The sequence below is a fragment of the Hyalangium gracile genome (genome assembly GCF_020103725.1).
Taxonomy (GTDB): Bacteria; Myxococcota; Myxococcia; order Myxococcales; family Myxococcaceae; genus Hyalangium; species Hyalangium gracile.
Genome location: NZ_JAHXBG010000004.1, coordinates 115,343 through 171,501 on the forward strand (window position 1 = coordinate 115,343; position 56,159 = coordinate 171,501).

The following is a 56,159-nucleotide window of genomic DNA, read 5'->3' on the forward strand; positions in this document are numbered from 1 at the left end:
CGGCGGAGACGGTGCACAGCCCGGTGACGCTGGAGCAGGTGGTGCCCGGCGTGGGCGCGCGCACGGTGCTGCTGGGAGGGCTCTCCAAGGAGTTCGCCGCCGGAGGCCTGCGCATGGGCTGGCTGGCGACGCGGGATAGGGCGCTCGCCACGGCGCTGCGCGACAGCGGGCTGGTGCCACCCACGCTGGCGACGGCTCGGGCGGCGGCGTGGCTCTACGCGGCGCATGCTCGCAGTCCGGAGGGGCGGCTGCTCTACCCGGCGCGCCACCGGGCCCTGCGTGAGTTCCTCGTGCGGATGCGACGGGAGCTGGCCGAGAAGCGGGCGCTCATCGCCGAGGCGCTGCCCGGGCAGGGGCGCTCCGACACCGCCGAGCTGGGAGGCCTCTTCCTGGCGCCCCGCATGAGCGCCTGGCTGGGCAAGGAGGTGGACGGAGAGCGCCTCACGCCGGAGAACCTGCCGCGCGTGGTGTACGCGCACACGCACGTGGTGCTCAACGGCGGCGACTGGTGCGGGGACCCGGAGCGGGTGCGCGCGGTGTTCTCGATTCCTCGCGACAGGCTGGAGCGGGCGCGCGAGCGGCTCCTGGCCTTCGCCGCCAGGCTCCAGTGAGCGCGAGGGCAGTCACGCCCTCGCGCCGCCAGTCGTGCTTCGCGCGCCGTCGTTCCATCTCCCCTGGTGTTTCCAGCTAACCTGGGGGCCATGGCCGACTCTGACGACCTGCGTCTGAACGAGCTGCAGCGCTACCGGAAGACCTCGAGCCGGCTGGCGCTCGAGGTGCACAGCCACTGCGAGGTGCCCGCCGGGTGTGGAGGCGCCGTCCTGCGCTGGCGAAAGCCCGACGCGGATCTGGGCATCACCCTGTCCAGCTACCTGGGCGTTGCGTCCGAGGGCTTCTTCCTGGACGGCAAGCCCATCCAGGAACAGCGAACCCTGGTTTCGCCCGGCGAGCACGTGCTCTCGTTCGTCGTCGACGAGCCCGGCAAGCAGGGCTTCCTTCTGATGGAGATCAGCCTCCGGCCCCACATTGCCTCCGCGAAGCAGTCGCAGGTCACCTCTCGCGCCGACGGACGATGGCGCGCGGCCACGCGGCAGCCTCCGGAAGGCTGGCAGCTCCCGGGGTTCGACGACTCCTCCTTCGTACCCCTCGTGGAGAAGCCCGTGTCCGAGCCGAAGGGCAGCGATCGCTGGCTGTGGGGCATGATGCAGCGTAACGCGAAGGGCCTGGGCCTGCCGTCGCCCGCGCCGCGCGCCTGGGTGCGCTGGACCTTCCGTCTCGACGTGGAGGGCTTCTCATGAACCGCCCCTCGCTCGTCCTCATCCCGCAGCACTTCGGAGCGCTCCTCTTCGACCGGCGCTCGTCCCGATATCTGCCGTTCGATCGGTCCGCCGCCGCCGTGCTCCATGCCATGACCGAGCGTCCCGCGGGCGACGTCATCGAGGCCTCGGCCCCGGAGGACCGGGACGCCGTCGAGGGGCTCGCCGTGGACCTCGCCGGCCGGGGCTATCTCCGGCTGGACGGACGGCTCGCGGCCGCGCGCATCGATCGGGAGCCGCCCTCGGAGCACCTCCTGGGCCCGCTGGCGGTGCACCTCGAGGTGGTCGGTGCCTGCAACCTGACCTGCACCCACTGCTTCGCCGGCGAGCTGCCGCGCAACCACCACCCGCTGACCCTGGCCGAGATGGACTCGCTCTTCTCGCAGCTCGCGGAGCTCGGCAGCTTCCGGCTCGGGCTCACGGGCGGCGAGCCGCTGCTGCGCAAGGACCTCCTGGACATCCTCGACTCGGCGACGGGGCATGGGCTGCACCCCTGCCTCACGACCAATGCGCTCCTGCTCAACGAGCGCATCGCCCGCGAGCTGGGGAAGCGGGAGCTGGTGTGGCTGAACGTCTCGCTCGAGGGCGCCACCGCGGAGACGAACGACGCCGTCCGAGGCCAGGGCGTCTTCGCCCGCGTCATCGAGAAGCTGGAGCTGCTGGGCCGCCACGCCCGCTTCACGCTCGCCTTCACGCTCACCCGGAACAACCTCTCCGAGGTGGAGGCGTGCGTCGAGCTCGCGCGACGTGTCGGTGCGCACACCGCCGTGTTCCGTCCCCTGTACCCCGTGGGGATCGCGGCCCGTACGCCGGACCTGATGCCCTCCTTCGAGGGCTACGTGGACGCGCTCGCCCGCCTCGAGCGCGTCGAGGCCGACAATGACCTCTTCGCCATCGATCCCTTCAGCCCCTCGGCGCGAGAGGAGCTCCGAGGCGTGGTGACGCAGGGCCCCGGCTGCGGCGCCGCGAACACGGTGGCCTCCATCTCCGTGCAGGGAGACGTGAACCCCTGCAGCTTCCTGGGCCGCGACTTCGAGTCCGGGAACGTGCGGCAGCGGCCCTTCGAGGCCATCTGGCGCGAGGGCCATGCCTTCCGGCGCATGCGCGCCAGCGCGGAGGGAGACCGCTTCACGGGAGGCTGCCGGGCCCGGGCGCAGTTCTTCGCCGGCTCGGCCTATGCGGAGGACCCCTGGCAGGCCCAGGCTCGCGGCCCGCGCCCCGAGCGCTGGAGCCTGCCCGTCCTCAACGGCACGCAGGAGGGCTCATGTCGCTGATCGATGACGCCATCGCTCGGGCCCAGGAGCTGCGAGCGAGCGGAGACCTCACGACTGCCGCCGACACGCTCGACGCGGTGGCGCCGCAGGACCGCGAGCGCGTGCTGCCGCTGCTGCGAGAGCTCCTCGATGCGCTCGCCGTCAGGGAGCACGGCCTGGTGTTCCGCTACATCCCAGCAGGGACGTTCGTCATGGGCAGTGACTCGGGCGACCCGGACGAGCGCCCGGCCCACAAGGTGACGCTGCCGGCGTTCTGGATCAGCGAGGTGCCGCTCTCGTGGGATGCCTTCACCCGCATCCTCGGCTGGCCGTCCCCGCCCACGTCGCCCTCGCAGGAGCAGCTCGCGTCCGTCGCGGAGGCCTTCGAGGGGCAGCAATCGGACGTACGCTTCCTCTATTACAACGACTCGAAGATCCGGCTGCAGTACTGCGAGAACGACACCCTGCAAGCCAGGGACTGGCACGCCCACGACACCGAGGGGCGCTGGGAGAAGGAGGACGGCAGCGTGCTGACCTCGCAGGAGCTCTTCGGCACGCCCGAGCGCTCGAGCACGGCTCCCCTCCGCTTCGATCAGAAGCCGATGGTCGCCGTCGACTGGCCGCTCGCCGAGCTGATGGGCCGCCGCATGAGCACGAAGGCCGTGCAGTACCGGCTGCCCACGGAGGCGGAGTGGGAGCGCGCGGCCCGAGGCTGCTTCCGAGGCGCCGCCTACCCCTGGGGCGATGCGCCGCCCGACAGCACCCGGGCGGACTTCGACCGCTTCAAGGACTTCTCCCTGCGTCCCCTGCGCGCCTTCCCGCCGAACGACTATCACCTCTTCTCCATGGCCGGCGGCATCTGGGAGTGGTGCGCGGACCACTACGACGCGACCTTCTACTCCCGAAGCCCGCGCGCCTCGCCGCTGTGCGTGCTGGGCAAGGAAGTCCGCGAGCGCGCCCACGTGCTGCGCGGTGGCTCCTGGGCCGACTGTGGCGACGCGCTTCGGGTGAGCTTCCGCTCGGCCAGCACGCATGGGAGCACGCCCAACGTGGGCTTCCGCCTCGTGCGCGTGCCCGGGTCTCCCTGAACCCATGGTGGGCGGAGACCTGGGTCCATCCAGCCCCGGTTACACGCCCTGCGCCTCAACGGCTCCGTCGCTTGCGCTGGATACCGTGGAGGCTGACCTGCTGTTGAAGCCGGGTGATCTCCCGCTGCGCGCGCTCGAGCTCCTGCTCGTATCCCCGACCGAGCTCCGCGAGCGCCGCCTTGTTCCCGAAGCTGAAGAGCGCCCGTAGCCTGCTCAGCAGCGAGCCATCGTGGGCGCCGCGCCGCGCCTGGGCCTTCCGCAGCTCGAAGGAGGTGGCCTCCAGCTGCTTCTTCAGCCGCTGCGTCTCGTCCCGGGCCCGCCCGGCCTCCTTCCGGGCCAGGGCCACCTCCGCCTCGAGCCCGGCGAGCTGCTCCGCGACGGCCTTCGAGTGGTCCTCGCGGAGCGCCGCGTTCTGCTGCTCCAGGGTGCGCACCCGCTCGCGCAGCCCTTGCATCTCCTGCTCCACCGCTTGCCGGGCCGCTGTGTGCCCGGTGCGCTCGCGCGCCTCCAATTCCGCCTGGAGCCGCTTCACCTCCGCCTGGGTCCTCTCGAGCAGGTCCCTCAGCTCGCGCTCCTCGCTCTTCGCCACAGTTCGGCCCATGCTCGGATATCATCTCACGAGCGCCACGCCGGTTCTCCCACCAGAGAAGTGCCAACGGAGCGTGGAGCAACCGGCATGTCCCCTGGGGAAGTACTCCCACGGTCCGGCAGGGGATACCGTCGCCGCGCTGCATGGGAGTGTTTCGTGTCGAGACCGATGATCGAGCTGGTAGGCGTGCACAAGGCCTTTGGCGAGCAGCAGGTGCTGCGCGGAGTGGATCTGGTGGTGGCAGAGGGGACCACGTGCGTGCTGCTGGGCGTGTCGGGCTCGGGCAAGACGGTGCTGATGAAGCACATCGACGGGCTGCTCAAGCCGGACCAGGGCACGGTGCGCGTGGATGGCGAGGCGCTCATGCAGCTGTCGGCCCGGGAGCTGGAGAACGTGCGCCGCAAGCTGGGCATCCTCTTCCAGGCCGGGGCGCTGTTCGACTCGCTCACCGTCTTCGACAACGTGGCCTTCCCGCTGCGCGAGCGCGCCCACCTGCAGGAGCCCGAGGTGGCCCGGCAGGTGCGCCACACGCTGTCCCTGGTGGGCCTGCAGGGCGCCGAGAGCCTCTACCCGAGCGAGCTCTCCGGCGGCATGCAGAAGCGCGTGGCGTTCTCGCGCGCCGTGGTGCTCCAGCCCAAGGTGCTCCTCTACGATGATCCGACGGCGGGGCTGGATCCGCTGACCACCGAGTCCGTCATCGACGTCATCGTCACCGGCAAGAAGCGGGTGGGGGCCACCTCGTTCATCGTCACGCCGGACGTGTCCATGGCCTTTCACGTGGCGGACTTCATGGCCTTCCTCCACGAGGGGCGCATCGTCGAGCACGCGCCGCCGGAGGAGTTCCGCCAGTCCCGCCACCCGGCGGTGAAGTCCTTCCTCCACAACTGGCTCCAGCGCGAGTCCCTCCGCAACCCGCGCGGAGACACGCGCCTGCCTCCCTGAGCTGACAGTGTCCAGGGGTGGATGGTCGGCTCGTCCTCGAGTCCCATGGCCGCTTCGTGAGGCGATGCAGAGGATGCGAGCCCCGACCGAGGGGGCGTACCAAGCGCTCCCCGTCCGGGACGGGCCCTGGGCCCGGGGGGGCTTCGTTCCATGGTGAACCTTCTCGACCTGCCGCGTCAGGCGCTGTTCGACTTGCAGGCGCGGCTGCGCAACCACCCGGTCGTCAACACGCTGCGGCACGTGCTGCCCGACAGCCTGACGCTGTCGAGCCCCGCGCCGCATGACCCGACGCTGGCGGACCCGGAGCGCGTGGAGGCGTACCGCAAGGCCATCGGGCGGTACGTGCGGCCCGGCCAGGTGGTGATGGACGTGGGCACGGGGACGGGGCTGAGGACGCTCCTGGCCGCCCACCGCGGTCCTCGCCGGTTGTACGCGGTGGACCCGTCGCGCCACCTGGACACGGCCCGGTGGGTGGCTCGCCGCCACGGCCTGTCGGACGTCATCGACTTCGTGCGGGAGGACAGCCGGCGCTTCACGCCCACCGAGAAGAAGGTGGACGTGCTGCTCCACGAGCAGCTGGGACCGGCGCTCTTCGACGCGGGGCTGGTGTCCGGGCTGGTGGGCCTGCGGGAGCGGCTGCTGCGGCCCGGCGGGCGCATCCTCCCCCACCGCTTCGAGCTGTTCGTCGAGCCCGTCCAGCTCCGGGACGAGGCCTGCCTGCCCTTCATCTGGAGCCAGCGCCTGCCCAGCGTGGACTTCAGCTGCCTGCAGACGCTGCGCGAGGCGATGAGCCCCTCGTACTTCACGCGGCTCATCCGCTCCTATGAGGTGTCGCACCTGCTGTGCGAGCCGGAGCCCGTGCTCCGCTTCGATCTGGAGACGGTGAAGCCCGGGGACCTGCCTCGCGTCTTCCGCATCACCCGGACGGTGCGGCACGAGGGGCGGTTGGATGGCCTCTGTGTCTTCTACCGGGCGGCCTTCGACGAGGACACCTCCTTCGCCTCCTCGCCGCTGCGGGCGCACAACCCCGCGCCGATGATGCTGCTGCGCGTCGACTCCCGCGCCTTCTCGCTCCACCAGGAGCTGAGCTTCGAGCTGGAGTGGCCCGAGCTGGAGGATGTGGCCACCTGGCGCTGGCACTTCGACTGACGAGGATTACCTTCGTCAGGCCGATGTCACGCGCACTCCTCGTCCTCATGGCCCTGGGCTGGGCGCTGTCCGCCATTGCCCAGACTCCCGCTCGTACGCCTCGCACCCTCTCCGGAGGGGTGTGTGGAACCACCAACTGGGTCTGCGTCGCCGAGTGCATCGACTCGGAGTGCGTGGAGCAGTGCATGCGCGAGGGGTGTGAGGATGCGATGGCGCGGCTCCGGGCCTGCACCCAGAAGGCGGGCTGTGCGCCAGATGACACCACCTGCTCGGCGCGCACCTGTGGAGGCACGTGTCAGCGGGCCTTCGAGCCGGCCCCCCGGAGCCCCGAGAAGGAGCGGCCGCGGCCGTGCTCGGGCTTCCAGGTCGAGGGCCATCGCAAGGGGCTGGAGAAGGTGGTGGGCCGCTGGGAGCTGTCCGCGGCGACCCTCACCGCCGAGCCCAAGGAGGAGCCGGCCCCGCTGGATCCAAAGCCCCGCTCCGACTACGCGAGGACGCTGGAGGTGACGCCCGAGGGTTGTTTCCTGCTGTCGACGAAGCTGGAGGACGGCACGCTCGGGCAGGGCAACGCCCTGGATGTGCGCGCCTGGGGCACGTTCGCGGTGACGGGGGACGACAAGGTGGTCCTCCGGCCGAAGGACGGGCAGGCCGTGGGGCAGGTGTGCGGCAAGCCTCGTGTGTTCGGACTGTCGAAGGGCAAGTTCCTGGGGCCGCGCTACACCTTCAGCGTGGAGGAGGACACCCTCACCCTCGTCGCGGATGACCCCACCCAGCGCACCTTCCAGTTCCAGCGGGTGAAGGGGGAGGGTGGCGAGGCCCCGGCGAAGAAGTAGCCATGCCCGCCTCGATGGGAGGACGACGTCCGTGTCGTTGAGGTACTACAGGGCCCGACGATGGAACGGATGGCGAGTGTCGACGCGGCGTGGCTCCGGATGGAGGAGCCCACCAACCTGATGATGATCACCGCGGTGCTCTGGTTCGACGAGCACCCGGACTGGGAGAGGCTGAAGGAGGTACTGCGGGAGCGGCTGGTGGAGCGCTTCCCCCGCTTCCGGCAGCGGCTGGTGGTGCCCGAGGGGCTGCTCGCGGTGCCCTGCTGGGAGGAGGACCCGGCGTTCGATCTGGAGGCGCACCTGGGACATGCCGTGGTGCCGCCGCCGGGGGACCGCGATGCGCTCGAGCAGCTGGTGAGCCAGTGGATGAGCACGCCGCTGGAGCGCTCGCGTCCGCTCTGGCAGTTCCACCTGGTGGACGGCTTCGGCCAGGGTGGCGCGCTGCTGGTGCGCATCCACCACACCATCGCGGACGGCATTGCCCTGGCCCGGGTGCTGCTGTCGCTCATGGACGAGAGCGCGGAGGAACACTTCACGCCGGAGCCTCAGCCGCTCGAGAGCCCCTCGACGCCGGGGTGGGTGAAGCTGCTGCGCGGGGCTCGCGCGGTGGCGTCGGGCACTCGCGCGGTGTGGAAGCGCGGGGCGGAGCTGATCGCCGAGCCCATCCAGGTGGGAGACCTGGTGCGAGGCGGCGCTCGGGGAGCGGCGGCGCTGAGCCGGCTGGCGCTGATGCCGTCGGACCCTCCCTCGGTGTTCCGGGGCGAGCTGGGGACGGTGAAGCGCGCCGCCTGGTCGGACCCCATCCCGCTCGAGGAGGTGAAGGCGATGGGCCGCGCCATGGAGAGCACGCTCAACGACGTGCTGCTCGCGGCGCTCGCGGGCGCGCTGCGCCGGTACCAGGAGGAGCGGGGCGGGACGGTGGAGGACCTGCGGGCCTTCATCCCGGTGAACCTGCGGCCGATGGACGAGCCCATCCCCCGCGAGCTGGGCAATCGCTTCGGGCTGCTGTTCCTGGACCTGCCGGTGAGGGAGGTGGAGCCGCGCAGGAGGCTCCGGCTGCTCAAGCAGCGCATGGACGAGCTGAAGCGCTCGCCGGAGGCGGCGCTGACGTTCGGGATGCTGGGCATGGTGGGGTTCGCGCCGCTGGCGGTGGAGCGGGCGGCGGTGGAGGTGCTGGCCTCGAAGGGGACGCTCCTCATGACGAACGTCCCCGGCCCTCGGCACCCCATGTACCTGGCGGGCACGAAGCTGGCGGGGCTGATGTTCTGGGTGCCCCAGTCCGGCAAGGTGGGGCTGGGCGTGAGCATCTTCAGCTACGCCGGCAAGGTGACGGTGGGCGTCTCCGTGGATGCCGGGCTGGTGCCGGATCCGCACCGGCTGGTGATCGACTTCCAGGATGAGCTCCGAGCGCTGGCCTCCGCGGCTTCGGCTTCGGCGACTTCGTCGTTCCCTGGCTGACACCCGAGGGAAGACGTGTCATCGATCGGGGGGATGTGCTCCCCCTCACCTCGAGTCCGGATGCTTCGCGCCCTGGCGCTGGGGCTGCTGCTCATGGCGCTGCCGGCGGGGGCGGCGGAGCCTCCACGCGTGTTCCTGTGGGCGTGGGAGCGCCCCGAGCAGCTCGACTTCATCGATCCCACTCGGGAGGGCGTCGCCTTTCATGCGGTGACGTTCCAGCTCTCCGGGGAGGCGGTGGTGCCCTATCGCCGCCGGCAGCCGCTGGTGATGCCGGCGGGCACGTACCGGATGGCGGTGATGCGCATCGAGGTGGCTCGGGGAACGACGCTCGGAGAGGCGCAGCGCGCGCGGCTGGTGCGGCTCATCACCGAGCAGGTGCGGCGGCAGTCGCCCGACGCGGTGCAGGTGGACTTCGACGCGCGCGCGTCCGAGCGCCCGTTCTACCGCGCGCTGCTCCAGGAGCTCCGGGCCGCGCTGCCCGAGGGCATGCGCCTGTCGATGACGGCGCTGGCGTCGTGGTGCCTGGACGATGGCTGGCTGTCGGAGCTGCCGGTGGACGAGGTGGTGCCGATGGTGTTCCGCATGGGCGCGGACACGAAGCGGGTGCGCGCGGAGCTGGGGCGGCGCGGAGACTTCACCGGAGCGCGATGTCATGACAGCGTGGGCTTCGTGACGGACGAGCCTCTGCCCTCGCTGCCTGGCGGGCGCCGCACGTACTGGTTCAACCCTCGGTCCTGGAGCGCCCAGGAGCTGCAACACATTCGGGAGCAGTCGCCATGAGGTTCCTCATCCAGCGGGCGGTTCTCGCCGTCGCCCTGGCCGTATCCCTGCTGCTCGCCACGCCGAGCGAGGCCTGCGGTCCTGACTGCGGGGCGGAGGAGTCATCGAGTTGGAGAGAGAACCTCACCCCTTGCGTGGAGGGACGTTGGGGGAATCTGGCGTCCGAGGGGCCCGGGTGCCGGGTGCTGGGCTTCCTCTGGATGCGTGGGATGACGCCCGCGGATCAGCAGCTCATCGCCAGCTCGATCATCCCCAACGAGCCTTATCCCTCCGCGGACACCACGGCGTGGACGGAGGCTCGCACCTCCGTGGCGGTGCCCGCCGCCGAGGTGACCTCCACGGAGGCCTCGATCGGCGACATCTACTTCGCCAACTGCCTGACCGGCGCTTTCCAGCAGGCGGCGAAGACCCTGAACGAGCGCATCGCGAAGTTCGGCGCGGAGAGTCCCGAGGTGGCCGATTGGACGAGGGCCCAGGACGCGGTGTTCGCGCACTGCGCCGACCCCAGCGCGGCGATGCCCGAGCCGGCCTCCTCCAGTGCTCCGCCGCTCATTCGAGCCGACCGCGCCTACCAGCTGGCGGCGGCCCTCTTCTACTCGGGGAAGTTCGATGAGGCGATCCAGGAGCTGGACCGGATCGCCACGGACGCGGCCTCGCCCTGGAAGGGCTGGGCGCGGCTGGTGGCGGTGCGAGCGGTCATCCGCAAGTCCACGTTGAGCGCCAGGAGCGAGGAGGAGAAGCGGGGGCTGCTGGAGAAAGCTCGCGAGCGGTGCGTGGCCATCGTGAAGGATGCGAGCCTGAAGGACCTCCACCGGCAGACGCGCCAGCTCACGTGGTTCATCGACTACCGGCTGCGCCCGGACAAGCAGCTCAGCCTGCTGGGCCGGGTGCTGCTGGAGAAGCCGGACGCCAACTTCGGCTATGCGCTGCGCGACTACCTCCAGCTCCGGAGGCAGGGACTGCCGGCGACGGATGAGCTGTCCACCTTCCTGGAGGTGTTCGAGAAGAAGGAGGACGCCTATCCTCGGGCCGTTGCGCAGTGGAAGAAGTCGCGCTCGCTGCCGTGGCTGGTGGCGGCGCTGAGCCTGGCGCGAGGCACGGAGCCGGAGCTGCCGGAGCTGCTGGCTCAGAGCGAGGCCGTTCCGAAGGCCTCGCCCGCATATGTCGCCGTGCATGCGCAGCGAGGGCGGCTGGCGCTCGCGGCGGGGAAATGGGACGCGGCCCGCGCGGAGGTCCTCCCCTTGCTGGCTGCCGGCGGGGATGCGCTGCCCTGGTCGACGGCTCAGCCGCTGTCGGACATCCTGCGTGAGTCGGCGCTGACGTTCGACGAATGGGCGAAGTACGCGCACCTCTCGGGGGCCATGGGAGGCTTCTTCAGCAGAGGAGTGCCGCTGGCCCGTTTCACGGATCCGAAGATGCTGGAGGCGCTGAATCCGCACTCTCGCGCGGCGGTGGTGCTGACAGGGTGGGTTCGCGCGGTGCTGCTGGATCGCTGGGACGAGGAGAAGGCGCTGGAACCTTTCGTGGAGAAGGCAGTGCCGGAGCTGGTGGCGGATCTGGCGAAGGTGAAGGCCCGGAAGGATCCGGACGAGCGGAAGATGGCGGCGGTGCTGCTGATGCTGAAGTCTCCAGGGCTGTCGGCGCCGGGGCTCTCCCGGACGGCGTATCTCCGAGAGTACGACTCGTGCGGAGGGAACGGCTGGTGCGCGGAGGAGGCCACCGACTTCTACCAGGGCTGCGACGCGTCGAAGGGCGCGTGCGGAACGCGCTACATCCCTCCAGCGGAGCGCCGGCAGGTGCTCGCCGAGCGCGAGGCGCTGGCGAAGCTGGGCAAGGCCCCGGAGCTGCTGATCCGCTTCACGCTGGACTACGCGAAGCGGCATCCGAACGACGCGCTGGTGCCGGAGGCGCTGCACGAGTCGGTGCGGCAGACGCGCTTCGCGCGCAACTACTGCGGCAATTCGGAGGAGGAGGACAAGGCGCGCACTGGCCTGTCGAAGCAGGCCTTCCAGCTCTTGCAGCGCAAGTACGCGAAGACGGAGTGGGCGAAGAAGACGCCCTACCACTACTGAGGCGCGTCAGCTCCCGGCGAGCTCGTCATAGCCACGGCCCTTGAACTCGAGGAGGCAGAGGCCGTGGCCGAAGGGGTCGGCCAGCAGGGCGATGCGGCCCCACTCCTGCTCCTTGATGCCTTGCTCCACGGTGGCGCCGTGCGCCTGGGCTCGCTGGACCGCGGCGTCGAGCCCGGTGACGACGAAGTCCAGGTGGACCGGCGTCCAGTGCCGACGATAGTCCCGGGGGGAGGGTGCGGCTGCGGTGGCCTGGCTCCCCGCGGGCTTGGCGAGGATGTCGATGGGAGAGGTGGCGCCGAGCAGCTCCGCCGCCTTGTCTCCGAAGCGGCGCCCGAGCTTCAGCCCGAGTCCCTGCGTGTAGAACGCGATCCCCTTCTCCAGGTCATCGACATCGATACAGACGCGCAGCTCGAGCATGGCCTCGAGCGTGTCACACCAGCCCGTGCTCTTCGAGCTTGTTGTAGAGGGTGCGGCGGCTGATGCCGAGCAGCCGCGCCGCGAGCGTCCGGTTGTCGCCGGCCCGCTTCAGGGCATCCAACAGGGCCTGCCGCTCGGTGTCCCGGCGTTGAGACTCCAGCGTCTTGGGCTCGCTGCCCGAAGAGGAGGCCACCGGAGCCGAGGCACTCGGAGGCGCCGCCTGCGTGGCGGTGGGCATCAACCCGGGCTGCCGTGCCAGCTCGCGTGCCACGTCCTCCCCCGTGAGGGTTGGACCGTCCGAGAGCACCACCAGCCGCTCCATGAAGTTCTGGAGCTGGCGCACGTTGCCCGGCCAGGGCTGGGCCTGCAGCGCCTGGAGCGCATCGGCTGAGAGGGTGAAGGGCTGCCGCCCGTTGGCCTTGGCGTGCACCTCCAGGAAGTGTCGGGCCAGGGGCTCGGTGTCCTCCGGGCGGGCCCTCAGCGGCGGCAGCCACACCGGCACCACGTTGAGCCGGTAGAAGAGGTCCTCTCGGAACTCTCCCTTCTTCACCATCTCCTCGAGCGGCCGGTGCGTGGCCGCCACGAAGCGCACGTCCACCTTCAGCGTCTGCGTGCCGCCTAGCCGCTCGAACTCCTTCTCCTGTATCAGCCGCAGCAGCTTCACCTGCACGTGCGGGGTGATGTCGCCAATCTCGTCCAGGAAGAGCGTGCCGCCGTTCGCCAGCTCCACCCGGCCCGGCTTGCGCGTGGCCGCTCCGGTGAAGGCGCCCTTCTCGTAGCCGAACAGCTCGCTCTCCAGCAGCGTCTCCGGCAGCGCCGCGCAGTGCAGCTTCACGAAGGGGCCGCTCCGGCGCGGGCTCGCGTCGTGCACCACCTTGGCGGCCAGCTCCTTGCCCGTGCCGGACTCGCCGCGCAGCAGCACCGTGGCCGTGCCCGCCGCCGCGCGCGTCAGCAGCGCCTCCACCTCCGCCATCGCGGTGCCGCGGCCCACGAAGGCGCTCGTCTTCAGCGGCGAGCGCTCCGCGTCTCCCTGCGCGCGCAGGAGCGCCTTGCGGATGGTGAAGAGGATCTCCTCGCGGTCGAACGGCTTGAGGATGAAGTCCGCCGCGCCCGCCTTCATGGCCTCCACGGCCATGGGCACCGTGCCGTGCGCGGTGATGAGCACCACCGGCACGTCCGCGTACGCGCGCGTCACCTCGGCCAGCAATTCCAGGCCGCTCATGCCGGGCATCCGCACGTCGCTCACCACCACGTCGATGGGCTTCTGCCCCAGCACGGCGAGCGCCTCCGCCCCGCTCTTCGTGGTGTGCACCGTGAGCCCCGCCTGCGCCAGCAACGCGCCGAGCACCTTGGCCACGGCGGGGTCATCGTCCACCAGCAACACGCTTCCCTTCAGCGGCTCGGCCACGGTGCTCCTTCTCCTGGGGCGGGTGCGCCCTCGGGCGCCCCCGGGGCGGGCAGGCGCAGGCTCACGATGGTACCCCGGCCCTCCCGGCTCGTCAGCGACACCTCGCCGCCGTGCGCCTCCACCACCCGTCGCACGAACGCCAGCCCCAGCCCGCTGCCCGAGGCCTTCGTCGTGAAGAACTCGTCGAAGGCCCGCTCGCGCGTGCGAGCGTCCATGCCCTCGCCCGTGTCCTCCACCCGCACCAGCACCCCGGCTCCCTCCTGGGCTTCACGCTGGGTGCGCACCGTCACCGTGCCGCCCTGAGGCATGGCCTCGCAGGCGTTGCGCACCAGGTTCTCCAGGGCGTTGGCCAGCAAGTCATAGTCTCCGGCGCACCGGGGCAGCGGCTCCTCCAGCGCGCGCTCGAACTTCACGTTGGCGTACCCGGCGAAGGCCTGGAGCGACAGCACGTCCTCCACCAGCCGGTTCATGTCCAGGGGGCGGGGCAGGGGCTCCACCCGCCCCAGGCGCTGGTAGGTGCTCACCACCCGGTCCAGTCGCTCCACCTGCTCCAGCAGCAGGTCCAGGAACTCGCCCTTGTCGTCCCAGGGGCGCTTCTGCGCGTGCTCCTCCTTGAGGAACTGCGCGGCGCCCTTGAGCGCGGCGATGGGGTTCTTCAAGTCATGCGCCATCTGCGCCGAGAAGCGGCCCAGGGTGGCCAGGCGCTCCAGGCGCTCGCGCTGGGTGACGAAGGCGCTCACGCCTCGGCGCGCGGCGGCCAGCAGGGCGAAGGTGATGGCGGCGGTGCCCACCACGAGCGCGCCCTGCTCGGCGGCGAAGAGGCGGAAGACGACGAGGTAGGCCAGCACGCCCACCACCGTCAGCGTCACCGCGTACAGCGCCGAGCCGCTGGACAGGTCCTTGCCGAAGAGGTGGAAGCGCAGGGCCACGGTGGCCATCACCGGCAGCCCGAGCAGGGTGCCCAGGGTGCCCAGCCGGGGCGCGTTGAGGCCCAGGTCGGCCATCAGGTCCGTGCCGGGCAGCGCCACCAGGAGCACCAGGCCCAGCAGGAGCAGGGCCGTGCGGATGCGCTCCTCGAGCCGGAGCGCGCGGCGCAGGTGCAGCAGCAGCAGCCCCCATCCCACGCCCAGCAGCAGGGTGACGAGCGCCAGCGTGAGCCGAGCAAACGTGAGCGAGGTGGCGCGCACCGCCATCCACGGAGAGCCCAGCGCGGACAGGGCCACGGCGGCGAACAGGCCGAAGATGCCGTAGGTGGCGTAGATGACCACGGCGAAGCGGCGGCGCTGCCCGGTGAAGGCGAGGATGAAGTGGAGCGCGCACGGCGCCGTCATCACCGTGGTGCTGAGGGCGACGAGCCGCCAGCCCTCCTCGCCGGAGACGCCGTAGGCGAAGTGGGCGAAGTTCCACGTGGACAGCGCGATGGACAGCAGGGACAGGGGCAGGGCCAGGGGGCTCCTGCCCACGCGCGCCAGCGCCAGCCCCGCCAGCGCGAGCTGCCCCGCGCAGGCGGCGAGGCTCAGCCAGGCCAGCTCACTCATCTCCTGCTCCTGCGGTTGGCGGACAAGCCCTGCTCCCTTCCGCGCCATCCTAATAGGAAACGGTCGTGGCTCTTTGCCCAGGGCTGCCGCGGTCGCCGCCGCGCCCACCTCGGCCCCGGTGGCGGCGGCGCCTGCGCCAGGGGAACGGCCTGGCAAGGGAGGCGCCCTGTGCGCGGACCGGTAGCGAACTGGTATGACAAGCAGACCAGTTCGCACAGACTGCGCCCGGCAGGAGGGCGGACCGGACTCGGGCCTCTGCCCGGTTCACGCCGATGGTAGAGTCTCGACCCGGGATGTCCGGGACACGCTTGCACTCCCAAGGAAGTGCAAGCGAGCTTCGGCCCGGCGAGGACTGGGTCGACGTCTCCCGCGACTCGGCCACGGGCATCGAGACCATCCGCGCCCACTTCACCGGCCATGCGTACGATCCCCACTTCCATGACGCGTCCCTCGTCGGAGTGACGGAGCAGGGGCTCCAGGAGTTCTCCTGCCGCCGGGCGCTCCATCGCAGCACACCCGGGCGGGTCATCCTCATCGAGCCGGGAGAGACCCACGACGGCAACGCCCCGGACGAGGCGGGCTTCACGTACTTGATGCTCTACCTGGATGCCTCCTGGCTCGCTAAGGCCTGCACCCGGGCGGCGGACGGTGCCTTCCCACACCACCAGGCAGGCTTCCGTGCCACGCTCAACGATGAGCCTCGGCTGGCCGCCGTCATCCGCCGGGCCTTCTCGAGGCTCCACGCGCCGGAGTCCCGCCTCGCGCGAGATGAGGCCCTGGACTCCCTGGCCGCGGCGCTCAATCCGCACCTCGGCGCGTCCGTCGTGGCCAGGGTGGGAGCTCTGTGGAGGAGACCGGGAGAACCGGGCGAGCCCGGAAATACTTCGTCACAATCACGAAACAAGCGTGTCACGACTCCCAGGCAGGGTGTCCCCTCGCAGCACCAGCGTCGGCAGGGAGCCGACCGGGTCCGAGGGCCGCATTGCCCTTCAGGGAGAGTCGTATGCACGGAGTTTCGCGACTGAGCGCGCTGGCCGCGCTCGTGTGCCTCACTGCCGCCTGCGGTGATGGTCGGCCAGAGGGTTGGACTGACGAGACGCACGGCAAGAAAGCCAAGCCTGCCTACGACGTCGTCTTTCCTTCGGAGCAGGTCCAGCGGCTCGACATCGCCATCTCCGCCGAGGACTGGCAGGCGATGCAGGACGACATGACGGACATGCTGGGCGCGTTCGGCGTGGGCGGAGGCCCCGGCGGTGGCGGCCCTGGCGGCGGTGGGGGTGGCGGTCCGCTCCCGCCCGAGCTGGCAGCGGCCTGCCAGGACAAGGCGGAGGGTGCCACCTGCAGCGCCACCTTCAACGGAAACACCTTCACCTCCACTTGCGGCAAGTCCCCGGATGGGGCGGCGCTCGTGTGCACTCCTCGCGGCGGAGGAGGTGGTGGCGGTGGTGGTGGGGGTCCGCTCCCGCCAGAGCTGACAGCGGTCTGCCAGGACAAGGCGGAGGGCGCCACCTGCAGCGCCACGTTGAACGGCAACACCTTCAGCTCCACCTGCACCAGGTCCCCGGATGGGGCGGCGCTCCTGTGCGCGCCTCAGGGGGGCGCCATCGGCGGTGGCGGCGGCGGCGGTGGCGTGGACCTCGTGCCTCGCACCCCCGTGTATGTGCGCTCGACGGTGCGGTTCAACGGCAAGACGTGGTGGCACGTGGGCGTCCGCTACAAGGGCAACTCCACGCTGTCGAGCGGCTGGCGCTCCGGCGTGGGCAAGCTGCCCTTCCGGCTCAACTTCGACAAGTTCGAGGACGAGCACCCCGAGATCGACGGCCAGCACTTCCACGGCTTCAGCAAGCTGTCCCTCTCCAGCAACCAGGGGGATGCCTCGTACATCCGGGACCACGTGGCCTCGAGCACCTTCCGCGCGGCCGGAGTGCCGGCGGCGCACACGGGCTTCATGGCCGTGTACGTGGACCACGGCAACGGGCCCGAGTACTTCGGCCTCTACACGGTCGCCGAGGATCCCCAGGACTCGCTGCTCGACACCCACTTCGGCAACCACGATGGCGCGCTCTACGAGGCGGACGGCGTCGGCGCCCGGTTCAAGACGTTCGACCAGGCCTCCTTCGAGGCGCAGTCGGATGCCGCCGAGCTGGGCTGGGAGAGCGTGGAGGCCGCCATCGCCGCGCTGAACGCCGACCGCGGCGACGCGGCGGCCTGGCGCGCGGGCCTCGAGGCCCGCATGGACGTGGACGGCTTCCTCCAATGGCTCGCCATCAACACGGTGCTGGCCAACTGGGACAGCTACGGCTCCATGCCGCACAACTACTACCTCTACGCGAACCCCGAGAACGGGAACCGGCTGCACTGGATCACCTGGGACCACAACCTGTCCCTGTCGGCCGGCCGGACGAGCTCGCTGACGCACTCCAATGTGACGGCGGACTGGCCGCTCATCCGCTACCTCCTGGACGATCCGACGTACCGGGCCAGGTACGAGCAGTTCGCGCGCGAGTCGATCACCGGCCCCCTCTCGGCGGCGGCGATGCAGGAGCGCATGCGGCAGGCGCATGAGCTCATCGCCCCCTGGGTGGCGGGAGAGAACGCCGAGGTGCAGGGCTTCACCTATACCAGCGCGCAGCAGTTCCAGGACTCCCTCACCGGCACGTCGGGCCTGCTCCAGTTCGCCGAGCAGCGCGAGGCGGCGGTGCGCACCACCTTCGGCACCGCCCCATGAGCGCCCTGGCTCGGATGGATTCCCCGATGGAGTGCCAGTCACCGGTGCTGGATCACGAGAGGCGCTTCCAGCCTCCTCGCGAGGCGGCGGAGGCCTTCCTGCGAGCCACGGGGCCCTTCACCGAGCCCCGCCTGTACGCGAGCGACTATCCGTATGCCTTCACGCGCACGACGTACTTCGATACCCAGGAGCTGGCCCTGCTCCACTCCCGGGGCTCGGGCCGCGCGCAGCGCCTGCGGCTGCGCGAGTACGCCGGAGCCGCGGAGCTCGGTCAGGCTCCCGTCCTCACCGGCCTGCGGTTCCTCGAGCTGAAGGTGACCTCCGGGGAGCGGCGGATGAAGTCCCGCTGTCCGGTGTCGGCCGAGGAGGCGGAGGCCCTGCTGTCGGGCGCGCCGCTCTCCGAGGCGAGCGCCGCGGGCGCGCTGCTCGGCCAGTTCGTCCAGGCGCCGGTGAAGCCGTGGGTGACGGCCTGGTATCGGCGCACGACGCACGAGACCTCCGATGGCCGGGTCCGCATCACCCTCGACGAGGAGCTCACCTTCGCGCTGCCGCCCATGCCGGGAAGCCCCGCGGCGCCGACGCGGCTGCTCCAGCGCGCTCCTTCGGCCCTGCTCGAAGTGAAGTGGCATGGACGCTCGCCGTTCTGGCTGGAGCACGCGCTCCGGCGGCTGGAGCCCTCCGAGACCCAGGGCTCGAAGTTCGAGCAGGGGATGCGCGCGCTCTTCGGAGGCGTGCTCCCCGTGCCTCTGTCCCGAGCACGCTGATCCGCCGCGACGCTCCTCGCGCGGCCTCATCAAGGACTCCGCATCGTGCCTGACTGTTCCTTTGTGTCCCCCCACCGTGAGCCTCCGCGGACGCTGGCGAGCGGGTGCCTGCTCCTGGTCGCGTTGCTCCTCGTGGGCCGCTCCGCCTCCGCCCAGGCTCCGGCCCCCGAGCCGTCCGCGGCGTCAGCGCCCGCGAGCACGCCCGAGGCCTCGACCGACTCCGACGACTCCTCCTCGTCCGACGCGGGCGGGGAGGCGATCGTGATCGCCACTCCGGCCGGTACGGTGGTGGTGGGAGGCCGTCTCGATGTGCGGGAGAACCTCGAGCACCCCGAGGACGGCATCTGGGCGGGGGAGCTCACCGTCCCCACCTCGCGCGTCGAGGTCACCTACCGCTGGAAGAAGCGCCTGCGCGCCGTGGTGGAGTTCGATGTCCGAGCCGAGCTGAAGGATGTCTTCGTCTGGCTGAAGATCGCCAACGGCTTCTCCACTCGGGCCGGGCGCTTCAAGATGCCCCTCTCGCTGGTGGAGCTCGAGTCGGCCACGCGGCTCCCGGTCGTCCGGCGCGGACTGGTCCGCGACGTGCTGGATGACGCCCTGGGGCTCAGCGGCCGCAGCCCAGGAGCCCAGCTCGAGTGGAAGTGCGCGCGCTGCACGCACGAGCTGCGGTTCCAGGCGGGGGTGTGGCAGACGCGGGAGCCGGACGGCAAGGTCGCGCTCGAGCGAGGACTCGGGCTGATGCCGGCGCTCCGGGGCACGTGGGAGCTCGGTCCCGTGGTGGTGGGGGCCTCCGCGCTGTTTCAGCCCCAGGGTGCCAGCTCCGGAGGAGACCAGAGCAGCTGGCTCGCCGCGCTGGACGTGAGGCACTCGCTCGCGCTGGCCTCGGGCGGGCTGCGCACCTGGGCCGAGGTGATCACGGGGCGTGCGCCTCTCACGGGCGGAACCGGGAACCTGCTTACGGGCAGGGTGGTGAGCGCGTGGCGCCTGGGTGGAACGGAGGCGGGCGGGATGTACCTCGAGCCCTTCGTGATGCTCTCGGCGATGGATCCGGACCGGGACCAGGACGCGGACCTGATGTGGGAGAGCGCGCTGGGCCTCAACGTCGGGCAGTGGCAGCGGTGGCGCCTGCAGACGCAGTTCGAGGTTCGCAAGGTGGGCACGGGTGTCTCCGCGGCGCTCGAGTCCCTGGAAGACAGTCTCGCCTCGCGGCGGGCCCTGTTGGTGCAGCTGGAGGTGGGCTTCTGATGTTGATCGTTTTCGAAGGAATCGATGGCTCGGGCAAGACGACGCTCTCCAACCGGGTGGCCCAGGAGCTGCGTCAGGCGGGCCTCCGGGTCCGCCACGTCCGCGAGGGTGGGACGCTCGCTTCCCCCGTCTCGGAGGGGCTGCGGCGCTTCACGAGGGATCCCGCCAACCTGGCGCTCACGCCCACGGCGGAGCTGCTGCTCTATGCCGCGCGTGAGGCCCAGCTCCTGGAAGAGGTGACGCGCCCGGCCCTGGCGGAGTTCGAGGTCGTCATCACCGATCGCTTCTTCTACACCGCCGAGGTGCTCGCGCGGTGGGGCCGAGGCCTGTCCGAGCAGGTGGTGCGCCCGGTGCTCGACGCATGCGCGCGCGGCCTGGTCCCTGACCGTGTGTTCCTCATGGATGTGGATCCGGCGCTGGCTCGGGCTCGCCGCCGCATCTCGAAGATTCTCACGCCGAAGACCGGCTCACCCTCGCGGAAGGGGCTGGCGGGAGCAGGGCTGCAGGTGCGGCTGCGCTCGGGCTATCGGGCGCTGGCCGCCGAGTCCCCCGAGCGGTGGCGCCTCCTGGAGAACTCCGGAGTCCCCCTGGAGACGCTCGTCCGCCAGGTGACCCAGGAGATCCTCCAGGCCCAGGCGGGAGCCGCGCTCTCGGTCCAGACTGCGCGTCCCGCTCCGCCGCCCGCGCGGTCCGTGGGAGAAGCCCGCGCCAGCTTCCTTCGCCAGATCGATCTCTGGAGGGAGGAGGAGCCCACGCTGGCCGCGTACTTCCTGTCGGGGATGGAGGGGGGGGACATGGCGGAGCGTAGGAAGGCCCTCGCCCCGCGCTGCCCGGAGCTGGCGGCGTACAGCCTCGCCAGCCTCGCGGATGCGGCCTCCTGGGAGCTCCGGCGGCAGCTCGCGGATGGGGCCCCGAGCCATGTCCTGGGCTCCCTGCGGAACGCGGCGGCGGACACGCCTGAGGCATGGGAGCTGCGAGAGCGGCTGATCGCCCAGGCCCCCAAGGCCGTCGCCGAGTCCCTGGAGCTGTTGGACTCGGAGCAGGCGTGGCGGATGCGCGAGCGCCTCTACTTCGCCGCCTCGGAGAGCGTGATTGCCTCCCTGACAGGGATCGACAGTGAGCGCGCCTGGACCGAGCGATGGCGCTGGCTCACGGACGCCGGAGGAGAAGAGGCGCTGGGCCTGGAGCCGGTGGCGCGCACGGCCTGCCGCTCCATCCGCGGGCTCGACAGCGAGCAGGCCTGGGCGTGGCGTCAGCGGGCGTGGGCCATCGCTCCGGACGCGGTGCTCCGCTCGGTGGCGGGGCTCACGAGCCCCCGGGCCTGGGAGCTTCGCGAGCAGCATGTGGCACGCGCTCCCCGGGCCGTCCTGAGCACCCTCGATGGGCTGGACGAGCCCCGGGCCTGGGCACTGCGCGAGTCCTTCGGCGCGCAGTGCGAGGAGGTGCTGGACTCCATGTGGGGCCTGGAGGGAGCCGCCGCGTGGGGGCTGCGCACGGCACTGGCGGACTCCTGGCCCTCGGCCACCGTGAGGAGCCTGGGCCCGCTGCTCCAGACGCCTCGCGGGCGCGCCCTGGCCGAGCGGCTGCTGGCGAGCCACCCTCGAGACTTCGCCCTGCTGCGCCAGGCGGCGCGCGGCGCACCCGATACCTCCCGAGGAGCCCTCCATGCCACCGCTTGAGTCCGTGCTGCAGGACCTCAATGTCGGCGACTCCAGGCTCGACGTCGTGTCGCTCCTGATGCGCTTCACCCTGGCCCTGGTGCTCGGAGCAATCCTGGCCTACCGCCCGTGGCGCAAGCTGATGCCCAACGCTCCGCCGCTCATCTCCGAGACGGCCCAGACGCAGGTGCTGGTCGCCGTGGCCGGGGCGCTGATGACGACGGTCATCGGCGACAGCGTGTCCCGCGCCTTCAGCCTGGTGGGGCTTGGAGGCTTCATCCGCTTCCGCTCGGGCATCAAGGACCCGCGAGACGCGGCGGCCATGTTCGTGATGATCGGCGTGGGGATGGGTTGCGGGCTGGGAGCCGCCTCCGTGGCGCTGTGCGCGGCCGCGTTCTTCGGCTGCGTGCTGCTGGTGCTGGACGCGACCAGCAAGGGGCGCATGGAGGTGGTGAGGCTGTCGCTGGGGCTCGAGAACCTGAGCGCGGCCCTGGCTCCCTTGAAGGCGCTGCACCCGGCGGCCCGCTTCGTCTCGCTGGAGCAGTCCTCGGACTCATCCGGAGGTACGGCGGTGGTGGAGCTCGCGGTGCCGGCCCGGACGGACGGATTGGCGTTGCTGGAGGGGCTGCGCTCCCACCTCCCGGGAGTCCAGCGCGCCTCCATCGACCCGGATTGACGGTGTCTTCCATCGCGCTGGCAGAGGCGCTCAGGAGGTTGGCGTGCGACACCAGGTTCATCGCGGCTCCTCCGAAGCGGGTGCGCGAGGGTTGGTGAACGAAGGGACGACACACTTGCCGTCGTACTCGTAGCCAGACGCATCGCACGGGGGCTTCTTGGCGAGCACGGCCCAACAGGCCCCGTGCACAGCCACCTCGGACGTGAGGTCACAAGGAGGTTTCCTCTGCCCGGGGCGCGGGGTCCTGGGCACGGCAAGCCCGATAGCGGACACCGGCATGCCGATGTGCGGCACGTCTACCGCGGATGCCAGTGCCTCCTCTCCCACGCCTGCGTCAGGAGCCTCGGGAGATGGAGACTCACGAACATGCTCCGTGAGGAGAGGAGGGCTCTCCGGGGAGACCGCAGGGCCTGGCGTCCCGTCCCAGAGCTTCGATGCGGCCACCACCAGCAGTCCACCCACCACGACCGTAGCGGACGCAGAGAGCCAACCGGGGACTTCCCGCCAACGAGGAGGGCCTGGGTTGCGAGCCTTCTCCGTGGGTGCGGCGGCTGGCGACGGGGTGATGAGCTTCGTTGCCGCGGGCTCCTCGGCAGCGGCGGAGAGTGCATGGGCCAGTGAAGCGGCGGGGGGACGCTCCGCTGGAACTTCGCTGAGCATGGTCATCAGAAGTTGCTCGAGCCCCGGGGAAACCGTTGCGAGATCGCTTGGCGGGAGGACCCGACGCGAAGGTCCACTGTTCTCCGTGGGCTGTGGCGGATAGGTTCTGGTGCTCAGCCTGTAGGCGGTCACTCCAAGGGCGTAGATGTCGTCGGCAGGTCTTGCTTCATAGGTGGCGCCGTCCCTTCGGTGAGCCCATGCCCACCGCAGGGCTTCTGGGCTGCGGTAGATTGAAGTGCCAGGAGGAAGGGCGCTGTCGGTGAGCGTCCTGGCACCTGGATAGGTGCAGCAGCCCAGATCGAGAAGGGTTGCGTTGCCCTGCGCCCCCACCAACACATTGTCCCCCTTCACGTCCCGGTGGAGTGCTCCGTGCCTGTGAAGCTCAGCCAGCGCCAGGGCAAGCTGAGCCAGCACGTTCAGCACCTGGCAGGAGTTGGGCGTGTGCCTGCGCGCCCACTCGTAGATCAGGGCGCAGTCGCCACTGCGGTGAGGCTCGGCCGCGAGGACACTGCGGAAGACGGTGCCAAAGGAGCCGCTCGCGGCTGTCTCCAGCACTCTCCATGGGCCAATCAGCGCGCCATGGGCAGGGGAGTGAGGGGCTGACGAAGTGCGAGGCAGCATGGCGGACCTCCTGACGAGTAGGGCGAGGAGCACCCTACTTCGCGCGGTGGGTGTCCTGCCACCGTGGGGCTGTTGGCTGCTCTGCCTGCGAGCTACGTCTTCATGCGCTCAGTGGAGAGGAAACAGCTTCGGGAAATTGGCTAAAGGTGAAGGCTTCAACCTCCGTGGCGAGGTCCGTCTGCCGCCATCCAGTTCGCAGAAGCGATGCGACGACCATTCTGCGTCGCTCCCGCTGCTCAGTTGTCGGTTCGTACGAAGGAGAGCCCAGGTCGACCGCCCTTCCGAGCATTCAACTCTCTCCGTGATAAAAGTCTCAAGCCTGCCATGGACCTCTGCGAGAAGCGATTGACCGGCTGAGAGCACACGCTCGCACGCTTGCGTCAAGATATGTCCATAGGCGGGTTGCTGCGCATCGAGGTATCGCTTCTTGATGTCTGCAATGGCGCGCAGGCGCCTGCGCTTGAGGGCAACGTCATGCCCAATGAGCCACCCCAGGATAGCCGCGGTGGCCCCTACAACCGGATTGACCAAGAACCCAATCAGGCCCCCCAGAGCCCTTCCACAGGAGCCTGCCGGACCTCTCTTGCTCCTTCCGCAGCCCGAACTTTCGCAAGCGGGGTAGGTGGCTGGGCGGCGTGTGGGAGGTCGTGGTAGCTTCCAAGCCTCTGGGGGCGCGCTCCGTGTCCAAGGCGGCAATCCAACGCAACAACGTCCAGGTGCTGGGGCGCGGCCAGGACGTTCTCGTGTTCGCCCATGGCTTCGGGACCGACCAGACCGCTTGGAAGCATCAGGTCCGGGCCTTCGAGGAGACCCATCGCATCGTCCTGTTCGACCATGTGGGCGCCGGCGGCTCCGACATCCGCGCGTATAGCTCCTACCGCTACTCGGGCATGGAGAGCTACGCGTCGGATCTGCTCGAGGTGCTCGACGCGGTGAACGCCCGGGACATCTTCTACGTCGGGCACTCCATGGGCTGCATGGTGGGCCTGCTCGCGGGGCTGGCTCGCCCCTCGCTGTTCCGCGCCATGGTCTTCATCGGCGCCTCCCCGTGCTACTTCAACTCTCCGGGCTACGTCGGCGGGTTCGAGCGCGCGGACATCGACGCCCTCTATGAGGCCATGGAGAGTCACTTCGAGGTCTGGGCCAGCGGCTTCTCTCGCATGGTCGCCGGCCCCTCGGCCCTGCCCGAGGTGGCCGAGACATTCGCTCGAGGGCTCCTGTCGCTCCGTCCCGACATCGCCATCGGCATAGCCCGCCTCGCCTTCGAGACGGACCTGCGCGCCCAGGTGCCCCGGCTCTCGCTGCCCACCTGGGTGCTCCAGCCCCAGAATGACTTCGCCGTCCCTGTCGCCGTGGGGCACTACCTCGCCGAGCACCTGCCCCGAGGCCACCTCGAGCTCGTGCCCAACCAGGGGCACCTGCCTCACATGAGCGCTCCCGGCGAGATCAACGCCCTCCTCGCCGCCGTCCTGGCCGCCGTATGAGACCCAAACCTCCCGCGCTCCCGGTCGTGGACGCGAGCCTGGGCTCGCTGCCGCCCGCCTCGTCCGTGGGTGACGTGATGGTGGCCGCCGTGGCGGCCCTGGCGCCCCGCGATGGCAAGCACCTGGAGCGGCTCCTCGAGGTGGCCCGAGGCGTCTGCGGCGCGGACATGGTCCTGGCCTTGCGCCGCATCGATGCCGTCACCGTCTTCGAGCTCGCGGGCACTCCCCATCCGCGCCTGCCTGCCCTGGACGAGTCCATCTTCCGCGGCACGCTGGGCGCCACCGGCTGCTTCTTCTTCGAGCCCGGGCAGACGGCCGAGAGCGTCCCCGAGGCCCTCCAGGGCGCCACCGCCCTCGTGCCCTGGGAGTCAGTGGAAGCCCGGCAGGGGGCCATCCTCATCGTCCGCGCGGGCACCCGGGCCTTCTCCGCTTCGGAGCGACAGGTCCTCGAGGCCCTGGCGGCGCTGCTCAGCACCGTGGCCCGCGAGTGTGACCTGGAGCGCGCGACGGCCACGCTGCGCGTCCGCGTGGATGCCATCACCCATGCGCTGCCCTGCGGGCTCATCTTCCTGGACCAGAACCACGCCGAGGCCTGGATCAACGGCCTGGCCGCGGCGCTGCTCGGCCTCTCCGAGGGACAGGTGCCTCCCCACGAGGTGGCCCTCTCCATGGCCGCGCTCCGCGAGCGCACCTCGAACCGCGAGGAGATCGACGCGCAGCTGGCTCAGCTGTTCCGTGGCGGCCAGCAGGAAATACGGGACATCCTCTGGCGCTTCCCGTCTCCCGGCCGTGTCTTCTCCGTCTCGTGCGTGCGCGCGAACCTGGGGCCGGCGCGGGGGCGGCTCTGGGTCTTCCTGGACGTCACCGAGTCCCAGCACATGCTCGCCTCGCTGGCGGAGAAGAACCTGGCCCTCGAGGCGGCCCGCAGCGAGGCGGATGCGGCCAACACGGCCAAGTCCCAGTTCCTGGCCAACATGAGCCATGAGATACGCACGCCCATGAATGGCGTGCTCGGCGCCGCCCGGCTGCTGAAGGAGACTCCCCTGACGGAGCACCAGCGGGAGTACGCGGAGCTGATCCACACCAGCGGCGACTCGCTCCTGACGATCATCAACGACATCCTCGACTTCTCGAAGATCGAGGCCGGGGCGCTGGAGCTCGAGGTCCACCCGTTCTCCCTGCACCAGCTCGTCGACGAGTGCGTCAGCCTCCTGGCCCTCCAGGCCTCGGAGAAGGGGCTGTCCCTGCGTCACGAGGTGGATCCCCGCGTCCCCTCATCCCTCATGGGAGACAAGGCGCGGCTGCGGCAGATCCTCGTCAACCTGCTGGGCAACGCCGTCAAGTTCACCCAGAGCGGTGGCGTCGACGTCCAGATTTCCCGCGTGGACGAAGGCGGTGGGGAGTCGCCCTCCGCCGTGCGCCTGCGCATCACCGTGCGGGACACGGGCATCGGCATCTCCCCCGAGCGCATGGACCGGCTCTTCCGCTCGTTCAGCCAGGTGGACGCCTCCACGAGCCGCCACTACGGCGGCACGGGCCTGGGGCTCGCCATCAGCCAGCGGCTCGCCGGGTTGATGGGCGGCTCCATCCGCGTGGAGAGCACCGTGGGCAAGGGCTCGACGTTCACGCTCGATGTCTCACTGGAGCGCAGCGAGGAGGCCGCCGTCGAGGCGCATGAGGCGCTGGACTCCTCCCTGGGCGTCCGCAACCCCCTGCGCGTCCTGCTGGCGGAGGACAATCCCATCAACCAGAAGGTCACCCAGCACCTGTTCCAGCGCCTCGGCTACGAGGCCCAGGTGGTGGGCAGCGGGCAGGAGGCGCTCGCGGCGCTGGAGGCCGCCGCGTACGACGTCGTCTTCATGGACCTGCACATGCCTCACATGGATGGGCTGAAGGCCTCGGAGTTGGTGCGCGCCGATCCACGGCGCTACGGGCGACCGCGCATCATCGCCATGACGGCGAGCGCCCTGCGCGGTGATAGGGAGCGCTGCATCCGGGCGGGGATGGATGACTACCTGACCAAGCCCGTGGAGCCGGTGCGGCTCGTCGCGGCCCTGGAGAAGGCTCATGCCGCCAAGGTGGGCGGTCCTTCCGAGCCGATGGCGGAGTCGGAGCCCCTGGCAGAGGAGCGCCCTCGAGACGCGGCCGCTCTCCCTGCCTTCGAGGCGGTGGCCCTCCAGCGGTTGGGGCAGCTGGTCAGCGATGACCGGGCCAAGCTCGGCATGCTGGTCGGCTCCTTCCTGAGCAACTCCCTCCGCCACGTGGAGGCGATGCGCCAGGCCCTCTCGGAAGGGGCCCTGCAGACGTTGGCGGAGCACGCCCACAGCCTTCGCTCGAGCTCGGCGCTCTTTGGCGCCCGTCGGCTGTCGTTCCTGTGCGAGGAGCTGGAGCGGCTGGCTCCCCTGGGAGTGTCGGAACAGGTGACGCACCTGCAGGAGTCCGCGGAGCGGGCGTATGCCGAGGCCCGCCAGGCTCTCGAGGCCGCCATCTCCGCCTGAGTCATTCCGAGGAGGCTCTTGCACCCTGGAGGCAGGCGCCCGTGCCAGGGGGACTGCCTGGCCAGGGAGGTGCCCTGTGCGGCGGAGCGGAGCCGAACTGGTATGACAGGCAGACCAGTTCGGCCAGTGTCCGGCGGGAGGGCGGGCCGGGCGCGGGTACGGACCCGGGCCCTGGGCCCGTTTCAGGTGGCGAAGCCTCTTCGCGAGTCGTGAAACGCCTTCTTCGGACCTACCCGTCGCACGTCAGAGTGCGCCGAGCCTGCGAGCCCGGGCCGGATCCACGGCGGCGGCTTCCCAGCGGCGCACGGCGGCCTCGCGCTCGGCCTCGGCCGCATCCGCGTAGTAGCCCAGGGTGTCGTTGAGGGCGCGGCTGAGCTCCTCGATGGCCGCCAGGCGCACGTCCAGCTCCTTGTGCCGCAGCGCCGCCACGAGCCAGTCCGCCCGCCGGCGCGTGCGGTTCTCCGCCCACCACGCCGTCCACTGGCGCGGCTGCAGGCCGAAGGTGGCGCGGGTGATCTCCCGCAGCGCCTCGGCCGCGGCCTGGGCGCACATCTCGTCGTCGCTGCCGGTCAGGTTGATGAGGCCCTCGATGGCCTCCCGGTCATGCAGCGCGCCCAGCGCACGCGCCGCCAGCGAGCGCCGCAGCGGGTCGCGGTTGGCCAGCTCCTGGCGCAAGTCGCGCATCGCCGCGTCGAAGCGGGGCAGGTGCTTGAGCGCCGAGGCCGTCACGCGCGCCGCGCTGGAGATGTCCGGCTCGAGATCGAACAGGCCGCGCAGCACCCCGTCCACCAGCTCCACGTAGGGCAGGTTGCCGGCGGTCAGCAGCGCGAAGTAGCGCGTGTCCGGATCGCCCGAGTCCAGCAGGGGCGCCAGCATCTGCGCCGCGGGACGACCCAGCCGGGACAGCGCCGCGGGGATGGGACCCAGCTCGTCCGCCTCGGGCAGCTCCACCACGGGCAGGCGGCTCCAGGCCGTGGGGCCGGGGAAGTTCGCGGCGAGCACTCGCGCGCTGGCCTCGGGCGTGCGGGCCAGCTCCGCCATCGCGCTGGCGCGCTGGGCGGCGTCCGGGCCCGTGAGGCGCTTGATGAGCGGCGCGAAGTCCGGAGGCGGGCGCTCCTCGCTCATCACCTGCGGCGGCATCGTCGCGGCGCGGCCCAGCGTGCCACTGGCGCGGCCGAAGAACGGGCTCCACCCCAGGCCCGCCACCGCCGCGGGCGAGGGCACCGCCGTGCCGAACGTGGGCGTGGCCTCGGGGGGCTCCGTGGTGCCGCGCAGCTCCGTCACGCGCTGCTTGCGGAAGAGGATGAGCTCCTGGAAGGCGCTCGGCAGGTCCTGGCAGAAGAGGATGAAGTCCGACAGGCGGCGCTGGCTGATGGGCTTCTGGCCGCAGTCGCCGTACACCAGCGCCACGAGCCGGCCGCGCACCTCCACCGGGTAGAGGAAGACGGTGCGCGGCACCTGCCGGCCGAACAGCTCCACGTAGTGCTTGCTGAGCGCGTCCGGCGGCAGCGGACCGGCATAGCTGCCACGGGTGACGGCCACGGTGCGGAAGACGCTGCTGGCGTCGAGCGGGATGGACACCTGCGAGAGCGGCTCGCCCGTCATGCCATCGCCGCGCGCCTCCCAGCCTCCCGCCGCGCCGCGGAGGATGGCGAACGCGGCCACATAGTCGAACGTGCGGCGGCCGAAGCGCAGGGCCACGTCGATGAGGCGATCCCTGTCCCGGGTCGCGTCCTTCAGCGCGGCGCGCGCCTGGGCCAGCGTCCAGTCCGGCACGTCCTGGCCAGGGGCCGGCGCGGCGGGCTTCGGAGGCTGAGCCTGAGGCGCCCCGGGAGCCAGCGAGGTGATGGGGACGGGCGTGGCCACCGGAGGCCCACCCGCCGGTGCCGCTGGAGCCGAGGGAGCCGTGGGAGTCCCCGCGCGAGCCTGGGCCGCGGCGGGCCTGGGCCCTTGCGCCGCGGAGGCCGTGGGCGCCGTCGGAGCGGGGAGGGGGAAGTCCGGCTGGGTCGGCGTCCGGCGCGCGGGAGGAACGGCCGGCGCGGGATTGCTGAAGACGAGGAACTGCGGCTCCTTGGGAATGACGGGAGCGGGCGCGGGCGTGGGCGCGGAGCGCTGCGGCGGATTCGAGGCGCCGGGTTGCACCGGGGGCGTGGGCGGCGTGGCGGCCCCGGCGGGCGGAGCCGGAGGCCGCTGAGCGACCGGAGCCTGGGGGGCCGGCATGTTGAGGCGCAGCGGCTCCCGTGTGTAGGCCGGAGGCGGTACGGAGGCGGCAGCAGGGGGCTGCGCGGCCGGGCGCGTGTTCGCCTGCGCCTGCGAAGGAGCCTGTGGAGCCTTGGCCTGGGCGGGAGCCTGAGGCGGGGCGGGAGCCTGGGGCGCGGCGCTCGCCGGGGCACTGGCCGGCATGTTGAGGCGCAGCGGCGCCCGGGTATAGGCCGGGGGCGGAACCGAGCTGGCCGCGGGCGGCGCGGGCGCAGGCGCGGCGGCGGCCGGGGCGCTCTCGTTCTTCTTCCCATCGATGGGAAGCGGCTCCGCGGCCACCGAGCGCGCCAGCCTCTCCACCATGGCGGGCGTGAGCGAGCCTTCGTCGTCCTCCAGGGCCTCGGGCGGAGGCGGTGGAGGACCCGAGGGCGCGGCCGCCGCGGCGGGTGCGGGCGCTGGAGCCGGCGCCGCGGGCTTTCCGTTGAGGATGGCGATGAGGTTGGCGAAGCGCTCGGGCAGCGGCTGCTTGTAGACGGCGGCCACCCACTCGCGGACTCGCGCCTCGGTGGCCACCCAGAGCTCCAGGGGCTTTCCGAGGAGGAACCCCACCTCGTCCAGCTCCTTGCGCGGCACCGGGAAGCCGCACGCCACATGGAGCGTGTTGCCGTCGAGCGACAGCGGCACCACGCACAGCCGCTCGGCGATCTTCGGAGGGATGAAGGTGGCGACCTCGGCGTTGGGCTCGAAGTCCGCCAGGTTCACCGGACGGAAGCCGGAGGCCTCGCCCAGCAGCGCGAGCAGGTCGGCCTCATGCAGCTTCCCCGTCTCCAGCAGCGCGGTGTCGATCAGCCCGCCGCGCGCCTGCTGCTGGCGCAAGGCGGCATCCACCGTCTCCTGGGGGAGGAGGCCGCGCGCAACCAGGAGCTGGGCGAGTCGGGCAGGCATGGGAGCCGCGGCATCTTACGGCCACGGCCGCAAGGCACAATGACGGTGTGGATCAGCTCGGTTGAATGACGAAGGTGGACGTCAGCTTGTCATGAAGCGTCTGGCCGCGCCTGTCGAACAGCGCCATCCAGAACCCCCCCAGGAACAGCCCGAAGGAGAGGACGGAGAGCAGCGCCCGGATGATGGCGCGTGTAGGCGCGGGAGCCACGCCGTGGGTGTCCACGAGCCGCAGCCCCAGCAGGAGCCGGCCGAGCGTCCGTCCGTTCCACAGAAAGGCCGCCACGGCGCAATACACCGTCGCCAGCACCAGCAACAGGATGATACCGGGCAGCAGCACCGACTTCAGCGCGTGCAGCCACGCGGCCACCGAGTCCAGCTCGGTGAGCCCCTGGGAGGACGGGGCCTTCACCCCCGCGATGGACGAGGCCAGGGTGATGTAGAGGAAGGCCACGCCCACCAGGGCGGCCGTGTCGATGGTGAAGGAGAGCAGCCGGCGCCAGAGCGAGGCCGGGCGCGCGTGGAGCTCCTGCACTCCCGAGTCGGCCTTGGCCACGCCGCTGGTCCGGGCGCGCGGCTGCGCCTCCGGAGCGACGGTGGGGTGGGGAAGGCGCGGCGTCAGCTGCTCGTCTCCGGAGAGCGCTCCCGGAGCGGGAGGCACGGGCAGCCGCGAGGGCGGCGAGAACGTCACCACCGAGACGGGAGCGGGGTGCTGACGGGAGCCCGTGCCGGGCTCGGCCGCCAGGGGTGGAGCGTGCGAGGGCTCGGAGGGCGTGGGCAGCTCCGCCCGCTGCGCCGGGCTCGCCATGGCCGAGCGGGACTCCGAGGCCGGCGGGGGCGCGAAGGGCGGATGCCCGGGAGCGGTCGAATCCGGATCATCGGACACCGGCTGCGCCGGGGGCGCCGAGGCCTGGACTCCGGGGCGCGGCACGGGTGGCGGGGCCGCGGCGGCCTGAGGCGCCGGGGAAGGCACGGGGAGCCGCTGCGGCGGAGGCATGGCCTGGGCCGCCGGCATCGGCGGTGGCACCGGGAGCCGCTGGGCGGGAGGCTGCGGCGCCACCTGGGCCTGGGAGCCGAGCGGCGGCGTCTGGGTGCGAGGCGCCGGAGCCGCGGCGGGACGGGCGGGTGTCATCCCCGGGGGCGTCATCGGGCCGCGCGCCAGGTCCGCGAAGCTGGGGACGGCGGGCTCGGTGACGGCCGGGGTGCGCTCCGGAGTCTTCCGCCTGTCGATGTGGATGTCCTTGTCGAGCAGGCTGGGCACGGCGGTATGGCCCGGCAGCGTGTCGGCGGCGGCAGCGGCGGCGCAAGCGGGGCACTCGCCCACGGGCGGCAGGGCGGCTCCGCATTTCAGGCACTTGGACAACGGTTCCTCCAGGCAGCGGCGGCAGGTGCTACATGAAAGGACGTCCCCGCGCCTGGGGCAAGAAAAGCGCGAGCCCCCGCCGGCTCCTTGGTTGAGGAACCGTCAGGGGCTCGCCCCCCTCCGTCACTCCGTTCGTTCGGGACACGACGTGTGGGGTACCTCACACTCAGGCATGGATGCGGCGTCGACCCGCGGCTCCCACCAACAGGAGCACGACGATGGAGCCCACCACGGACATCAGGATCCCGGTCGGGTGCAGATCGAAGAGGCGGCCATCCCGAGCGAAGAGCGAGCCGATGAGGCCGCCGACGAGCGAGCCGACCATGCCCATCAGGGTGGTGGCCAGCAGCCCCATGCTCTGACGACCCGGCAGGATGGCGCGAGCAATGAGACCCGCGATGAGACCAATGATGATGAACGCAATGATACCCATGGAAAGGTTCTCCTGTTCGGTGGGGCCGTAGTGGCCCCGGACGCAGGAAACGTAGGAATGCCGAGATGGGGGCGGCAGCCGGGGTAGGACGAGCGCCTGCCTCCCTGGCTGCTACCCGAGTTCCCCATCCAGGTGGGCCATTACCGCGAGTGCGGCCAGCGCCGCCGTCTCCGTGCGGAGGATGCGCGCGCCCAGGCTGACGCCTCGAGCTCCCAGCGCCACGAGCGCGGCCACCTCCTCCCGCGCGAGCCCTCCCTCCGGGCCGACCACCAGCGCCACCGGAGCTCCGGGCGCGCAGGCGCGGAAGGCCTCGCCGAGCGGCACTGCCGTCTCCTCCTCGTCCAGCACCAGCAGCGCCGTGCCGGGCGTGAGCGCTCGCGCGGCCTCCAGCAGCGGCTGGGGCGTGTGCACCCGGGGCACGTCGTTGCGCCGGCACTGGCGCGCCGCCTCCTCGACGATCTTCGTCCACCGAGCGGTGCGCTCCTCGGCGCGCCTGGGCTCCAGCTTCACCACGCTGCGGGCGGTGGCCACGGGGTAGAAGGCGGCGGCGCCGAGCTCGGTGCCCTTCTGGAGGACCCATTCGAGCTTGTCGCCCTTGGGCAGCCCCTGCACCACGCTCACCGCGCGGCGGGGCGGCGCGCTCCGGGTCGGCCCGAGCGAGAGGTGGACCTCCTGAGCGTCCACGCGGGTGACGCGCGCATCGAAGGCGCGGCCCGTGCCGTCGAACACCTCCAGCGTGGCGCCCTCGCCGAGCCGCAGGACATGGAGCAGGTAGTGGCGGCGATCGCCGGTGAGCACCAGCTCGGCGGGAGGTGTCTCCGGGACGGGGGCGAAGAGGCGGACCACGCGAGGGTTCCTTCCATGGGAGTGGGCGGGCTGCCACCGGAGTTCAGCAGGAAGCCACCGCTCCCACCAGCATCTCCGCCTCCGCTTCCACGGAGGCAGAAGCTTGTGGCCTCGGGGCAGGTGGGTCTGCGACGTCCACGTCCGGGAACTCCGAGGAGGAAGGATGCGGCCAGGCCAGCATCAGGGTGGGCGGATAACAGGGCCTGCCAGGATCCGTTCTGGAGGAGCGCGGGGCGGGTGGGCCCGCCGTGGGGCAGGGGCCGCAAGAATCTCCCTGCCACTCGCCAGCGGAGAGCGGAGCGGGTGGGGCCGAGGGTGCGTTCCGGCTCGAAGTGGCACACGCGCTGGCGCTCACCTCCGCCTGGACCGGGCCCGCCCCTGCCGGCCGGACTTGTTGCGAACTGGTATGACAAGCATACCAGTTGCTGGCGTTCTCGCCCGACACGGGCACCTCCCCGGCAGGCGGTGGGGGCTTGGGCGCGGTATGTGTGTCGCGCACCGGGGCCAGCCGGTCGAGCAACGGCTCGTCAGCGGCCTTCAGCAGCGCCGGCAGCTGTTGGCGAAGGGCCTGAGCGTCACGGTCGGCCAAGGCGTTGAACACGCACTGGGCCCACTGCTGGAAGGCCTCGGAGTGCAGCGCGGGGAGTAGCGCGTCTGCCAGCCCTCGGAAGGCCTTCTCCAACGACATCAGGAGCAGCAGGTGGCCGGGACGGTCCGCGCCTTGGGCCGCCAGCCGCAGCAAGTCGAACTCTCGCTCCACCCACCGGCTGCGCTTCTCCTGCCAGCGGGCCTCATCTCTCAACGCGAAGCTGGCATTGAGCAGCTGCTCCACAGCGGGCTGGCTGGCGTGCTCGCAGCAGGCGGCCAGTAGCTCCACCGTCACCTCCCGCTTGAGGGCGAAGTACCCCTCGAGCAGCGGCCGGCGGTCCATGTCTTGGCGGCCCTCGGGCAGCAGCAGCTTCAGGCTCTCCAGCGACAGCGCTTCACCGAGGGGCACCGTGCGGCTCTGTCTCCCGGGGTGTTGACGGATGAGTCCTCTGGCGGCCAGCCCCTGGAGGGCTCCTCGGATGGTGGTGCGCGACACCCCATAGCGCTGGGCCATCTGCCGCTCTGAAGGCAGCCTGCCTTTGGGCCACTGCCCCAGGGCAATCGTTCGCTCCAACTGCTCCGCCACTCTCGACACCAGCCCCTTGTGTTCCATCCCCGCCACCCTTCGTGTTGCAAGCCGCTCCCATCCAAGCAGAGGCCTCTGACAACGGGACTGCGTTCATCTCAGGGAGCAGCAACGAAAAGGCCAAGGCGGAGTGCCGCCTTTTCCTTCCTACACGCTCGTGCTTTACCGGGCTGCCGTGAACCAGGTTGAAGCCCTGCGCGCCATGGCCCCGCTCACCATCGAATCCACCCGCTCCGGTCTCGTCGAGTCCGTCCACCGCGTCTCGGTGGCCGTGGTGGATGCGACGGGGCGGCTGGTGGCCTCCTCCGGGGATCCAGGCCTCGTCACCTTCTGGCGCTCGGCGGCCAAGCCCTTCCAGGCGCTGCCGCTGGTGCTGGACGGAGCGGCGGACCGCTGGGGCTTCGGCCCCCAGGAACTGGCCCTGGCATGCGCGTCCCACTCGAGCGAGCCCGTCCACCGCGAGCGGGTGGAGGCCATGCTGCGCGCCTGCGGATGCCAGGAGGAGCAACTCGCTTGCGGGCCACACCCCCCGATCAGCGCGGCCGTGGCGGAGGAGGCGGCGCGCGGCGGGGTGAAGCTGACGCCGAAGTGGAGCAATTGCTCGGGCAAGCACACGGGGATGCTTGCGCTGGCGCGGCACCACGGCTGGCCCACGGAGGGCTATGCGCGCGCGGGCCACCCCGTGCAGGAGCGCCTCCTCCAGGAAGTGAGCCGGTGGACGGGCCTGCCGCGAGACGAGGTGCTCCTGGGCGTGGACGGGTGCACGGCGGTGTGCTTCGCCCTGCCGCTCGGAGCCATGGCCCGGGCGTACGCGTTGCTGGGCTGCTCGCCAGAGGCCGCGCCGAAGCGGCTGCGCGAGGCCATGTGGGCGCACCCGGAGCTGGTGGCGGGCACCGGCCGGCTGTGCACGGAGCTGATGACGGCGTGCCGGGGCTCGGTGCTGGCCAAGGTGGGCGCTGAGGGCGTCTACAGCGCAGCCCTCCCCGGCCTGGGCATGGGCGTGACGCTCAAGGTGGAGGATGGCGACGGACGCTGCTCGCCCCCCGCGCTGCTGGCGGTGCTACGGCAGGTGGTCGCGCGCCTGGGGCCGCAGGTGGGGCTGACGCTGCCGCTGGAGCAGCTCTCGCACCATGTGGAGCCGGTGCTCCGCAACACCCGAGGCGAAGCCATTGGCTCCCTGCGCGCCACGGGCGCGCTGGAGTTCCACTGAAGTGAAGCAGGCGGGAGCGAGACGATGACCCACCGCATGCGGTGGAGCTCTACTCGCTGAAGGGCCGGGACGCGGCGCCCGCCGCGGTGTTCCCCGTGGGGCGCACGGGCACCTGAGCCAGGCCCACCTCGCGCAGCAGCTCTCTCTTGAGGCCCATGGCGAACAGCCCCAGGGTGAACAGGTAGACGGGCTCGACGAAAAAGAGGATGGGGCCGCCCAGGGACAGGCCATGCGTCTTCTTCTCGAAGAGGACATGGCCGCCGACGACGATGGCGAAGCGGAAGGCCATGACGCCGAAGGCCACCCCGAGCGCGGTGCCGGTGGGCAGGCGCGAGACGGCCTCCGCGGCGGCGAGCGTGGGCACGAGCAGCAGCGAGGCCAGCAGCCCGGCCGTCCACTCCAGGGTGAGGCAGTAGACGGCGACGGCGAGCACCAGGGCATGGGCTCCGGTGAGCGACAGGCCTCCCGCATCGAGCCTCGCCCACGACAGGGGCACGAGCAGGGAGAAGGTGAAGAGGTAGCCGCCGAGGAGGTGGACGGCGCGGCTGACGCCGTTCTCGTGGAGCGGCATCCAGGCGCGCAGCTTGTGGGCGAAGCTCATGGGCGAGGTTCCGAGCCGCGGCTCACGCGCGCGACGCGGAGGAGGCGTCCACCGGCGTGGACTTCATGGAGTAGTCGCCGGTGAGCATGGCGACGAAGAACATGGGCCCCACGAGCGCGTGGACCAGGTTGGTGAAGAAGGAGGGAGACTTCTTCTCCCAGACGGCGTGGCCGGCCAGCTGGATCAGCCAGCCGAAGACGGCGATGGCGATGACGGCCCAGACGGGCAGCAGGCGGCCCAGGGGGAAGCACAGGGCCATGCCGGCCGAGACGATGAGGCCCAGCTTCACGTCCGCGCGCAGGTACCACAGCGTGGCGAGCGCCCAGGCCACCATGCCCAGGGTGAGCACTCCGCCGGGCAGGACGGGAATGGCCACCAGCTTCACCCAGTCCAGCATCGCCACGATGTGCAGGACGATGACCGGGATGGCGATCTTGTGGGTGAGGCGGTTGGTGGGGTGCTGGTGCGAGGAGGCGTAGTCGTCGAACAGGGCGACAATACGGGCATTGAGCATGGCGGGAGTCCTCCGAGGGTAGGGCTATGTGGAAGGTAGGGTATTCCTCGCGGGATGTCCTGGCCGGATGCGCCAATTTCCTGGCGGAAGGCGCCAGCCTCAGCCGCGGAACTCGCGCGGAGTCATCCCCGTCCACCGCTTGAAGGCCCGGTCGAAGGTGCTCAGGTCCGAGTAGCCCAGGCGGAAGGCCACCTCGCTGACCCCCAGGTGCGGATCCTTGAGGTACTGGCGGGCCAGCTCGCTACGCACCGCGTCAGCGGCATCCTGGAAGGTGGTGTGGTGCTCGGCGAGGCGGCGCTGGAGGGTGCGCGCGCTGACGTGGAGCTGCCTGGCGACGGTCTCCATCTTGGGCGCGCCGTCGCGCAGCGTGGCCCGGATGGCCTCGTGCACCCGCTGGACGAAGTCGGGCGGAGCGGCCTCCCGGGGCGGTGGGGTACCGGCGGCGCGCTCGAGGACGGAGAGCAGGACAGGGTCCGCGGAGACGACGGGCAGGTCCAGCGTGGTGGCGGCCAGCGTGAGGACGTTCATCCCCCCCCCGAAGGAGGGCACGACGCCAAAGTGGGCGGTGAGGGGCGAGAAGTCCCGCGGCGCCGGGTGGGCGAAGGTGACGGCGAGCGGGCTCCACGGCTGCCCGGCGAGCTGGCGGCCCACGTGGACGAAGAGGGCCAGGCCGAACTCGTTGGCATGGCGGCCGTAGGAGAGGGGCTCGCCCGGGACGCCATAGGTGAAGGTGCCGGCGGCGGCGTCCTCCTCGAAGGAGGCGACCATCCGGTCATTGAGGAGCGCCATGTACCGGGCGAGCCGGCGGAAGGTGTCCCGGAGGGTGGGCGCCGCCCGGGCGATGTACTCGACGAGGCCGTAGGTGCCGCGCTTGAAGGCCTGGGCGACATGGAGGCCGATGAACGCGTCCCCCGAGCGCTGCTCCGTGGCCTCCAGGAAGGCTCGCAGGGTGGACAGCGGGAGGCTGATCTCCGGGACGGACTCCGCGTCGGCGGGCAGCTGGAAGTCCTGGACGAGCGCCCGCGGCTCCTGGCCATGCGCGCGCAGCCAGGCGAGGAACGGGCCCACGAGCTGGGTCCGCACGGCCTGGGAGGACTGTCCACCGCTCTGGGAAATCATCGGCGCCAAGCGAGGGGCAGACGCTAGCGCCTTCCGCTCAGCGGTGGAAATCGAGCCGCACCCACTCGCCCTGCGCCGCGCCCGCCTCGGGGATGAGCCCCTGGGCGCGATAGGCCGCCTCCACCTCCGCCTTCTGGTGCGCGAGCACTCCGGCCAGCACCAGCCGCTCCTTCACCTTGGGGGCAATCAGCGGCGCCAGGGCGATGAGCGTGTTGGCCAGGATGTTGGCCACCACCAGGTCGAACGTGCCCTGCACCTGGGTCAGCTCCTTGCCGGACAGCTCCAGCTCCGGGGTGCCGTTCACCGAGGCGTTCTCGTGGGCCAGCTCCACGGACATGGGGTCGTTGTCGGTGCCCACCACTCGGCCGGCGCCCAGCTTCCTCGCTGCGATGGCGAGCACCCCCGTCCCCGTGCCCACGTCCAGCACGCTCGCGCCGGGGTGCGAGGCCATGTACGCGTCGATGGCGGCCAGGCACAGGGACGTCGTGGGGTGGTCCCCCGTGCCGAACGCCATCTTCGGCTCGATGACGATGCGCACCTTGTCCTTGGGCGCGGCGTCCGCCTCCCACGGTGGCCCCACCCACAGCCCGCCCACCTGCACGGACTTGATGAGCGCCTTCCACTCGTTGCTCCAGTCCTGCTGGGGCTTCTCCTCCAGCAGCACGCGGGCGCCCGGGAAGTCCTCCGCCACCTGGGCCCGAGCGGCCTCGGCGGTGTCCGTGTCCTCGAAGTAGGCGATGACGATGGCCTCGCCCGGGTTGGGGCCTCGCACGCCCGGCATGGGCGGAGCCTCCCGGTCTCGCACCTCGAGGCCCATGGCACCCGACTCGTGGAGCACGTCCTGTACGGCCTCCGACTGATCCTCCGGCAACTCCACGGTGAGCGACAGATAGGTCTGGGACATGCGCGCCCTTTAACCCCGGTATGGCTATGGTGGAAGGGCCATGAGACTCCTTGCCCTCGGGCCCCTGGCCCTGGTGTTGGCCTGCTCGGGCCCTCCCGCTCCGGACGCGGCGCTCTGTCAGGACGTCATCACCCGCATGTGCCTGGCTCGGACGTGTACGGGGGTGAACGAACAGCTCGCCCTCGAGAACCAGGACTGCCAGGCCACCCTGCTGGAGCGCACCGGCTGTGGCGCCGAGGAGTTCGCCTTCTCCTCGCCCTCGCGCGAGCGCATCCTGAGCTGCCGCCTGCCGCTGGTGCGCAAGAGCACCGACCTGAACAGGGCGCCCGCGTGCGAGGACGTGGCGGAGGTGCTCCAGAACTGCTCGGACGTCATCGTCGTCTTCCTCGGAGGACGCCAGCCATGAGGTGGAAGCGACTGGTCGCCGGAGCGCTGGCGCTCACCGTGGGGTGTGCGCCCATGCAGTCGGAGCAGCGCGTGGAGCGAGGCCCGCTGCTGCGCACCTACGCCAAGGAGGTGACGCTCGGGGCGCGGACGCTGACCGCGGACGTGGAGGCGCGCTGGCCGGCGCTGCGGGTGCGCTTTGCTACTTCAGAGGTGTGCCGCACCGAGCAGCACGAGGAGTACGTGGAGAACGTCATCACCGAGCGCTACGAGCCCTCGGCCGGGCCGGCGATCAGCATGGGCGCGGCGAACACGGCCGTGGGCGCGGGCCTGCTGCTGGCCCGTCCGCTCTTCTCGGGAGAGCCCAGGCGCGACGTCATCGACCGGGAGGGCCGCTACGGCGCGTCCTCCCGGAACATCGCGACGGTGTGGGGCACGGTGCTGCTGTCGCTGGGCGCTCCGGCGCTCGTCACGGGCATCATCCAGACGCTGCGCGCGGGCGAGGAGACCAAGACGCGCAAGGCGGACGCCGTGGTGAGCCTGCGCGAGGAGCCGTGCCGGCCCCAGCCGGCGAGCGGCACGGTGGAGTTCGCCGGAGGCCCCGGCACACCGCCCGAGCCCCGGCCGCTGACGGACGGCACGCTGGAGCTCACCGCGGACGAGCTGCGAGGCATGAGCTTCGCGGGCTTCCTCGTGGGCGGCGAGCCGGCGGCGATCAGCGAGGAGGACCAGGAGCTGCTGGCCACGTTCCGCATCTGCAGCCGGACGCTGACGGAGCTGATGGACCCGGCCGCGCTCGCTCAGGAGGAGGCCGAGCACCTCCAGGTGCTGCGCAGGCGGGTGGCGGGGTGCCAGGCCATTCCAGGCGCGCCCGTGGAGGAGCGGCTGAAGGCGGTGGACCAGGCGCTGGCCGCGAAGGGCGCGAAGGCGGAGCCCGCGGACGCCCCGAGCGTGAGCTCGTTCGAGGAGGCGCTGGCGGCCCACCCACCGGCGCTGACGCTCACGGCGGAGAGCACGGACCTGGACAAGCTGCAGGAGCCGGCGCTGGTGGGCCAGTCCGTGCTGCTGCGCGGAGTGCTGGAGCGGCGGGAGGAGCAGAACATCGCCGTGGTGCAGGTGGGCGGCACGCGGGTGCTGGTGTTCGTCGCGCCAGACAAGCTGTGGGCCCAGGACTTCCCGAAGGGCTCGCGGGTGGAGCTGGTGGGCGTGGTGATGGGCCGGCAGCGGCTGGGCGCTCTGGAGGCCCCGCTGGTGCGCGCCGTGTGGATGCGCACCGCGCTCTGAGCGCCTCGGCACCCCACCGCGACGAGGCGCGGTGGCTCGTCCGCCGACATTGTAGGTGGCTCGCCCTGCGGGAACATTGCACTGTCAGCGCGCCAACACCCTGAGCAATCTCAAGGGTTTAAGAAATTTCTTGGTTTCCTAGGAAACTCCTGGAGAGTCCACCCGAAAACTCCGAGTCCGGAGGATCAGGGTGGAAGCGTTCCGACACCATCGATTGCACCTGCTCGTGGCGGCGCTCGCCGCGAGCGCCATGGGTTGCTACGGCGAGGCCAGCCTGGAGGTTCCCTCCATTGGCGGGCGGCCGGATTACGACAACCCCAACCCGCCGCCGCCGCCCGTGGACCCCTCGGGCACGCTGTCCTGCCAGCTCTCGAGCGTGCCAGCCAGCGTGACGCTGGCGACCATCTCCGAGGACTTCGGTGAGGTGGTGTACCCGGCGATGATGCGCCAGGACTCGGGCTGCGTCTCGTGCCACAGCACCACCAGCGGCCGGCTCTTCAAGGTGAGCGCGAACGCCACGGAGACGTTCTACGCGGCGCGCGCCGCGGGCTTCCTCAGCACGCAGTCGGGCTCCCTGCTGTCGCGCCTGGTCACCACGGACGAGAGCGCGCGCATGCCGCGCGGGCAGCCCTCGTGGAGCGCGCAGGAGATCGCCGCGATGGCCAGCCTCACCTGCCAGCTGGCGGCGGTGGAGCTTCGCTCGCCGCAGACGCCTCCGGACGAGGAGTTCCCCCCGGCGCTGCTGCAGCCGTACTCGGGCCCGCAGGTGGCCACCTACGACAACCCCTTCCTCAGCTACGTGCAGCTGAAGGGCAAGGTGAAGCAGGTGTTCAACGACGACTGGGTCCGCGGCGGGGTGGACAGGTTCGCCCAGCACGTGGGCCTGTTCGGCGGCGTGGACTACGTGCAGTACTTCGTCGAGGCGCGCGTGGCGTCTCCGGACTTCCTGCTGGGCCTGGATGCTCTGGCGGCGGACGTCTGCCTGCAGGCGGCGCGCAACAAGACGGGCCCCTTCGCGGGCCTGGACACCTCGGCGCCCATCATCGACACGCCTCCGGCGGCCACCCGGCAGTACGAGGCGGAGACGACCACGGACCTGACGGCCAGCACCGGGGCGCGCACCTCCACGGGGTGGAACCTCTACACCAACGGCACCCTCTCCTCGACGCAGCCCTACAACTTCCCCGTCACCGGCACCTACCGGCTGACGGCGCGCGCCTACGGCAGCCAGTGCGGCCCGGCCGCGCCCTCCATGGATCTGCGCGTGGACGGCACCACCGTCTCCACGGCCGCCGTCACGGCCACCGCCTACACGGAGTACACGCACACCCTCACGGTGACGGCGGGCACGCACACCGTCTCGGTGGCCTTCACCAACGACTACAGCGAGGCCAACGTCTGCGACCGCAACCTGTACGTGGACTGGGTGAAGGTGAACGGCCCCACGGAGGCCTCCACGGGCACCACGCGCGCGGACGCGGCCAAGGCGAAGGTGGACTCGCTCTACCGCCGGATGCTGTTCCGCCCGTCCAGCACGCAGGAGAAGAACGACGGCTACGCGCTGGTGAAGGACCTGGCCAGCTACGAGGCGGACCTGCCCAAGGCGTGGAGCGGGGTGTGCGAGGGGCTGATGCGCGCGCCGGACTTCCTCTTCACCCTGCCGCCCTCCTACGAGGCTCGCACGGGCGTGGACCGCGAGCGGCTGCTGCTGGTGAAGCTGGCGCAGGACCTGGTGGGCCGGCCGCCCAACGCCACGGAGCTGTCGGACTACGAGAGCGGCCGCAAGAGCTGGGAGCAGATGGTGGACCAGTACCTGGCCTCCCAGGACTTCCGCTCGTACTACTTCCACAAGATGCGCATCCGCACCGAGAGCGAGGGCACGGCGGACACGGACGAGCCCGCGCGGCTGTGGACGTACCTGGCCACCACGGGCACGCCCTTCCAGGAACTGCTCACGGGGGACTACTCGGTGTCGGCGAGCTTCTCCAAGGTGTCGCGCCCGGCCCAGCACGGCAACACGGGCGTGCTGACCATGAAGGGCTTCATCAAGAACAAGCCCGGCCTGCCGCACTACAACTACGCGGCGCGCGTCATGACGGACTTCATGGGCTCCATCTTCGAGATTCCCTCGGAGGTGTTCGACATGCGCGGGGCGGCGACGGCGGCCTCCACGGTGGACCCCACCAGCCTCTGCTTCTCGTGCCACCAGACGCTCACGCCGCTGGCGCACCAGCGGCTGCGCTGGGACGACGACGGCAACTACCGCACCACGGACGAGCAGGGCCGAGCGCTGGACGACAGCGATCGCGGGCTGGTGGGCAGCTACGCCTTCAAGGGCCAGGGCCTGCAGGCCTTCGCGTCGCAGGCGGTGAAGAAGGAGGCCTTCATCCGCCGCACGCTCAACGCGCAGTACATGCTCTTCTTCGGACGGGAGATGCGGCACACCCAGGACGAGCGCGTGATGTACAAGCGCCTGTGGGACGTGGCGCACGACAACGACAGCAACCTGAAGTCGGTGTTGAAGACGATCGCCCTCTCACCCGAGTACACCCACCGCTGAGGCCTCACAGGGAAGCGCACCATGAAACGCCGCCAATTCCTCGCCGGCGCGCTCGCCGGCACCGCCATCAGCACCTTGGACTGGCTCCGCTTCTTCCGCAGCTTCGGCGTGCCGGGCACGGCGAAGGAGCTGGGCATCGCCGAGGCCGCTGCCGCCGAGCTCGCCGCCGAGCCTCGCTTCCTCATCTACTGGTTCCAGGAGGGAGGCTGGGACGGGTACTCGATGTTCAACCCGGCCCACACGCCCAATGACGCCACGCGCGTCATCCCCGCGGGCACGCTGAACCCCACGCCCACGTGGAGCCAGCACCGCTACCGGCCGAAGAACTACGGCACCAGCCCGCTCAACCCGCCGCGCACCTCGGGCAACATCCAGTACGGCTACCTGGCCGAGGACGGGGTGCCGCTGTTCCCGAACATGGCGGTGGTGTCCAGCCACAACGGCAACACGTTCCACTCGGGCGGCCGGTGGGAGTACCACTACGGCCGCTACAGCGCGTCGCTGTCCGGCTACCGCCAGCCGACCGAGCGCACGGTGCTGCAGGCCTTCTGCGAGGCGTACGGCAACGGCTACCTGCTGCCGCACATCAGCTGGCACCGCTGGCTGTCGGACGGCGAGCTGTCCATCCCCTCGTACCCGGAGGGCACGGGCTACTACGAGAAGCTGGGGCCGGTGCACGCGCACACGCTGTACGGCAAGACGCCGGCGGACATGCGCAACCGGCTCATGTCGCTGGGCAGCGTGTCCCAGGGGCAGCGCAACCAGCGCATCCGCCAGTTCACCGACAACCTGCAGGCGAACCTGCTCGCCGAGAAGAACGGCGAGTCGGTGCGCGCCTTCTCCTCCGCGCTCACCATCCACAAGGCGCTCACCGGGGGCAACACCGTCAACATCAACCCGCAGACGATGTTCTCGGACTCGGCGCTGCGCGCGGAGTTCAACGTCGCCGCGGCGGACGAGACGACGGAGGCCTCGTCCATCAACGGCAACCCCGCCCGCTCCAAGGAGACGCCGCACACCAACGTGCAGGCGATGATGACGTACGAGATGATGACGAAGGGGCTGTCGATCGGCTTCTTCATCGAGAACCGCGGGCTGCGGCTGTTCGACTCGCACCGGGATCGTCGCTCGATCATGAGCAACCAGGGGCAGACGGACCAGACGAACAACATGCGGCGCAACCTGTGGAACCCGCTCAAGACGCTGGTGGCGAAGCTGAAGGCCACGCCGTACGGGAACACGGGCAAGAGCTACTTCGACTACACGACCATCGTCCTGGCCTCGGAGATGGGGCGGACGATCAGCGGGGACGTGGCGGCCATCCTGGCGAACTCGGGGCTGACGGACACGGCGAAGTACGACGAGATCATGAACCAGGACTGCTGCCAGCACTGGCGGGTGAGCAGCGTGGCGTTCCTGGGTGGCACGGTGAAGGGGAACACGCAGTTCGGGCGGGTGGGCAGCGTGTCGCTGGAGGGCATCCCGATGATGCCGGATGGCTCGTTGGATCCGGCGTACGATCCGGACACGGGCCTGCTGATCTCCGGGCGGACGAAGAGCCCGAACAGCTTCGTCTCGGACGCGGGGCACGTGTACTCGACGGCCCTGCACCTGACGGGGCTGGATCCGGTGGCGCTGCGCGCGGCGGGCAAGGGCAAGAACGACCGGCCGCCGATGACGTTCATCAAGAAGCCCTGAGCCGGGGCCCTGCCCGCTGCACGGCACGCCATACCAGTGGTATGGCTGCCGGCGGCGATGGCACGCAAGAGACAGTCAGCAGAGGGTGGCTTCACGGGCGGGATGGATACGTTCCTGCGCTCGGTGACGTTCCTGCGAGAGGACGTGCCGGAGCTGGGGAAGTACCCGTTCAGCATCCCGGCGGTGCGGAGCCTGGAGACGCTGGAGCTGCACCCGCGGGTGACGTTCTTCGTGGGGGAGAACGGGAGCGGGAAGTCCACGCTGGTGGAAGGCATCGCGGTGGCGGCGGGCTTCAACGCGGAGGGCGGGAGCCGGAACTTCAACTTCGCCACGCGGCGCTCGGAGTCCGAGCTGCACAAGTACCTGCGGCTCTCGCGAGGCACGCGCCGGCCGAAGACGGGGTACTTCCTGCGGGCGGAGAGCTTCTTCAACGTCGCGACGGAGATCGAGAACAACCCGGACGCGATGCTGAGCCACGGAGGCATCCACCACCACGAGGTGTCGCACGGCGAGGCGTTCCTGGCGCTGGTGCAGAATCGCTTCTGGGCGGAGGGGCTCTACATCCTGGACGAGCCGGAGGCGGCGCTCTCGCCGCAGCGTCAGCTGGCGCTGCTGCGATCGATTCATGAGCTGGTGGGGAGTTCGTGCCAGTTCCTGATTTCGACGCACTCGCCGCTGCTGCTGGCGTACCCGAACGCGCGCATCTACCACCTGTCGGAGCAGGGGCTGGCGGAGGTGGCCTACGAGCAGACGGAGCACTACTCGCTCACGCGGGACTTCCTGCTGAACCGGGAGGCGTACCTGCGGCGGTTGCTGGAGTGAGCCGAGGCAGGAGCAGGCCAGCCCTTACTGGCAGAGCCGCCGCATCCAGCGCCGCAGGTTGCCCTTGTCCAGGGAGAACCACCCGGTGCGCTCCTCATAGAGGAAGGGCTCGAGCAGATGCGCCAGCGCGCGGTAGTGGGGGACCAAGGGCGCCTTCTGTGTGTCGATGACGTCCGGCCACTCGCCCAGGGTGAGCAGCAATCGCTCCGCCTCCATCGGTTGGTGAGACACCTCCGGGAAGGAGAGCTTGTCGCGCAGTGCCTCGATGCCTCCCAGTTGTCCCAGCAGCGGCTGGCCCAGGAAGGTGAGCCAGTAGGCGCCTCGCGCGTGGGTGCCAATGACCCGGCTTGTCTCATCGAGCCGATAGAGATCCAAGCCCAGGTAGCGAGACAGTGGCGCGATGAGCTCGTGGCGAGCCGCGTACCAGAATCCTCGAGGTGAGACGAAGGCGAGGCTGGCATAGCCGAAGCTGAAGGGCAGCTCGCGAGCGAGCTCGAGGGCCAGCGCGCGCAGATGGGCCGGGCCGTGCTCCAAGAGGTACTCGGTGGGAAAGGAGAAGGCCACCCCGCTGGTGGCGTCCTCATCGTGAGCGAACAGAGGGGCATCGAGCCGCCGGCCCCGGTATTCGAAGTTGTAGCCTCCTGCTTCGCTCGCGCCCTCCTCCAAGTCGACATTGCAGGCGTTTGCCGAGGGGCGATCGAGAATCTTCTGGCGGATGTGCTCCCAGCCCTTGTCATCGAGCGGGAGGGTGTCTCCGTCCGGACTGCCGTACCAGCCCAGCGCCTCGGGAGGAATGGCACGGCGATAGGTCTCCAGGGCCCGCCACACGGCAGGGGCCACCTCTCCATGAGAGCGGCGCATGAAGAAGCAGACAACGATGCCGTCGCGCGCCAGCAGAACGCCCCATTTGTTCCGGAGGCGGAGGACAGGAATGTTCTCCCTCACGGAACCAACCCCATCCGTGGAGAGACGATCAGGGCCTCTCCCCCCAACGCTTCCTTGTAGATGTCACCCTGATTGGAATTTGCATAGGCGCTGTTCTCTCCGTATTCCCTCCAGCGCGGCGTGTTGGTGTCGGGGCAGGGGAACTTCAACTCCAGGATGAGCGCGGCCTTCATCAGGTTGCGATCAGCGTGCAGCACGATGTCGGGCTTGATGGTGCGCCACAGCTCTCGGGTGCAGCCCTGAGCGATCAGCCGCGCCTCCTCCTGGCGGCTGACGGTCTCGACGAAGCGGGCGTTCGGATAGTAGCGGTAGCGCTGCTCGAGGCTGAACGGCGAGGGCCACAACTCCTCGAGCACCTGGTGCACGCACTCCAAGGCAAGCGCGTGTTTCTGCTGGCCCAGTAGCATGGCCCGGGTGATGGGCTCCGCGCAGCCGTCCACCTCCACCTCCTGGCCACACTCTTCGCGGGTCGGCGAGCGGTGTCCGAACAATGGAAAGTTCACTTGTCGCTCTGCCTGTCGGGCGCACTCCACCAGCCGCTCCTCGAGCTCCCCCACGGCGTTGTCGCTCTCCAGCAACGTCAGCAGCGCAGGGGCGGCCTCAGCGAGGTAGGAGGCCACGGGCCGAGTGACAGCGGGCGCCAGCGTACTCGTACCCTCCCCCGCGGCGGCCGCATGCCGGAAGCGGCTCATCGTCTCCGTATCGAGGCGCAAGTCCCTGCCTCCCGTTGGCCGAGGGCCGCTGGCACACGCCACCAGCAGCGCACTGGCCAGCATCAGGTGGGAGCACTTGCAGCGTACGGCTCGGTGAGCGGGCATCGTCATCTCCCAGGGAAGCGTGGGCGAGAAACCTGGAGGAGGTGCGCAGAGGAGCACAGCTTCGAGCGGAGGCGCTCCTTGGAGGCAGAGGCCTCATATCAAGGAGAAGTGGCTGGGGGAGGGGTCCACTGCCGACTGGTTGGCAGTCGAGGGGGGAGGAGCCCGCTGTAGGGGTGAACGGGGGGGTGGAGCTTCTCCACGCCCTGGCTCACTGGCTGAGCCGCCGCATCCAGCGCCGCAGGTTGTCCTTGTCCAGGATCTTCTGTCGGATGTGTTCCCAGCCTTTGTCACTGTGGGACGGAGGGTGTGCGCAGAAGGTGTAGGTTCTATCTGTAGCGCTCACAAAGTCCTTCCTGGTACCTGATACACACACTCAACCGCACATCGCTCCCCCTCCGTGGGGAGGACAGCCGTAGGAGCAGAGGCCTGATATCAAGGGGTTAGCGGGCAAGGGGGGGAGGCCCAGTGCCGACTGGTTGGCAGTCGAGGGGAGGGGGCCACTGCCAACTGGTTGGCACCGAGAGGTGGGCGTCCAGCAACCAAACTCCGTTTACGGCCACCATTCGACGGACATGGCGCTCCACACCCGGGGAAGGCGGGCCTGGCCAGGCGTGGAGCCCGGATCCTTGATGGTGAGCCCGGTTGAGTCCCCCAGCACGAAGCAGATGGGAACGCGGCGTCCATCCGGAAGCAGGGCTTCGGTGTAGCGGCCCAGGACCGCCTCCCGTCCGCGCTTGATGAGCCCCTCCGTCCAGAGCTGACCGTAGAGCAGGGTACCGTCGGGCAGTGGGCTCTTGCCCCAGGCCGTCTCCACCCGGCTGATGATCTTCCCCTCGTGGTAGACGCCCTGATCGTATTGGGTACCGGGCTGATTGATGTCGATGACGATCCGATAGTCCTGCCTGAGAAGCCCCAAATCCTCCATGCTCTGGACCGCCTCCTGGGGGCAGTCCCCAGGCAGGGGCCGAACCTGGGCCGCAGTGCATCCGACGCCGAAGGCGGTGCACAGCCAGGCGGCAGCGGTCCTGACAGGCCGAGAGTTGCTGAAGGTGGACACGAGCGAACGTCCTTTCTCGGATGAAGCGGGGGAAGTCGGAGCGGGAGCCAGCCACACCTGCCATGCCACCAGGAGGCCCATCATCAGCAGGAGCCCCCCGCTGACCAGGGCGATTCTCCGCCATCTCTTCCGGCGGCGAGCGGCTTTCTCATCGAGGATGCGGAGCTCTTCCTCCATCTCCTGGATGGCGGTGGTGAACTGCTTCAGGGCCTCTTCCTGCGAGAGCTTCTCCGACTGCTGTTTGCGAGCCTCCCGGGATCGGCGCTCCGCTTCCAGCTGGTGGAGACGACGCTCCTCCACTTCGTCCTGGCTCATGGGGGCCGCGCCTCCGGGAGGCAGTCTCGGCGACACCTTCCAGGCCCTCGAGGAGCGCTCCTTGTTGGCATCCCATAGGGCCTGGAGCAGCGCCTTGGCGCTCTCGTACCGGTCTTCTGGCCGCTTCTCGAGCAGCCGCATGACGATGCGACTGAGCGACTCGGGAACGTCCGGATTGAGGCGGTGGGGCGCCCGAGGGACGACGCTCTGAATGGCCGTGAGCAGCTCCTCCTGCGTCATTCGAGCATCGAAGGGCCAGCAGTCCGAGAGCGCCTCGTACATGAAGACGCCCAACTGATAGAGGTCCCCTGCCGCGGTCGCGTCGAAGCGGGTGCCCTGCTTCCACGTCCCTTCTCGCAGGAAGGTGATGCACTCGGGAGGCAGCGCATGGGGCGTGCCCGGGGCCAGCCCCACGGTGAGGGTGGAGCCGCCTGGCAACCACGCGCTGCCCAGGTCCACCAGCACCGGCTTGTGGTCCTTCGGCACGAGGACGTGCGCGCTCTTGAAGTCGCGAATGAGGATGCCACGGCCGTGCAGTCGGGCCACCACGCGCACCACCGCGATGAAGACGTCCACGAGCTGGGCGATGGTGGGCCGGGTGCGCTCACGCCAGTCATGGAACGGCTCGCCGGGCACGTAGTCGGTGACGATGAAGAGGTAGCCCTTCTTGGGATGCGGCCACCGGCCGATGGCCCGCACATGCGGCAGGCCGTCGCCGCTGGTGTTGGCCAGTAGGACGGCGCCTTCGTGGCGCATGCGTCCATCCACGTGCCCGTCCTCTCGGAGCTTCTCGGGCGCGCCCTCGGAGAGCTCGGGGGCGGGGCGCACGGCGATCTTCAACGTGAAGAATTCTCCCTCGCGCTCGGCCTTGAAGGCGTGGCCGAAGCTGCCGCTGCCCAGCGACTCGATGATGTGCCAGGGGCCTACGGTATCCCCGGGCTTGAGGTGGTCGGGGTGAATGGCATCCGTCGTCATGGGGTGGGTTTCCTACCTGTCCATCAGATTGAGCAGGAGGCGCCGCTTGCCGCTGGCGTCCACGAGCTCCACGCTGAACGGCTTGCCGGGCTTCCAGGGGGTATCCTTCGTTTCCAGGACGAGCAATCCCTCCTCCCCCGGAGCCAGGTGCTCGGGCTTCATCCGCATTGCGAGCACCTTCACCCGGGCACCGCCCGGTTCGAAGATGTGGGCCTGGGCTGGGAGCCACGGTGACTGACCGGCGAGATTGCGCAGCTGAATGGCCACCAGGGGCGAGAACGTGCCCGGGTAGCCGATGGCCTGAGTAGCGACCAGGCCGCTGGCATCCGGCGGAACCTGCGGCATCGAGAACTTGATGGGATTCATGTTGGCGGTGAGCCACTTCGAGAGGACGAGCCCCATAGGGCCATCGCCTGCGTACCGGGCCTTGAGCTCCTCCAACTCCGCCTCCTTCTGGGCGAGGGCCGCGAGCAGGGCTTCGGGGGAGTTCGCCCGCCGGTCCACCTCCAGCTTCCCGTCCATCACCTCCGCCTTGGTCAGGACGACAAGCACGGCCTTCGAGGGCAGGGCCTTGTCCTTGAAGCCGACCTGCAGGACGAGCCGCTCACCCGGCCCCAGGTTCGTGAAGGGCTCCAGGACGAGGATGTGGTCGCCGACGTCCACCCACTTGAAGCGGGTGCGGTCCAGCACGAGGCTGTCCCGGTCCAGCGGGCCGTTGAAGGCCACCGTGGTGAGGTTGCCCGCGGCCACGTACACCTCGGGGATGGGCTCGGCGGACGTGGTGGGCAGCGCGGCGCGCCGATCCTGGCGTTGCCGGGCGGGGGCTTGGGCGGCGGCGGTGCTCGCCACCAGCAGGCAGAGCGCGAGGGGCGGCCACTTCATGAGTAGTGCCAAGAAGGCGGAACCTCCTGGGTTGGAAACCTAGCAGAAGGACGCGCTCGGGCGTGAGGAGGAGGGGCAGGCGGGCGAAGAGGCGTCACGCCGCCAGTCCGGATGCCCCAATGTGGACTGGTCCCGCTCTGCTTCCGCTCCTGTCACTTCCTCGGCCTCGCTTGGGGGCACCGGAAAGAGACGAGATCGAGCCTTGCAAACGGGCCCGGTGTGGGCATGGATCCACCGCCATGGAGTCCATCGAGCTATTCACGGGAGCGGGCGGACTGGCGCTCGGGACGCATGTGGCGGGCTTCCACCACCGCGCCCTGGTCGAATTGGATCACGACGCCTGCGAGACCCTCCGCCGGAACTCCCAGGAGCGCGCCCTCCCAGGTATCGAGAGCTGGAAGGTCCACGAGACCGACGTGCGCCTGCTGTCCTTCGACATCTTCGGCCCGGTGGACCTGGTCGCGGGAGGTGCGCCGTGCCAGCCCTTCAGCCTGGGGGGAAAGCACAAGGGCATGGAGGACCCCCGCAACATGGTCCCCGAGTTCGTGCGGGCGGTGCGGGAACTCCAGCCACGTGCCTTCATCCTGGAGAACGTGAAGGGGCTGCTGCGGCAGAGCTTCAGCAGCTACTTCTCGTACATCTTCCTGCAGTTGAACTACCCCACCGTCACGCGGGTGCGCAGGGAGGACTGGACCGAGCACCTGAGGCGCTTGGAGGACATCCACACCAAGGGGCGCTTCCGAGGGCTCAAGTACAACGTGATCTTCCAGCTCCTGAACGCCGCGGACTATGGCGTGCCGCAGTGCCGCGAGCGGGTCTTCATCGTGGGCTTCCGGGAGGACACCGAGCTGGATTGGCACTTCCCCGAGCCAACCCACTCCGAGGAGGCACTGCTGCGCGACCAGTGGGTGACCCGCGACTATTGGAAGCGGCACGGCATTCGAGTTCCCAAGCAGCGACCGAGTTTTTCCTCCGAGAGGCTCCAGCAACTCGAGCGGGACGAGGTACTCAAGACCGCGCCTTGGAGGACCATTCGGGACGCGCTCCGTGGTCTTCCCGAGCCCCGGGTTGATCGCGCGCCCGCGCACATCTTCAACCACCGGCTGAATCCCGGTGCTCGTGTCTACCCGGGCCATACCGGGAGCCCGCTGGACCTCCCGTCGAAGACGCTCAAGGCCGGAGTCCACGGAGTGCCCGGCGGTGAGAACATGATCGCCTTTCCCGATGGCTCGGTGCGCTACCTCACCGTTCGTGAGGCGGCCCGTGTCCAGACCTTCCCGGATACGTGGAGGTTCGAGGGGGCCTGGTCGGAGGCGATGCGCCAGCTTGGGAATGCGGTACCGATGGAACTCGCCGCCGTGGTCGCGCGGAGCGTCGCGGAGAAGCTGAGCCAGGCCGATGCCAGGTAAGACCATCGTCATCAAGGAGTACAACCCCCTCGACTACGCCAACCTCACCAGGAACTGCGTCGAGGAACTGATGCGTCAGGGGCCTTACCGCCTGGAGTTCAACAAGCCGTTCGCGGGAGCTGGGGTCTATGCCCTGTTCTATGTGGGGCCTCGACCCGAGTACCGCCCCATCAAGTCACGGGACGCGACCTGGCCCATCTACGTTGGAAAGGCCGTGCCTCCGGGGGCACGGAAGGGCGGAAAGAGCGGCCAGACGTCGAGAGCGCTGTATATCCGACTTCGGCAGCACCTCGAATCCATCAACCAGACCCGGAATCTCGAGCCGCATCACTTCCGCTGTAGGTTCCTGGTCGTGACGCCGCTTTGGATCACGATGGCTGAGCGGTTCCTGATCGAGAAGTTCCAGCCGGCGTGGAACGTCTGTATCGAAGGCTTTGGTAACCACCACCCTGGCAAGGGGCGAGCGAAGACCCAACGGAGTTTGTGGGACATCCTTCATCCTGGCCGTGACTGGGCCGAGAAGCTCCTGACAACGCGCACTACAAAGGGAGTGAAGGCTCGTCTCCGTGCCTATCTGAAGACGCACTACGCGGGGGCGGAACTGCCGCCCCTCATCGCGGATGCCGACCGCTACATGGAGGACGAGACGGGGGACGATTCCGAGGATTAGCGGGGGCGCTCCTTCAGCTTCCTGGAAACGCTCCTGGCCACAACCGCCGCGAGGTCCATGGGAACAGCGTTTCCCAACTGGCGCATGGCCTCGCCCCATGAGCCCGCGAACCGCCAGCGATCCGGGAAGGTCTGTATCCGCGCCGCCTCACGCACCGTGAGATAGCGCAGGGTGCCATCGGCGAAGGCGATCATGTTCTCTCCGCCAGGCACGCCATGCACTCCCGCCTTCAGCGTCTTGGAAGGCAGGTCGTAGTTGCTCCCCGTGTGGCCTGGGTAGGCTCTCGCTCCTGGATTCAATCGGTGGTTGAAGACGTCGGAGGGCTCGGCATCGGCGCGTGGCTCGGGGAGATCCTGAATGGCGTCGCGAATGGTGCGCCAAGGTTTGGTCGCGTCGAACAACTCCTCAGTGCGGCCGAGGAATGGCGCGGCGTGCGCGGGAGGTACCTTCGGTCGGCGCACCCCGTGTCGTTCCCAGTAGCTGCCCGTGACCCACTGCTCCCGCATCAAGGCTTCGAAGGAGTGCGTCGGCTTCGGAAAGTGCCAGGGATGCCCCACGTCGGAGCGGAAGCCGACGATGAACACGCGCTCGCGGGTTTGCGGGATGCCGTAGTTCGCGGCATTCAGGAGTTGGAAGATGACGTTGTACTGAAGGTCGGCGTAGCGCCCCTGCGTGCGGACGTCCTCCAGGCGGCGCAGGTGGCCTTCCCAGCTTTCACCCTTCTTGCGGTGCAGATCCGGGTAGCTCAACTGCAAGAAGATGTACGAGAAGTAGTTGCGGAAGGTCTGGCGCAACAGCCCCTTGACGTTCTCGATGATGAACGCCTTCGGCCGTAGATCCCGCACGGCTCGGACGAAGTCAGGGAACATGTCGCGCTCGTCGTTCATGCCCTTGTGCTTGCCGCCGAGACTGAACGGCTGACAGGGCACGCCCCCCGCGACCAGGTCCACCGGCCCGAACTGGTTGAAGTCGAGCGCATGGATGTCGGCCTGAACCACGTTCCATCTGTCGACGCCCGGCAATGCGCCCTCTCGGCTGTTGCGCCTCAGCGTGTCGCAGGCGTCCTTGTTCCACTCCACCAGGGCGACATGCTCGAAGCCCGAGAGGTGCGTTCCCAGCGCGAGGCCACCGGCCCCAGTGAACAGCTCGAGGGACTTCATGGACTGCCCTCCAGAAACCCGCGAAGCCTCCGCCCCAATGCCGGCAGCTTCCGAACCTGACACTCCCACACCACCATCACCGACCATCCCATCCTCCGTATCTTTCGCTGCTGAACTACATCACGCCGCCGGTTCGCTTCCAGCTTGGGGAGCCAGAAGTCCAGCCTGGACTTCGGCAGTCGCGCGAGCGCGCAGGTCTTCGCTGGATGCCGATGCCAGAAGCAGCCGTGCACGAAGATCACCTTCTTCAAGCCCGGGAAGACGAGATCGGGCCGCCCAGGAAGCAGCTTGGAGTGCAGCCTGAATCGGTAACCCATGCTGAAGACGAGGCGGCGCACCGCGAGCTCGGGCTTGGTGTCCTTGTACCGGACGCGGCTCATTCGCGCGCTGCGCTCGCTCGGCGTCAGGGTGTCCACGGTGGGGAACCATACCTGAACGAGCGTCTAGCACATCGCCCTGACATGAGGTGGAGCCTGAAAAGTTGTCCACTCGGCGTGACGTGAAAGCATCGCGACGGAATGGCCGCCAAGCTCGACATCAATGCGCTCCTGGAGCACCTCGCTACCCTCCAGAAACTGGTGCCCGCAGGAGACGTCGATTTGCCCCCGCTGTCCAGCGCCAAGGTGAAGCGCCTGCGCGATGAGCTGAAGACCAGCGTCGATCGCCTGGAGGGGCTCGACTACCTGCTCAACCCGCTCAAGATGCCGAAGACGGTTTTTGATCCCAGTGACCCCCATGTGGTGGGACGGTTGATCGGGGATACGCTGCTCCAACAGGAGCGAGTGTCGCTTGAGTCCGTGGACAAGTTCTACGGGTCGGGGGTCTACGCGATCTACTACCTGGGCTCTTTCGATGCGTACGAGCCCATCTCCAGGACCGATACCCCCATCTACGTTGGCAAGGCTGATCCCGCGGACCGCTACGCCCAGGATGTTCGAGAGCAGGGCGAGCGTCTCTCGAGTCGGCTCAAGGACCACAGGAGGAGCATCACGTGGGCCGAGAACCTGGATATCCGCGACTTCGACTGCCGCTTCCTGGTGGTGAAGACCGCCTGGGAGTCCACGGCCGAGGACTACCTCATCAACCGCTTCCGGCCTGTCTGGAACAGTGAGATGAAGGTCTGCTTCGGGTTCGGAAAACACGGCGACTCCGCGAAGGTCCGGGGCAACACGCGATCTCCGTGGGACACCCTTCATCCGGGTCGTCCATGGGCGGACGAGGAGGGGAACAAGCCCAACCCCCTGGGGATTGACGGCATCAAGAAGCAGATCGCGGCCCACTTCGAGAAGAATCCGCCCTTGTACCCGGAGAAAAGCTACTCCCCTCGTCCGCCAGGGTAGTTCTCCGAGGCTAAGTCTTTTGCAGGGGTGGCAACTACGCAACCTGCTTCGTCGTGATCGCACCAGTAGGCTGGGCAGCAGGTGCGGAATCGCTCCATTCACGAGAGAGTTCATCCAGCCTGGCCCAAGGGTCTATCTTCCGGAGGCTGATGACGTGCTCACGGTACTCGCCGAGCACTCGCATCCATCGCTTGAACGTCGCCTCGAAGGCAGCCTTGAGCATGCTGTCGTCGCCAACCTTGAACATCGCAGCTATCGCTACGTCATCAAGGTAGTTCAGCAGAGTGCCGAAGTGATGCACCATGACGGGGTCAGTTCCCTGACGACTCGCATCCACTTCCTTCTTGAATTCGGCATCGATCTCTGCACGCGGGATAGCCTCATTGTTCTGGTAGCGCTCGCTCCACCGCCTCATGATGGCAGAGCGGGCGTGCATGGTCCGCTCGTCCCAGCGGCTAATAAGTTCGGCTGCGTATAGCCTGCGCTGGTAGTCGTGGTCATCACGGAGTGCTTGCTGTGCAACCACCACAGCCTTCTCGGACTGCTTCGCACTCTTGACGGCAACAACAGATGCGACGACAGCCACAACCGCAGCAAACGCGGTTGCTACTGCGGAGACCATATTCCAGTCCATAAGGGCATTTCCCTCCAGAGCAAGAGCCGTCAAGAGGATAGTCGGGAAGACGTCTTGAGGACGTAAGTTCTTTCAGCGGAGGTCGCCACCAAGCCGAGAAACCGGGCTTCCGCAAAGCCCCTGAAAAGACTTAGCTCCGATGACTTAGACGGAAGCCGCATCTTCAGTGAAGGAGTCGAGTGTTTCGCTTCAGATGCGAATGGGCCGATGGCCACGATGCAATGACGCTAACGGGCTTCGACCTGGGCCACATGACCTTCGCGGGCGAGAAAGGGATCTGCTCCTCGCGAGGGAAGAAGCCGGATCAGGCGATGATGCTAGTCATCGCCATCAAGGAACTGCTCGATGCTTGGAGCGGTTCCTGAAAGAAGGGCAATCCAAGTACACCTTCATTAGCGTGTCCATGTGCAGAGCCATCTTGTCGGGCGTCGAGTCGTTTCTGGGTCAACCCGCTAATCAGCTCCCTGTCGATGATCCAACTCGGGAAGATCTGCTCACATCCATTGAGGAGTTTGTGTGCCTTCGCACGTGAATGGTCAGCGGATATCCAGCGACAGTCTGAGCAGTTGGAAATCCTCGAAGGACTGCTGAAGAGAGCCCCATGGAGCGGCCCGACATGAGCTTCGACCTCTACGTGCGAGACCTGAGCGTCCTGCTCAAGGAGAAGGCACTGGAAGCCAGGGAGGAGAGCAGAACCGCATCAGCGGGCGACCGTGCGTATGCG

Annotated in this window: 50 protein-coding genes (2 of these 50 running past the window's edge); 29 read left to right on the top strand and 21 right to left on the bottom strand. The window is 69.6% G+C overall.

Features of this window, described 5'->3' with window-relative positions; translation table 11 throughout:
- The 4 genes from KY572_RS09370 to KY572_RS09385 all read left to right on the top strand — a co-directional run.
- Window positions 1–611: the end of an aminotransferase class I/II-fold pyridoxal phosphate-dependent enzyme gene (locus tag KY572_RS09370; RefSeq protein ID WP_224242197.1), read on the top strand. 2,458 nt of this gene lie to the left of the window's left edge; 611 of the gene's 3,069 nt are visible here — the last part of the coding sequence; its start codon lies beyond the left edge, outside the window; its stop codon occupies window positions 609–611.
- A gap of 90 nt (window positions 612–701) precedes the next feature.
- Window positions 702–1,298 (top strand): hypothetical protein, encoded by a 597-nt coding sequence (locus tag KY572_RS09375; protein ID WP_224242198.1) that lies wholly within the window; start codon window positions 702–704, stop codon window positions 1,296–1,298.
- On the top strand, window positions 1,295–2,590 hold the full coding sequence (locus KY572_RS09380) for a radical SAM protein (RefSeq protein ID WP_224242199.1): 1,296 nt from the start codon (window positions 1,295–1,297) through the stop codon (window positions 2,588–2,590). The genes KY572_RS09375 and KY572_RS09380 overlap by 4 nt, the downstream gene beginning before the upstream one ends.
- Window positions 2,581–3,657 carry a formylglycine-generating enzyme family protein gene (locus KY572_RS09385; RefSeq protein ID WP_224242200.1) on the top strand — a complete coding sequence of 359 codons (1,077 nt, stop codon included), beginning with the start codon at window positions 2,581–2,583 and terminating at the stop codon, window positions 3,655–3,657. The genes KY572_RS09380 and KY572_RS09385 overlap by 10 nt, the downstream gene beginning before the upstream one ends.
- 55 nt (window positions 3,658–3,712) lie before the next feature.
- Here the strand turns inward: KY572_RS09385 and KY572_RS09390 are convergent, their stop codons facing one another.
- Window positions 3,713–4,258 (bottom strand): hypothetical protein, encoded by a 546-nt coding sequence (locus KY572_RS09390; protein ID WP_224242201.1) that lies wholly within the window; start codon window positions 4,256–4,258, stop codon window positions 3,713–3,715.
- 156 nt (window positions 4,259–4,414) lie between these two features.
- On the opposite strand from KY572_RS09390, the gene KY572_RS09395 reads away from it, so the two are divergent.
- The 6 genes from KY572_RS09395 to KY572_RS09420 all read left to right on the top strand — a co-directional run bounded on the left by KY572_RS09395 (window position 4,415) and on the right by KY572_RS09420 (window position 11,480).
- Window positions 4,415–5,188 carry an ABC transporter ATP-binding protein gene (locus KY572_RS09395; RefSeq protein WP_224242538.1) on the top strand — a complete coding sequence of 258 codons (774 nt, stop codon included), beginning with the start codon at window positions 4,415–4,417 and terminating at the stop codon, window positions 5,186–5,188.
- 150 nt (window positions 5,189–5,338) lie between these two features.
- Entirely contained in the window at window positions 5,339–6,337 is a 999-nt protein-coding gene (locus KY572_RS09400; RefSeq protein ID WP_224242202.1) for a methyltransferase domain-containing protein, read from the top strand.
- 23 nt (window positions 6,338–6,360) lie between these two features.
- Window positions 6,361–7,170: a hypothetical protein gene (locus KY572_RS09405; RefSeq protein WP_224242203.1), complete on the top strand. Its 810-nt coding sequence runs from the start codon at window positions 6,361–6,363 to the stop codon at window positions 7,168–7,170.
- A 60-nt stretch (window positions 7,171–7,230) separates the two neighbouring features.
- Window positions 7,231–8,628 (top strand): WS/DGAT/MGAT family O-acyltransferase, encoded by a 1,398-nt coding sequence (locus KY572_RS09410; protein WP_224242204.1) that lies wholly within the window; start codon window positions 7,231–7,233, stop codon window positions 8,626–8,628.
- A gap of 60 nt (window positions 8,629–8,688) precedes the next feature.
- Window positions 8,689–9,408 carry a DUF3142 domain-containing protein gene (locus KY572_RS09415; RefSeq protein WP_224242205.1) on the top strand — a complete coding sequence of 240 codons (720 nt, stop codon included), beginning with the start codon at window positions 8,689–8,691 and terminating at the stop codon, window positions 9,406–9,408.
- Window positions 9,405–11,480 carry a hypothetical protein gene (locus KY572_RS09420; protein WP_224242206.1) on the top strand — a complete coding sequence of 692 codons (2,076 nt, stop codon included), beginning with the start codon at window positions 9,405–9,407 and terminating at the stop codon, window positions 11,478–11,480. The genes KY572_RS09415 and KY572_RS09420 overlap by 4 nt, the downstream gene beginning before the upstream one ends.
- Before the next feature lie 6 nt (window positions 11,481–11,486).
- On the opposite strand, the gene KY572_RS09425 is transcribed toward KY572_RS09420, so the two are convergent.
- The 3 genes from KY572_RS09425 to KY572_RS09435 are packed head-to-tail and all read right to left on the bottom strand — an operon-like array spanning window position 11,487 to window position 14,843.
- A complete protein-coding gene (locus KY572_RS09425; RefSeq protein ID WP_224242207.1) occupies window positions 11,487–11,897 on the bottom strand; it encodes a VOC family protein in 411 nt (136 codons plus the stop codon).
- A gap of 13 nt (window positions 11,898–11,910) precedes the next feature.
- On the bottom strand, window positions 11,911–13,305 hold the full coding sequence (locus KY572_RS09430; protein ID WP_224242208.1) for a sigma-54-dependent transcriptional regulator: 1,395 nt from the start codon (window positions 13,303–13,305) through the stop codon (window positions 11,911–11,913).
- Window positions 13,290–14,843: a sensor histidine kinase gene (locus KY572_RS09435; RefSeq protein WP_224242209.1), complete on the bottom strand. Its 1,554-nt coding sequence runs from the start codon at window positions 14,841–14,843 to the stop codon at window positions 13,290–13,292. Before KY572_RS09435 ends, KY572_RS09430 begins: the two co-directional genes overlap by 16 nt.
- A gap of 308 nt (window positions 14,844–15,151) precedes the next feature.
- Here KY572_RS09435 and KY572_RS09440 point away from each other — a divergent pair, with 308 nt between their 5' ends.
- The 6 genes from KY572_RS09440 to KY572_RS09465 all read left to right on the top strand — a co-directional run bounded on the left by KY572_RS09440 (window position 15,152) and on the right by KY572_RS09465 (window position 21,914).
- Window positions 15,152–15,868, top strand: a complete 717-nt coding sequence (locus tag KY572_RS09440; RefSeq protein ID WP_224242210.1) for an AraC family ligand binding domain-containing protein — start codon at window positions 15,152–15,154, stop codon at window positions 15,866–15,868.
- Window positions 15,847–17,571 carry a CotH kinase family protein gene (locus tag KY572_RS09445; RefSeq protein WP_224242211.1) on the top strand — a complete coding sequence of 575 codons (1,725 nt, stop codon included), beginning with the start codon at window positions 15,847–15,849 and terminating at the stop codon, window positions 17,569–17,571. The genes KY572_RS09440 and KY572_RS09445 overlap by 22 nt, the downstream gene beginning before the upstream one ends.
- A 14-nt stretch (window positions 17,572–17,585) precedes the next feature.
- The gene (locus KY572_RS09450; protein ID WP_224242212.1) at window positions 17,586–18,335 is read left to right on the top strand and encodes a VTC domain-containing protein; all 750 of its coding nucleotides are present in this window, start codon (window positions 17,586–17,588) and stop codon (window positions 18,333–18,335) included.
- A gap of 63 nt (window positions 18,336–18,398) precedes the next feature.
- On the top strand, window positions 18,399–19,580 hold the full coding sequence (locus tag KY572_RS09455) for a porin (RefSeq protein WP_224242213.1): 1,182 nt from the start codon (window positions 18,399–18,401) through the stop codon (window positions 19,578–19,580).
- Window positions 19,580–21,259, top strand: coding sequence for a dTMP kinase (locus tag KY572_RS09460; protein ID WP_224242214.1), 1,680 nt, complete (start codon window positions 19,580–19,582; stop codon window positions 21,257–21,259). The genes KY572_RS09455 and KY572_RS09460 overlap by 1 nt, the downstream gene beginning before the upstream one ends.
- Window positions 21,246–21,914 (top strand): DUF4956 domain-containing protein, encoded by a 669-nt coding sequence (locus KY572_RS09465; RefSeq protein ID WP_224242215.1) that lies wholly within the window; start codon window positions 21,246–21,248, stop codon window positions 21,912–21,914. Before KY572_RS09460 ends, KY572_RS09465 begins: the two co-directional genes overlap by 14 nt.
- 57 nt (window positions 21,915–21,971) lie before the next feature.
- Here KY572_RS09465 and KY572_RS48090 read toward each other — a convergent pair whose 3' ends face one another.
- Window positions 21,972–23,195 carry a protein kinase domain-containing protein gene (locus tag KY572_RS48090; RefSeq protein WP_224242216.1) on the bottom strand — a complete coding sequence of 408 codons (1,224 nt, stop codon included), beginning with the start codon at window positions 23,193–23,195 and terminating at the stop codon, window positions 21,972–21,974.
- Window positions 23,196–23,875: 680 nt separating this feature from the next.
- Between KY572_RS48090 and KY572_RS09475 the strand changes: the two genes are divergently transcribed.
- Entirely contained in the window at window positions 23,876–24,679 is an 804-nt protein-coding gene (locus tag KY572_RS09475) for an alpha/beta fold hydrolase (RefSeq protein ID WP_224242217.1), read from the top strand.
- Window positions 24,676–27,177, top strand: a complete 2,502-nt coding sequence (locus tag KY572_RS09480) for a hybrid sensor histidine kinase/response regulator (protein WP_224242218.1) — start codon at window positions 24,676–24,678, stop codon at window positions 27,175–27,177. The genes KY572_RS09475 and KY572_RS09480 overlap by 4 nt, the downstream gene beginning before the upstream one ends.
- 243 nt (window positions 27,178–27,420) lie before the next feature.
- Here the strand turns inward: KY572_RS09480 and KY572_RS09485 are convergent, their stop codons facing one another.
- The 5 genes from KY572_RS09485 to KY572_RS09505 form a co-directional block, all read right to left on the bottom strand.
- A complete protein-coding gene (locus KY572_RS09485) occupies window positions 27,421–30,321 on the bottom strand; it encodes a GspE/PulE/PilB domain-containing protein (RefSeq protein WP_224242219.1) in 2,901 nt (966 codons plus the stop codon).
- 52 nt (window positions 30,322–30,373) lie between these two features.
- Complete coding sequence (locus KY572_RS09490) at window positions 30,374–31,681, bottom strand: RDD family protein (protein WP_224242220.1); 1,308 nt, start codon at window positions 31,679–31,681, stop codon at window positions 30,374–30,376.
- Window positions 31,682–31,847: 166 nt separating this feature from the next.
- Window positions 31,848–32,114 (bottom strand): GlsB/YeaQ/YmgE family stress response membrane protein, encoded by a 267-nt coding sequence (locus KY572_RS09495; protein WP_224242221.1) that lies wholly within the window; start codon window positions 32,112–32,114, stop codon window positions 31,848–31,850.
- Window positions 32,115–32,225: 111 nt separating this feature from the next.
- Window positions 32,226–32,960 carry a 16S rRNA (uracil(1498)-N(3))-methyltransferase gene (locus KY572_RS09500; RefSeq protein ID WP_224242222.1) on the bottom strand — a complete coding sequence of 245 codons (735 nt, stop codon included), beginning with the start codon at window positions 32,958–32,960 and terminating at the stop codon, window positions 32,226–32,228.
- Window positions 32,961–33,003: 43 nt separating this feature from the next.
- Window positions 33,004–34,161 carry a GntR family transcriptional regulator gene (locus tag KY572_RS09505; protein ID WP_224242223.1) on the bottom strand — a complete coding sequence of 386 codons (1,158 nt, stop codon included), beginning with the start codon at window positions 34,159–34,161 and terminating at the stop codon, window positions 33,004–33,006.
- Between the two features lie 148 nt (window positions 34,162–34,309).
- Between KY572_RS09505 and KY572_RS09510 the strand changes: the two genes are divergently transcribed.
- Window positions 34,310–35,344 (top strand): asparaginase, encoded by a 1,035-nt coding sequence (locus KY572_RS09510; RefSeq protein ID WP_224242224.1) that lies wholly within the window; start codon window positions 34,310–34,312, stop codon window positions 35,342–35,344.
- A 49-nt stretch (window positions 35,345–35,393) separates the two neighbouring features.
- Here KY572_RS09510 and KY572_RS09515 read toward each other — a convergent pair whose 3' ends face one another.
- The 4 genes from KY572_RS09515 to KY572_RS09530 form a co-directional block, all read right to left on the bottom strand.
- Window positions 35,394–35,945 carry a hypothetical protein gene (locus KY572_RS09515; protein ID WP_224242225.1) on the bottom strand — a complete coding sequence of 184 codons (552 nt, stop codon included), beginning with the start codon at window positions 35,943–35,945 and terminating at the stop codon, window positions 35,394–35,396.
- A 22-nt stretch (window positions 35,946–35,967) separates the two neighbouring features.
- Complete coding sequence (locus tag KY572_RS09520; protein WP_224242226.1) at window positions 35,968–36,459, bottom strand: Mpo1 family 2-hydroxy fatty acid dioxygenase; 492 nt, start codon at window positions 36,457–36,459, stop codon at window positions 35,968–35,970.
- 99 nt (window positions 36,460–36,558) lie between these two features.
- Window positions 36,559–37,578 (bottom strand): AraC family transcriptional regulator, encoded by a 1,020-nt coding sequence (locus tag KY572_RS09525; RefSeq protein ID WP_224242227.1) that lies wholly within the window; start codon window positions 37,576–37,578, stop codon window positions 36,559–36,561.
- A gap of 37 nt (window positions 37,579–37,615) precedes the next feature.
- Window positions 37,616–38,482, bottom strand: a complete 867-nt coding sequence (locus KY572_RS09530; protein ID WP_224242228.1) for a 50S ribosomal protein L11 methyltransferase — start codon at window positions 38,480–38,482, stop codon at window positions 37,616–37,618.
- A 40-nt stretch (window positions 38,483–38,522) separates the two neighbouring features.
- Between KY572_RS09530 and KY572_RS09535 the strand changes: the two genes are divergently transcribed.
- From KY572_RS09535 to KY572_RS09555, 5 genes are all read left to right on the top strand, one after another.
- Window positions 38,523–38,888: a hypothetical protein gene (locus KY572_RS09535; protein WP_224242229.1), complete on the top strand. Its 366-nt coding sequence runs from the start codon at window positions 38,523–38,525 to the stop codon at window positions 38,886–38,888.
- Window positions 38,885–40,150 (top strand): hypothetical protein, encoded by a 1,266-nt coding sequence (locus tag KY572_RS09540; RefSeq protein WP_224242230.1) that lies wholly within the window; start codon window positions 38,885–38,887, stop codon window positions 40,148–40,150. The genes KY572_RS09535 and KY572_RS09540 overlap by 4 nt, the downstream gene beginning before the upstream one ends.
- Before the next feature lie 190 nt (window positions 40,151–40,340).
- Window positions 40,341–42,710: a carbohydrate-binding domain-containing protein gene (locus KY572_RS09545; RefSeq protein ID WP_224242231.1), complete on the top strand. Its 2,370-nt coding sequence runs from the start codon at window positions 40,341–40,343 to the stop codon at window positions 42,708–42,710.
- A gap of 21 nt (window positions 42,711–42,731) precedes the next feature.
- Window positions 42,732–44,408 (top strand): DUF1501 domain-containing protein, encoded by a 1,677-nt coding sequence (locus tag KY572_RS09550; protein WP_224242232.1) that lies wholly within the window; start codon window positions 42,732–42,734, stop codon window positions 44,406–44,408.
- Between the two features lie 57 nt (window positions 44,409–44,465).
- A complete protein-coding gene (locus KY572_RS09555) occupies window positions 44,466–45,230 on the top strand; it encodes an AAA family ATPase (protein WP_224242233.1) in 765 nt (254 codons plus the stop codon).
- A 24-nt stretch (window positions 45,231–45,254) separates the two neighbouring features.
- On the opposite strand, the gene KY572_RS09560 is transcribed toward KY572_RS09555, so the two are convergent.
- The 4 genes from KY572_RS09560 to KY572_RS09575 form a co-directional block, all read right to left on the bottom strand.
- Complete coding sequence (locus KY572_RS09560) at window positions 45,255–46,091, bottom strand: DUF3396 domain-containing protein (protein ID WP_224242234.1); 837 nt, start codon at window positions 46,089–46,091, stop codon at window positions 45,255–45,257.
- Window positions 46,092–46,171: 80 nt separating this feature from the next.
- Window positions 46,172–46,888 (bottom strand): hypothetical protein, encoded by a 717-nt coding sequence (locus KY572_RS09565; protein ID WP_224242235.1) that lies wholly within the window; start codon window positions 46,886–46,888, stop codon window positions 46,172–46,174.
- 655 nt (window positions 46,889–47,543) lie between these two features.
- Window positions 47,544–49,340: a serine/threonine protein kinase gene (locus KY572_RS09570; RefSeq protein ID WP_224242236.1), complete on the bottom strand. Its 1,797-nt coding sequence runs from the start codon at window positions 49,338–49,340 to the stop codon at window positions 47,544–47,546.
- Window positions 49,341–49,352: 12 nt separating this feature from the next.
- A complete protein-coding gene (locus KY572_RS09575; RefSeq protein WP_224242237.1) occupies window positions 49,353–50,234 on the bottom strand; it encodes a DUF2381 family protein in 882 nt (293 codons plus the stop codon).
- Between the two features lie 227 nt (window positions 50,235–50,461).
- On the opposite strand from KY572_RS09575, the gene KY572_RS09580 reads away from it, so the two are divergent.
- Both KY572_RS09580 and KY572_RS09585 read left to right on the top strand, forming a co-directional pair.
- Complete coding sequence (locus KY572_RS09580) at window positions 50,462–51,631, top strand: DNA cytosine methyltransferase (protein ID WP_224242238.1); 1,170 nt, start codon at window positions 50,462–50,464, stop codon at window positions 51,629–51,631.
- Window positions 51,621–52,301: an Eco29kI family restriction endonuclease gene (locus KY572_RS09585; protein WP_224242239.1), complete on the top strand. Its 681-nt coding sequence runs from the start codon at window positions 51,621–51,623 to the stop codon at window positions 52,299–52,301. The genes KY572_RS09580 and KY572_RS09585 overlap by 11 nt, the downstream gene beginning before the upstream one ends.
- On the opposite strand, the gene KY572_RS09590 is transcribed toward KY572_RS09585, so the two are convergent.
- On the bottom strand, window positions 52,298–53,461 hold the full coding sequence (locus tag KY572_RS09590; protein ID WP_224242240.1) for a DNA cytosine methyltransferase: 1,164 nt from the start codon (window positions 53,459–53,461) through the stop codon (window positions 52,298–52,300). The two genes, KY572_RS09585 and KY572_RS09590, sit on opposite strands and share 4 nt — an antisense overlap.
- A complete protein-coding gene (locus KY572_RS09595; protein ID WP_224242241.1) occupies window positions 53,458–53,877 on the bottom strand; it encodes a very short patch repair endonuclease in 420 nt (139 codons plus the stop codon). The genes KY572_RS09590 and KY572_RS09595 overlap by 4 nt, the downstream gene beginning before the upstream one ends.
- Before the next feature lie 102 nt (window positions 53,878–53,979).
- On the opposite strand from KY572_RS09595, the gene KY572_RS09600 reads away from it, so the two are divergent.
- Complete coding sequence (locus tag KY572_RS09600; protein ID WP_224242242.1) at window positions 53,980–54,801, top strand: Eco29kI family restriction endonuclease; 822 nt, start codon at window positions 53,980–53,982, stop codon at window positions 54,799–54,801.
- Window positions 54,802–54,835: 34 nt separating this feature from the next.
- On the opposite strand, the gene KY572_RS09605 is transcribed toward KY572_RS09600, so the two are convergent.
- Window positions 54,836–55,435, bottom strand: a complete 600-nt coding sequence (locus tag KY572_RS09605; protein ID WP_224242243.1) for a DUF4760 domain-containing protein — start codon at window positions 55,433–55,435, stop codon at window positions 54,836–54,838.
- Window positions 55,436–55,614: 179 nt separating this feature from the next.
- Between KY572_RS09605 and KY572_RS09610 the strand changes: the two genes are divergently transcribed.
- A complete protein-coding gene (locus tag KY572_RS09610; RefSeq protein WP_224242244.1) occupies window positions 55,615–55,800 on the top strand; it encodes a hypothetical protein in 186 nt (61 codons plus the stop codon).
- Between the two features lie 251 nt (window positions 55,801–56,051).
- Window positions 56,052–56,159: the beginning of a hypothetical protein gene (locus KY572_RS09615; RefSeq protein WP_224242245.1), read on the top strand. Its footprint extends 123 nt past the window's final position; only the first 108 of its 231 coding nucleotides appear in the window; the start codon lies at window positions 56,052–56,054; the stop codon falls past the right edge of the window.

Excerpts from the sequence above, each read along its gene's own strand:
- KY572_RS09485 (WP_224242219.1), bottom strand. The coding sequence starts at position 30,321 with ATGCCTGCCCGACTCGCCCAGCTCCTGGTTGCGCGCGGCCTCCTCCCC.
- KY572_RS09400 (WP_224242202.1), top strand. The coding sequence starts at position 5,339 with ATGGTGAACCTTCTCGACCTGCCGCGTCAGGCGCTGTTCGACTTGCAG.
- KY572_RS09505 (WP_224242223.1), bottom strand. The coding sequence starts at position 34,161 with ATGGAACACAAGGGGCTGGTGTCGAGAGTGGCGGAGCAGTTGGAGCGA.
- KY572_RS09600 (WP_224242242.1), top strand. The coding sequence starts at position 53,980 with ATGGCCGCCAAGCTCGACATCAATGCGCTCCTGGAGCACCTCGCTACC.
- KY572_RS09480 (WP_224242218.1), top strand. The coding sequence starts at position 24,676 with ATGAGACCCAAACCTCCCGCGCTCCCGGTCGTGGACGCGAGCCTGGGC.
- KY572_RS48090 (WP_224242216.1), bottom strand. The coding sequence starts at position 23,195 with ATGCTGCCTCGCACTTCGTCAGCCCCTCACTCCCCTGCCCATGGCGCG.
- KY572_RS09550 (WP_224242232.1), top strand. The coding sequence starts at position 42,732 with ATGAAACGCCGCCAATTCCTCGCCGGCGCGCTCGCCGGCACCGCCATC.
- KY572_RS09605 (WP_224242243.1), bottom strand. The coding sequence starts at position 55,435 with ATGGACTGGAATATGGTCTCCGCAGTAGCAACCGCGTTTGCTGCGGTT.
- KY572_RS09425 (WP_224242207.1), bottom strand. The coding sequence starts at position 11,897 with ATGCTCGAGCTGCGCGTCTGTATCGATGTCGATGACCTGGAGAAGGGG.
- KY572_RS09450 (WP_224242212.1), top strand. The coding sequence starts at position 17,586 with ATGGATTCCCCGATGGAGTGCCAGTCACCGGTGCTGGATCACGAGAGG.
- KY572_RS09380 (WP_224242199.1), top strand. The coding sequence starts at position 1,295 with ATGAACCGCCCCTCGCTCGTCCTCATCCCGCAGCACTTCGGAGCGCTC.
- KY572_RS09495 (WP_224242221.1), bottom strand. The coding sequence starts at position 32,114 with ATGGGTATCATTGCGTTCATCATCATTGGTCTCATCGCGGGTCTCATT.
- KY572_RS09525 (WP_224242227.1), bottom strand. The coding sequence starts at position 37,578 with ATGATTTCCCAGAGCGGTGGACAGTCCTCCCAGGCCGTGCGGACCCAG.
- KY572_RS09570 (WP_224242236.1), bottom strand. The coding sequence starts at position 49,340 with ATGACGACGGATGCCATTCACCCCGACCACCTCAAGCCCGGGGATACC.
- KY572_RS09585 (WP_224242239.1), top strand. The coding sequence starts at position 51,621 with ATGCCAGGTAAGACCATCGTCATCAAGGAGTACAACCCCCTCGACTAC.
- KY572_RS09420 (WP_224242206.1), top strand. The coding sequence starts at position 9,405 with ATGAGGTTCCTCATCCAGCGGGCGGTTCTCGCCGTCGCCCTGGCCGTA.
- KY572_RS09520 (WP_224242226.1), bottom strand. The coding sequence starts at position 36,459 with ATGCTCAATGCCCGTATTGTCGCCCTGTTCGACGACTACGCCTCCTCG.
- KY572_RS09390 (WP_224242201.1), bottom strand. The coding sequence starts at position 4,258 with ATGGGCCGAACTGTGGCGAAGAGCGAGGAGCGCGAGCTGAGGGACCTG.
- KY572_RS09405 (WP_224242203.1), top strand. The coding sequence starts at position 6,361 with ATGTCACGCGCACTCCTCGTCCTCATGGCCCTGGGCTGGGCGCTGTCC.
- KY572_RS09385 (WP_224242200.1), top strand. The coding sequence starts at position 2,581 with ATGTCGCTGATCGATGACGCCATCGCTCGGGCCCAGGAGCTGCGAGCG.
- KY572_RS09580 (WP_224242238.1), top strand. The coding sequence starts at position 50,462 with ATGGAGTCCATCGAGCTATTCACGGGAGCGGGCGGACTGGCGCTCGGG.
- KY572_RS09435 (WP_224242209.1), bottom strand. The coding sequence starts at position 14,843 with ATGAGTGAGCTGGCCTGGCTGAGCCTCGCCGCCTGCGCGGGGCAGCTC.
- KY572_RS09445 (WP_224242211.1), top strand. The coding sequence starts at position 15,847 with ATGCACGGAGTTTCGCGACTGAGCGCGCTGGCCGCGCTCGTGTGCCTC.
- KY572_RS09460 (WP_224242214.1), top strand. The coding sequence starts at position 19,580 with ATGTTGATCGTTTTCGAAGGAATCGATGGCTCGGGCAAGACGACGCTC.
- KY572_RS09375 (WP_224242198.1), top strand. The coding sequence starts at position 702 with ATGGCCGACTCTGACGACCTGCGTCTGAACGAGCTGCAGCGCTACCGG.
- KY572_RS09555 (WP_224242233.1), top strand. The coding sequence starts at position 44,466 with ATGGCACGCAAGAGACAGTCAGCAGAGGGTGGCTTCACGGGCGGGATG.
- KY572_RS09535 (WP_224242229.1), top strand. The coding sequence starts at position 38,523 with ATGAGACTCCTTGCCCTCGGGCCCCTGGCCCTGGTGTTGGCCTGCTCG.
- KY572_RS09590 (WP_224242240.1), bottom strand. The coding sequence starts at position 53,461 with ATGAAGTCCCTCGAGCTGTTCACTGGGGCCGGTGGCCTCGCGCTGGGA.
- KY572_RS09395 (WP_224242538.1), top strand. The coding sequence starts at position 4,415 with ATGATCGAGCTGGTAGGCGTGCACAAGGCCTTTGGCGAGCAGCAGGTG.
- KY572_RS09515 (WP_224242225.1), bottom strand. The coding sequence starts at position 35,945 with ATGAGCTTCGCCCACAAGCTGCGCGCCTGGATGCCGCTCCACGAGAAC.
- KY572_RS09530 (WP_224242228.1), bottom strand. The coding sequence starts at position 38,482 with ATGTCCCAGACCTATCTGTCGCTCACCGTGGAGTTGCCGGAGGATCAG.
- KY572_RS09415 (WP_224242205.1), top strand. The coding sequence starts at position 8,689 with ATGCTTCGCGCCCTGGCGCTGGGGCTGCTGCTCATGGCGCTGCCGGCG.
- KY572_RS09540 (WP_224242230.1), top strand. The coding sequence starts at position 38,885 with ATGAGGTGGAAGCGACTGGTCGCCGGAGCGCTGGCGCTCACCGTGGGG.
- KY572_RS09465 (WP_224242215.1), top strand. The coding sequence starts at position 21,246 with ATGCCACCGCTTGAGTCCGTGCTGCAGGACCTCAATGTCGGCGACTCC.
- KY572_RS09560 (WP_224242234.1), bottom strand. The coding sequence starts at position 46,091 with ATGCGCCGCTCTCATGGAGAGGTGGCCCCTGCCGTGTGGCGGGCCCTG.
- KY572_RS09410 (WP_224242204.1), top strand. The coding sequence starts at position 7,231 with ATGGAACGGATGGCGAGTGTCGACGCGGCGTGGCTCCGGATGGAGGAG.